Below are 41871 nucleotides of genomic sequence, written 5' to 3'. Positions count from 1 at the left end.
GCACAGGCACTACGTGATCTTGGGGTTGTCTTCGCACTCGCCGAGTCCTACAGCTGGGACGCTCGCCGGGTGGCGACCTTCGCCCGGCGGGTGCCGCTGGCGGCGGTGTTCGGGCTCGGCCGCGAAACCGCCGAAGCGCTCGCGGCCACGGCCAGTCTCGACGTGCTGGCATCGGTGCCGCACCTGTTCGCCCGTCCGGATGCCGTCCCGATCCTGCGTGGCGCCGACCTGGACCCGGTGCTGTTCACGCCGATCGGGCCGACGGTGGCGGTCGAATGCCCGGAGCGTGCCGGCGGGCATGTCGACGCGGAGCGCTGGTCGCTGCGTGCCGTCGACGGCCAGCTTCGGTTGTCCTTCGCCGACGGGCGCTCGGGCGGTTTGTCCGACGTTCCCCTCGGGGTGGGCGGCACGGTACGGACCGGCCGATGCGCGTGCGGTAGCGACGATCCGCGGGTGCTGCTGGCCTGACCCGCTGCGCGGTTCCCGGCCGGCATTGGCACGGTTCCCGGCCGGCCGGGAGCGATCAGTGATCGCTGGACGAGGCTGCTTCCCAGGCCGGGTGCTCCCGGCGGGCCCAGTACCGGGGTACCAGACCGGTGCGCATGCCCAGGCGGGCAACCGGATCCCGGCTGGCGAACCAGAGGTGGCCGGCGATGACGGCGACCACGGCATAGGCCAGCCAGTCGTGGACGAAGGTGGCGCCGGTGCGCCAGCGTACCGGCCAGGCGTTGGCGTAGCGCATGAGCAACCCGGTGCCGAGCATGACCAGGATCGAACCGGCGACGAACGCGGCGTTGAGCTTCTGACCGGGGTTGAACTTGCCGATCGGGATCCGGCCGGCGCGACGCTCCCGGCTGCGCAGCCAGGCCCAGTCCGTGGCGGTGAAGCGGTTGAGCAGGCCCAGGTCATGGCGGTAGGCGGCGGACACGACGCCGGCCAGCATCGGCACCGGCAGCGCGATCCCGGCATAGACGTGCACCGTCGCCACCAGGTGGCGCCGGCCCACCAGAACCGACAGCGGCCCGAGGTAGAGCATGGCCGCGGTGGCGATGCACAGGCCCATCAGGGCCGCGGTGCTCCGGTGCACCCAGCGTTGCGTTCGGGTGAAGCGGCGCAGGAGCTCAACTGGTTGCGTCATCGTCGCGTCCGTTGGAGTGCCCGACCCAGGCGTCGACGTCGTAGCCATCCTGTTCCCAGTAGCCGGGTTGGACACGATCGGTGACCTCGATTTCACTGAGCCATTTCAGTGATTTGTAGCCGTACATCGGTGCCACATACAGCCGGACCGGACCACCGTGTTCATGCGTGACCGGAGCTCCGAGCATCTTCAGGGCGACCAGGACGTCGGGCCGTCGCGCCTGGTCGAGGGTGAGGCTTTCAGTGTAGACGCCGTCAAACGACCGGATTGTCACCGCCTGTGCGCCCGGCTGGATCTGCACCGCGTCGAGGAGGTCCGCCAGCGCGACGCCGGACCAGGGCACGGCCGCCACCCGCCAACCGGTGACGCACTGGAAGTCCCGGGTGAGCGCGGTCTGCGTCATCGCGTGGAGCTGGTCGAGGGTGAACGTCGCGGGTCGGCCCACCATGCCGGTGACACGCAGGCGGTAGTCCGCCGCGGTACGGGTCGGCACGCTGGCGGTCACCGAGTAGAAACGGAAGCCGCCCGCATCCGGGAGCAGGCTCGTCAGCCCGGTCGGATCACCGTTCTGTATCGGCGCGAGGATGTCCTCAAGCCGACCCTGGATCCCGGCACCGGTCGCCACACCGACCGTGCCAGCGGCAAGCATGCCGATGATGACGCGTCGACCGACCGGGGCACCTGCCGCACTCATGAGGATCAGCCAACACGCTCACGGTGGCAATGCGCAACCCTTCCACCGGGCACCCACTATTAGGTATAATAATTTGATTAAAAATATTACGTCTCTCATCATACGTCGAGCGAAGCGAGGAAGAACCGTGGACGGCAGGGTCGCGATCGTCACAGGTGGCACGCGTGGCATCGGTGCCGCGATCACGGAGGTGCTCGCCACCGAGGGGGCCCACGTGGCGGCCGTCTACGCCGGTAACCACGCGCGTGCGGACGGGTTGCGCGGGCGCCTGGCTGACCGGGGTGGTTCGGTCAGCGTGCACGCCGGGGACGTCGGCGACCCGGACTTCTGCCGGAAACTGGTCGACGAGGTGCTCGCCGAACACGGCCGCGTCGACCACCTCGTGAACAATGCGGGGCTTCTGGTCGAGAACAGCGCCTTTCGGATGACCGACGAGGACTGGGACCGCGCCCTGCGCGTGAACCTGTCCGGCCCGTGGTACCTCGCCCGCGCCGCACTCGCCCCGATGGTCGAACGCCGCTTCGGGCGCATCGTGAACGTGGGGTCGGTGACCGCGGCCATGGGTAGCCCGGTCGAGGTCGGTTACGGGGCCGCCAAGGCGGGTCTACTGGGGATGACGCGTTCGCTCGCCCGGGCGGTGGCCCGTAAGGGAGTCACCGTCAACCTCGTTGTTCCCGGCGTCTTCGAGACGGACATGACCAACGCGATGGCTCCGGCCGCGCAGGACGCGATCCGCGCGATGATCCCGTTGGGACGGCGCGGTGATCCCTTCGAGCTCGCGCACGCCGTGCGCTTTCTCCTGGACGACAACGCCGGTTACGTCACCGGGTCGGTGGTCACCGTCGACGGTGGCCTGAGCATGGGAGCTTAGGCCGCCATCGGCTCGGGTCAGCTGCCGCAGTAGGGGGCCGGTTGTTGTACGGCGAACGCGCTGCCGGTGGGGTTGATCTGCAGGAAGGTGTAGCACCGGGCGACTTCGCCGTACTTCGCAAGATCTACCGGTGGCGATACCAGACCGTCGGCCGCGTAGTCGTGCACATTGCGCAGGTGGGTGATGAACGATTGGCGGGTGGGGCAGGGGCCGGCGGCCTGGAGTCCGCGTAGGAGCATGTCGGCGGAGATCCAGCCCGTGAGGGCGACCTGCCGGGTGGGCGGTTGGGTCTGCGGGGCGTAGGCGGCCATTGCGTCGATGAAGGTCCGGTGGACGGGCAGGTTCTCCTCGAACGGGGCGACGTTCACGAACAGGTAGGTCCCGGCGAGTTTGGGGCCGTACGCACGCAGTACGCTCTGGTCGTATCCGGCGGCGGACATGGCCACTTTCAGGGGGATCTGCGCCCGATTGGCGGCGGCGACGACACCGGCGAAAGCATCGACCGTGAGGCCGCCGGTGAGGACGTCGGCGCCCGAGTTCTTGATCTTTGTGACAATGCCGGTCAGGTCCGTCCCGGTCACGGAGATCTGGTCGGTGTAGACCACGTCGATCCCGGCGGCCTTCAGGCTTTCTGTCATCTTCTGGGCGAAGGTACTCGATGCCTCATTAAAGGCGATGCGGAGCACGGCCGCCTTCCGGCCGCCCCGGGTTCGCGCGAAGTTCCCCCAGGTCAACGGCGCCGGTCCGGCGGTGAGATATTGCGACCAGGTGAACATGTTGTCGTTCTCGCTCCAGGCGGCTTCCGCCCCGCTGCCGATCACCGGTATTGCGTTGTCGTGCAGGTAGGCGGCTGAACTCGTCGAGACGTTGCTGGACTCGATCACGGCGAAGTCCTGCGAGCTGTCGACGAGCCTGGTGGCGGCGGCAAGGTTTGTGGCCGGGTCGGAAGCGTCGTCCTCCCAGTCGTAGGTGAGCTTACGTCCGCCCACTCCGCCCTGGCTGTTCGCCAGTCCGAAACGTGCATCGACACCGGCGCGGAAGTCGGCGAACTGCGGCGCAGCCGGGCCTGAATTGGGGAAGAGCAGCCCGAGTTTGACTGTCGTCGGGTTGACTCCGGGTGTCTGGCAGCCTGTGTTCGCTAATGCGTTCCGCGCATCGGAGGTACCGCAGCCGGCGGCGAGTACAACAATGACGAGGGCCACCGCATGCCGGCGCCGAAAGGTAAAGCGTAACTGCAAGACAACCTCCGCGATTATGATGAAATCCGTTGGGACGGGCGTGTGTAACGGTATTTTTTCGCCACGGTGTCACGTAGCGAGACCGACCTCGTCGTGGAGAACGCCGAAGATGATCCGATATCCATGTTGACAACGGTGTCGGTCGCCTCGCACGCGGCCCACAGTACGTCCCATGCATCGGAGTGGATGCTGGGAAGACCGAGCGCGGTGGGCAGGTGGTCCTGCCACCCGTGAGCGGACTCGATGATGTGGTCGTCGACGCTGATGATCGCTGGGATGTCCATCCTGTGCCTCCGTCCCGGTTGGTCGAGCAGTCGATCGGTCTCCTCGGCCGGCGTCCGAGCCATTGCGGATGAACGCCGCTGGGTGTACGCGGCGGTCGGCGTCCTGTACGGAGTGCCGCCGGCCCGGACCTCGGACGGTCCGCGGCTGTTGTCCGGCTCGACATCCTAAAGTTACTAGTTTAATGAGATCAATCAGGATGCTGATTGAGTCAGCGACCCGGTGCGCGGCGACACCGACAGTGGGGCTACGGACAGCGAACAGAGCGAGGTCCCGCCGGTAGTGCCCGACCGGCCGGTTCATGCGGGAACTCGTTGGGCAGGACCGGGATGTGGGCCAGTCCGATGATGTGCATGCCGTCACCTCTGGCGACCGGATCGGTGATTTCTCCGATCCAGCTGGGCGGAGCAGGGACGATGACTGGCCGCTGCTGGACTGGGCGTTCGAGCAGTCCCCGCTCTATCTGGCGCTCTACGACGTAGACCTGCGGATCCGCCGGATGAACGCCGCAACGCGCCGACAGCTCGGCCTGCACCAAGCGGACGAGCGCGGGCGATACCTGGACGAGTTGCTGCCGGCCATGCCCGGTCTGGACATGCTTTCCGAGCAGCTTCGCCGGGTGGTCGAGCAGCTTCGCCAGGTGGTACAGACGGGCCAACCGGTGCACGTCACGGTTGTCGGTCCCGTTCTCATCGACTCCGACAGCCGGGCGTTGGCCATCAGTATGTCGCCGGTCAAGGATCGGGGCGGGCGGATCCGAGGCGTGTACAGCGCGGCATTCGATGTCAGCGAGCAGCATGTGGCCCAACAGCGGCTGGCCTTGTTGAACGAGGCGAGTACCCGTATCGGCAGCACGCTGGACGTGGCCCGCACCGCGCAGGAACTGGCGGAGGTGGCCGTTCCCGGCCTCGCCGACTGGGTCAGCGTCGACCTGCTCGAGTCGGTGTACCAGGGGCACGAACCGGTTGCCGGTCCGCTGCACGGCCCGGTCAGGCTGCGTCGTGCCGCGCACCTGTCAGTCATTGATGGCTGTCCCGACATCGTGGTCGAGCCGGGGCAGGTGGAGATCTATCCGGACTACTCGCCTCCTGCCCGCACCCTGGCGGCCGGCCGGTCCGCGCTTTACCACATCTCCGACCCCGAGCTGGCTGCCTGGATCGCCGCGGATGCCAACCGGACCGCCGCGGTCCGCCGGTGCGGGTTCCATTCGGTGATGTACGTGCCGTTGCGTGCCCGTGGTACCACTGTGGGCGTGGTCACCGTTGCTCGTCACCGGCGGGCGCAACCGTTCGAGCAGGATGATCTCATCCTTGCCGATGAACTTGCCACCAGGGCGGCAGTGGCCATCGACAATGCCCGTCGCTATACCCGTGAACGTGCGACCGCGCTCACGCTGCAGCGCAGCCTCCTTCCGCAGCGACTGCCCGCGCAGACGGCGGTGGATGTCGCATCCCGGTACCTGCCGGCCGGTACCGACATGGGGGTAGGGGGAGGTTGGTATGACGTGATCCCGCTGTCCGGAACCCGCGTTGCGCTGGTCATAGGGGACGTTGTGGGTCACGGAGTCCACGCCGCCGCGACCATGGGTCGGCTCCGCACCGCGGTGCGAACCCTCGCCGATGTCGATCTTGCCCCCGAGGAGCTGCTCACCCGCCTCGACGACGTGGTCACCCGGCTGGCCGCCGAGGAAGGCCCGGTGCCCACCGACGGCGACCACGGCGACGGCGGCGACGTTGGCGGCGACGTTGGCGACGTTGGCGACGTTGGCGACGAGGACGCTGGCGCCATCGCCGCTACCTGTTTGTATGCAGTATACGACCCGGTGTCACATCGCTGTTCGCTTGCCAGGGCCGGCCACACCCTGCCCGCCCTTGTGACCCCGGACGGTACTGTCGACTTCCTCGACCTGCCGGCCGGCCCCCCGCTGGGCGTGGGCGGTCTGCCCTTCGAGGCCGCCGAGTTCGATCTGCCCGAAGGAAGCGTGCTCGTCCTCTATACCGACGGACTTCTTGAAACCCGTGACCGCGACACGGACGCGGGCCTGAGCACGTTGCGACACGCTCTGGCCCATCCAGCACTGTCACTGGAAACCCTCTGTGACACGCTGCTTGCAGCCATGCTCCCGGACTGTCCCAGCGATGACGTCGCCCTGTTGGTCGCCCGGACGCACGTCCTCGATGCCAGCCAGATTGCGATGTGGGATCTGCCGGCGGATCCGGCTGTCGTCGCAGGTGCCCGCGACCAAGCATCCCGCCAACTCGCCATCTGGGGGTTGGAGGAAGCCACCTTCATCACCGAGCTCGTCGTCAGCGAACTGGTCACCAACGCCATCCGCCACGCCCAGGCTCCGCTCCAACTGCGGCTGATCTTCGACGGCAGTCTCATCTGTGAGGTCTCCGACGCCAGCAGCACGGCTCCACACCTGCGCCGGGCGCGCGTGCTCGACGAGGGCGGACGCGGCCTGCTCCTCGTTGCCCATCTCACTCGGCGTTGGGGCACCCGCCATACCCGTAGCGGTAAGACGATCTGGGCTGAGCAGCCCCTTGCCGTAGGGCCTGCCCCGATGGGGCCCGCCTTCACCGGCTGAGGTCATGGGGCGGTATGCCCTGGTGCTTGGCCGGTGGCAGCGCCACCCCCACCAGGCGGTGCATCGAGCGGCAGTGGTTAAGTAGCACCGCAGCTGGGTGGGGCGATAAGAACCGAATGGGGTACGCGTCGAGCGCGCGTGGGTGACGGAGGTTGGATGAGCCGGGCCGGAACGTTCCAGTTTCGGATGGTGGCGGTCGGCGCTGCGGTGTGTCTCACGTTCCTGACTGCAGCGTGCAGCGGGTCGACGTCAACCGCCGTGCGGAACGCATCGGTGACAACGGCGCCCCCGGCGCCCCCGGCCACGAACCTGCCCACCGACCTGAATCTGACGTCGTCACCGACACCGACGGTGTTTCCGACGGACAGTGCGACGGCGACGGCCAGTGCTGACCCGCTCAGCAAATCGATCATCCCGGCGAACTTTCCGTTCCCGGACGGATCGACCCACACGCTCTCCAACAGCAAGCCCACCAACGCATCGATCAGCTTGAAGGGAGTGACCCCGGCCGCGGCGGCGGACTTCTACCGAAAGGCCCTGCCCGGCATCGGTTACAAACTCTTCCAGCAGTCCGCGTCCGACGGACGAATCAAGGTTACTTTTTCCGGGCACAGCCAGAGCGTCGAGATCCTCGCGGGCGGCACCGCCACTCCCGATCTCATTGTGATCGTTTTTACCCAATGTAGCACCGCCGTGCAGGGGGCGGGAATTCCGACGCGTCGAAGTGACCGGGTCGCATGCGTGTGAGAATGCCCGGTTTCATACGGTCATAGCGCGACCGGCCCGAGCGTCGGCAACGTCGACCACGCGGCTGACACGATTTACCGGTACCGGCTGCATACCGGCATCGCCGTAGCGGTCGGTGTAGTCCTGACGAGTGGAAGGTTGCCATCTTCCACTCGTGCCGGCGCGCTGGGGTGCTGGGCCGAGCGGCCAGTCGGGCAGCCGGTCGAGGGTAGCCGGCCGGGCGGTCAGCCGAGCAGCACGACCACGCCGACGAGCAGGACCATCTTGGCGATGATCGCGATCTCGGCGGCGCGGTCGGACACCTGATGAATTCCGGCGGCGTCCAGCAGATGGGGAACCGCCATCCGCACCCGCGGCCAGAGCGTCAGCACTATACCGGTGCCGGCCGCGGCGACCAGGGTCCGAGCGGTCGCGGACCCAGGGGCGAGCACGCCGGTGATCGCGGTCGCCGCGACGACCGCGACGGCTTTGATTCCGGCGAAGCCGGTGATTACCGTCCCGATCCGCAACAGAACCACAGCAACGACTCCAGCCACAACGATTGACACAAGAGCCGTGGCCGCGGTGTCGGGGTCAACCCGTACCTCGGCGAGCCGGACCATGTGTACTCCCGGTGCAGCCTGGTCGAGTCGTGCGAACCACAGCGAAACTGCCGTGAGCAGGGCGACGACCGCCTCCACCAACCGCAACACCACCAGGGCCGATGCGAGCATGACCAACCTACGTCCCCGGCGGTGGCCGAATCGGAAATTCGACACGGTCGGTCGATGTGCGTCCGACGGTGCCGCTGCGGATGGATTCTCGAGCGTCATCACGTGCGCTCCTTCCCGATGGCCTTCGCTGTCATCGGCAGGATGCTCCGCGATCATGTGGACCAGGTGAGAGCAGGATCGGAAACAGTCAGACCGACAGCGGCTGCTCGCGGGCGCAGGATCCACCACGGTGGCCGGTTGGTCACGTGTCGGGGCGGGGTTCCCGCGCGACTTATGGACCGTCGCGGCCGGCTGAGATGCCGTTTCATAACGGAACGTGATATCGAAGGTGTGCCCGCCGGGTGGAGCCGTGCGACACGGACCTCACGGCGCGGATGCTCGAGCATCGGATCTTCCGATCGGTGGCAGCGTGTTACAAGGCAGACCGGGCAGTCGCAGCTGTGGCAGGTACCTACCGGAGGTGGAAAACCCGATATGGCAGAGCGGAAAACGCAACGGAATGTCGAAGACTGGGCACACGACCTTCCCGCCGGCTTCATCGAGTGCCGCACCATGGGCCACCGGTGGGAACCGCACACCGCAGCGTGGGACAAAGAAGCCAGGGCATACCATGTTACGCATGAGTGTGACCGTTGTGGGACCCAACGCAAGGCCTGGTGGAGTAGAACGGGAGAAATCTCCTCGGCCTCTTACAGCTATCCCGACGGCTATCTCACGAAAGACGTCGGTTACATCGGCGCCGCCGGGCGGGGTGTCCTGCGCACGGAATACCTGACCCGCGTCTTCAGCGGCAGCGTCGACAGCGCCAACGGCAAGAAGTCGCCATCGTGACCCCGTCATGCCAGCCGGCGTCGTCAGCGGACTCGGCACTGGGCTCGGCACTGGGCGTGGCCTCCTCGCTGCCGGCACTCGTGCTGATGGCACGGCGTGCCGTGTTACCGGGAGCGGCGGGTCAGTCGCTGATCCGCCGCATCACAGTGCCGAGCTGACCGACCACCTCGTCGAACGAGGCGTCCGCGTGGAAGCAGGCGACGAGCGACCCACGATCGTCACGGTGGGAGACCGGCGGTGGGACGAACGCCCGCTGCACGAATCCGAAAGCATGGCGCGCCCGCTCGTAGACATCGTCGGTTCCACCGCTTTTGAGCCAGCTGCGCAGGACGTAGTTGTGCGCCGCGACAACCGCGGCAGCAGCTACGACACTGCGCAGTCCGCTGTCGGCCAGTCCGCTGTCGGCCAGTCCGCTGTCCGGATGGCGACCCTCGGGCGGGCGGTGTGGGGCCTCGCTGATGAAGCGGTTCTGGAGGTAACGCGCCACCACACGCTCGTAACGGTCGGTACTCGCGATTTCGCGATCCCGTAGTGACGGCACCCGCCTGGTCAACTGGAACCGCTTCAGCGAGATGTCAGCGTCCTGGACGTAACGATCCAGCACCAGCTGGGCGCCGGCGCAGGCGATGGCCAGCGGAGGTTCGGTGGGGCTGGCGTCGGTGAACAGCCGGGCCATGTCGTCGAGCCACTCGTCGTGGTCGGGAAAAATCGCCTCCTCCTTCGCGGAGAAGTACCGGAAGAAGGTTCGCCGGCCGACTCCGGCCGCTTCGGCGATCTGGTCGACGGTAGTCGCCTCGTATCCGTTGGTGAGGAACAGCTCCATCGCGGAGCCGACCAGGGCGCGCCGCACCTGCCGTCGCCCGGCCGCGGTCCGGCCGCTGCGCCGCCTGGGTGCCCGATCCGCCGCATCCGCCATGTCACCGGACCTTACCGAACCGTTCTTCCGGATCCCTGCTTCCTAACGGCACCAGGTGCCGCTACAGTTCAGCTGCAAGGTCCGACCACTCCGCCTCATGCACCACCGGGAACCCGCGCGGGGTGCCATGGAGAACGTGGACGCAGTCGGTTGCCGTGCGCAGACCAGACCGGGGCTGCAAGGGTGGCTCAGACTTCAGGGGTGGCTCAGTGACTGACGTACCAGCGGCGGACGTACCAGCGCAGGTGGCAGCCGACGTGACAAGGGTGGGCGTGGTAGGCGGTGGCCTGATGGGCTCGGGAATCGCCGAGGTGTGTGTCCGCGCGGGTCTCGATGTGACGGTCGTCGAAGCGGACACCGGCCGCGTTGCGGCGAGCCGTGGCCGGGTCGTCAGCTCGCTGGACCGTGCGACGTCACGGAACAAGCTGTCGGCCGACGATCGTGACCGGGCGTTGGAGCGTCTGAGCTTCACCACGGACCTCAACCAGTTGGCCGACCGTCAGCTGGTGGTCGAGGCGGTCGCGGAGGACGAACGGTTGAAGGTCGAGGTTTTCCAGGATCTCGACAAGGTGGTCGAGGATCGTGGCGCGATTCTCGCGTCCAACACGTCGTCCATTCCCATCATGAAACTCGGGATGGCGACCAGCAGGCCGCGTCACGTGATCGGGATCCATTTTTTCAACCCGGTGCCCGTCTTGGCGCTGGTTGAGCTCGTGCCATCGTTGCTGACCGATGAGCAGACCCTGGTCAGGGCGGAGGCCTTCGTCGGTGAGGTGCTGGGAAAGAAGGCAATCCGGTCCCAGGACCGTGCGGGTTTCGTGGTGAACGCGCTGCTCGTACCATATCTGCTGTCTGCCGTCAGAATGCTTGAGTCGGGTTTCGCCTCGGCGGCCGACATCGACAGTGGGATGGTGCTCGGATGCGCACACCCCATGGGCCCGCTGGCGCTGGCCGACCTGATCGGTCTCGACACGATACACGCGATCGCCGAATCGCTGTATGCCGAGTTCAAGGAGCCGCTGTACTCGGCACCCCCGTTGCTCATGCGAATGGTTGACGCCGGTCTGCTCGGAAAGAAGAACGGCCGCGGTTTCTACGAGTACGGTCCGGCCGGCGCATGAATCCGGCGAACACCGGCACAGGTGTGTATCAGCTCGGCGAGGAGCACCAGGCGTTGCGGGACGCCGTGCGGCAGCTGGCCGAAAAGGAGATCGCCCCGCCCGCCGCCGATGTCGACGAGCAGGCGCGTTTCCCGGTCGAGGCACACGACGCGCTGACCCGGGCGGGTTTCCACGCCGTGCACATCCCGGAGGAATACGGCGGCGAAGGCGCGGATGCGGTCGCCGCCTGCATCGTGATCGAGGAGGTAGCCCGGGTCTGCGCCTCGTCGTCGCTGATTCCGGCGGTGAACAAGCTGGCGACCATGCCGATCCTGCTCTCCGCGTCCGAGGAGCTGAAAAAGCAGGTACTGCCCTCGATCGCCGCGGGCGAGGCGATGGCGTCCTATGCGTTGTCCGAGCGGGAGGCGGGTTCGGACACCGCATCCATGCGCACCCGGGCGAGGCTGGATGGTGATCACTGGGTGCTCAACGGAACGAAGTGCTGGATCACCAACGCAGGGGAGTCCGCCTGGTACACCGTGATGGCGGTGAGCGATCCGCACGCGGCGAAGAAGTCCCGTGGCATCTCGGCGTTCGTCGTCCACCGGGACGACCCGGGCTTCTCGGTGGGCGCCACGGAGCGCAAGCTCGGCATCAAGGGCTCACCGACCCGGGAGATCCACCTGGAGGACTGTGCGATCCCGGCCGACCGGATCATCGGAGAGCCCGGTACCGGCCTGAAGACCGCCCTGGCGACGTTGGACCACACGCGGCCCACGATCGGCGCGCAAGCGGTGGGCATCGCCCAGGGCGCGCTGGACATCGCGATCGCCTACGTCAAGGAACGTCGGCAGTTCGGGCGGGTCATCGCGGAGTTCCAGGGCCTCCAGTTCATGATCGCCGATATGGGAATGAAGATCGAGGCCGCTCGGCACCTGGTGTACGTGGCGGCGGCCAAGGCCGAGCGTGGCGAGGCAGATGCCGGGTTCGTGTCGGCGGCGGCGAAGTGCTTCGCCTCGGACACTGCCATGGCGGTCACCACCGATGCGGTTCAGCTGCTCGGCGGCGCGGGCTACACCCGAGACTTCCCCCTCGAGCGAATGATGCGTGACGCCAAGATCACTCAGATCTACGAGGGCACGAACCAGATCCAGCGCGTGGTCATGGCCCGCCAGCTCCTCGGCCACTGACCGGAGTTTGTGATCAATGTTGGATGATCTTTCGAGGTTTGTGCGGCGTGGACCGGCTTGTTGATCGCACAAACCTCGAAAGATCACCTTCGTGGACCTGGCCGGCGGTGAACCTGGCCGGCTATGAACGTGGCCGCGAGCCCGGTGGCCGCGAGCGACGCGGGGAGCGCGCGCGAGCCGAGCGCAGGGGGCCGCGACGCTGCAGCGGCTCGATGACCAGCGTGCGCAGCTCGTCCAGCCCGGTGGTGTCAGGATGGCCCGAGTGCAACACTGCGGTGAACAGGTCCCGTGTCTCGCCGGTGGCTACCTTTGCGAACGATTCGCGCACCGCGTCCGGGCCGGCGATTTCCAGGAGCTGGAGCAACTGCTCGGTGACGATCAGTAGACCTTCTGGTTCGGTGAGGTCATCCGGGCTCAGCTCTTCGTCGGAGACGAGGTGGTGCACGGCGATCGGTCCCAGCACGGTGTCGGAACGCAGCCGCCGCAGCAGCGCCCTCCGGTCGGGCTGGGCGGCGGCCAGTACGTCGAGCATCGCGGCGGCCCGGTTGCGGAAGGGGCAGCGGCGTACCGCGTCGAGCAGCTGGTCCAGACCGGTGTCCGCGCCACCGTGGGCGGCCAGCCAGCGGGAGATCTCCTCCTGGCCTGTTTCCGGCGTGTGGTACTGAGCAATCATGCCGAGCAGCTGCGCGGGCGCGGCATCGGACAGCTCGCCGACCAGCGGCATATGGCGTCCTTCGGCGAGCAGCCGAATGCGGACCGCATAGGTGCCCAGCGGGGTGAGCACCACGGTCTCGACAGGCCCAGCGTCGGCGGCGAGCGCGACGCTGAGCCGTTCCCGGGCGTCGGGGGGCAGGACGGTGATGTTCCCGGTCGGGTTGTCCTCGGCGTACACGTCATCCTCGGGGTCGAAGTCGCCCCCGAGTTTGCCCCCGAAGTCGCCCTCGCCGCCGCCGTTGACGTCGTCGCCGAGGTCGGAGCGGAACATCGGATCGACGGGTCCGGTGCTCAACTCCACCCCACCGGCGGCGGCCAGCACGCGCAGTATCCGCCGCAGGTCACCCCCGACGACGGTGCGCCAGATCTCCTGCTGTGACTCGTCTGCGTCGTCGATGGCGAACGCGGCCTGGCAGGACGTCCACATGCTTTCGCCCAGGCGCACGACGGGAACGGGCGCCGGCATGCCGTAGATGGTGTTGAGGAGGTCCGGCGCGATCTCCTCAAAGAGATCATGGAGCATTCCTGGGCGGTGACCGTACAGCCTCGGGCGTACGACCGCGTCGGCAAGCTCGGCGAAGGTGTTGATGGCCATGGTCCACAGGGCCAGGCCGTCGAGCAGCAGGGGCTGGGACTTCGCGATCTGCACCAGCCGGCTTTTCACCACCCGGATCAGCCGGAGCTTCTTGGCCCATTCGACGATAAGGGTGAGCCCGGGCAGGTCCGCGCTGCTCTTGGTACGCCACACCCGCCCGCCCACGATGGGGTCGATCGTGTCGCCGGTGTCGACCAGCGTGACCAGCTCACGGGCGTCAGCGAGTTTGAGTTGGCCGGTCGTGGTCAACGGGCGACCAGCATGGCCAACCCAGTCGGTGAGCGCCCGCAACTGCCGGACGAGATGGTTCTCCTCCGCCATCGCGGCAAGCTCGTTGGTTGGCGGGATCGATACCGGCAGTTGTATACAGGCGCGTTGCGGTAGCTCGCCGGCGCCGCCAAGCTGGCGGGCGATGACGTGCCGGAGCGCCTCCTGGTCATGCTCGACCCGGCCGGCCCGGGCGTCTGAGGTGAAGCGCGTCATGGCGACAGCGTCGGTGGGGTCGACGCCGGATGCGATCGCTCGCATGACCCAGAATTTCGCGATGCTGAAGTTCTGTTCGTCCGACATCGTGTGGCGAAACTCGGCGTCGATGGCGGTGAGCGCGGCCTCGATCTCAGGCAGTGGGTCGCAGGCAGGGTCGTCCAGGTCGGTGGTGCGCAGATAGCGCAGCAGGGTGAGCAGCGTGCCCGCAGCGTCCACGGCGTCGTCCGCAGTGACCGACAGCCTGCGCGGTACCCAGCCCAGCAGGAATTCCCGAGCGAGGTCGACGGTCCAGTACGCCAACCGTCCGTCGACACTGTGGTGGCGGAACTCCAGGGCTGCGGTCAGGATGAACGGATCGGCGGCCACCTGCTGGTGATTCGCCCACGCCGTGCATCGACGAATCAACAGCTCCTTCGCGGCGTCGAACTCGTCCTGCTGCTCTGGTTCGAAGTGTGTACGCATCTCCGCTGGCGCCTTCCCTGCCGATCGCTTCTCGGCCAGGTTAGCGGTCAGGACGAAAGGGGGCGCGACGGGGCAGTTACCGTACCCTTCGCCCTCAGTGCACGACGGGGCCCGCGCGGTGCACGCTGACCGCGTAGCCGCCGCCGTCGTACACATCGCCGTCCCAGGTCGCGTAGCGCTGGTCGAGGGTGAGCCCGGCCATTGCGCACCACCGGTCGTAGTCGGCCAGCCCGAATGGCGCAGCGGGCAGCGGCAGGTGGTCACGATCCAGGCCGAAGCCGGCGACCAGCAGGCCGCCGGGTACAAGCCGCTGCGCGATCGCGGCGACGACCAGCGCCTCGGTGCCGGGAGCGAGCAGCGGGACGACGTTTCCGGCCGCGACGACGAGGTCGAAGAACTCCGCCAGGTCCGCCAGGGTGTTCATGTCAACCAGGTCGGCCAGCAGCCACGTCACGTCGGGTCCCGCGGCCTGGGCCTCCGTCAGCATGGAGGCGTCGTTGTCGATCCCGGTGCAGGAGTGGCCCTGTTCGGCCAGCCGGATCGCGACCCGGCCGGTCCCGCAGCCTGCGTCCAGGATGCGCGAACCCGGCGGTACCAGCGACGCGCACAGCGTGGCTTCGCCGTGGACGTCCATGCCCGCCGCGGCCAGCCGCGCGAACTGGGCCGCATAACCCGACCCACGGCTGCCATCGGTGATGGCGGCCCATCGACTCGCACCGTGTTCCACGTCCACATCGTCATCATAAGGTCCGATCAATCCGCCTTGGGCCTTCGACCTTGGACCCTCCTTGGGCCTGGTTGCCGGTGCACAGCCGCGCCCTGGCATCCTTCGGGATTACGGCGCTGATCAGCGCGTGCCGGGCCGGGTCCGGGCCGTTGATCGCGGGGAGTTCAGGCGGGGTTCGTGGGGTGGAGGGTGGCGTGGCGGCGGCGCAGCGACACAGGGTGGCCGACAGTGGCCCGAGGACTTCGGCCTCCGGCGATGCGACAGAACCAGGATCGCATCGCCTTTGGCCCGACAGGCGGATTCTGACTGTAGGACGGGGGCTCCTCGCGTTCCTGGTGGTATGGGGCGCGGCAGTGGCGTTCATGCTCGCGTGGGGGCCGGAGCCGTCGGCTCGCGCAGCGGTGCAGGCGGCCGCGGTCACGGCGCCGGGACCGTCGGTGGCACTGCGCCCCGGTTCCGGGCGGGCCGGAGTTTCCGTGACAGCGAGCGGGGCGGGGTTCGCCTGCACCACCATGCGGGTCCCCACCGTGGACGTGTCGTGGGACCGAACCCAGGCCGTCGGGACGGCGTCGGTGAACTCCGGCGGCTTCAGCCTCACCTTCCAGGTACCCGCCGGAGCTGTCGCGGGTTCGCACACCGTCACCGCTTCATGTCCGACGGTTTCCGCATCGGCGACGTTCACCGTGGTTGCGCCCACCCCCACGCCGGCACCCACGCCCACGCCGGCACCCTCGTCCCCGCCGGCATCCTCGCCGGCACCCCAACCCACCGCAGGTCCGGCATCCACCGCGGTTGCCGGCACTACAGGGTCGACCGGTATGCCCACAGGTGGCCAGGGTGCACCGGCGACCGCGGGGGCACCGGTCCAGGACGCGGCGGCTCCCGGTACGACCGCGTCGGACGGGGCCTCTTCGGACGGCGGCATCCCGGGACCGGCGGCACCGACCGGGTCCGACGCGCCCGGGGCGGGGTCTGCGGCGGCTCCGGGGTCGACAACGTCCGGCCGGGCCGGCGATGGCGCCGGCACCGGGAGTTCCGATGGCTCCGGCGGTTCGGGCGGTTCGGGCAGGACCGGCCGGGGCGGATCCGGGGCACCGGGCAGCCAGGCGGGCGACACCGGCGGGCAGCTGCGTTCCGGCTACGCCCGGGCGCTACCGACCCCCGGTGAGGTCTTCCGCCGTCCCGCCCGGGTGGGTGTCGCGGCTGGGCTGGCCGTGCTGCTGCTGCCGCTGGTCGGCTTCGCCGCCGAGCTGTTCCACAAGACGGTCCACCACAATCAGGACATCCTGCGGCGCTGGTTCGCCTGGGCATCGCCGTTGCCGGTCCGGGCTGGACAGCTGCCGCGACCGCTGTTGGTTCCCGGTTTCTTCCTGCTTTCCACGGCGCTGGCGGTGCTGGTGGAGCCGGGGGTCGGGATGAACGCCGCGACCGCCGCGCTCGTCGTGGGATTCGGGGTCGCGATCCCGCTCGGTGTGCTGCTCTACAGCAGATCCATCGACAGCTACGAGCGGCGGGTCTGCGGTGGCGCAGGGGGTGGGCTGGAGCTGCTACCCGGTGCCGCCGTCGTCGCGATCGGCTGCGCCCTGCTGTCCTGGAGCGCTGCGTTCAACCCCGGTTACGTGTACGGGCTGATCGCTGAGTATCGCGCCCGCGGCCGCCGTCGCCTCACCCAGCGGACCGAGGGCCAGGCGGTCCTGCTCGGCACGTTGGTGATGCTGGCGGTCGCCGTGGCGGCGTGGCTGGTACGTGTCCCGGTGAGCTCGGCGCTGGCGCGCCACGGGTCCGGGCCACCGGGGTTCGCCCTCGCGGTCATCGAGAACGTGCTGTGCCAGGTGGTGGCGGGCTCGATTGTGGCCGCCCCGATCGTCCTGCTGCCCATCCATTACATGGACGGCCGCAAGCTGTGGGAGTGGAGCCGGCCGGCCTGGGCTGCGACCTGTGCCGTCGCGCTGACGCTGTTCGCGATCCTGGTGCTCGACCCGTCCGGACTGCTCGGGATGGCCACCGGACAGGTCTGGGCGCGGGCGGTCTGGCTGTTCGGCGGGTTCGCGGTGGCCTCCGTGCTCTTCTGGGCCTTCTTCCAGATCGTGCCCGCACGTCTGCTCGGCCGGCCGGAGGGCACGCCGGGCGATACCAGCGCAGATACCGTACCTCTCACCGTCCGTCACCGCGCTGCGCAGGCTCCATCGCTGCGCAAAGAGCATGATCGCGGGGCCTCTCGACCGGACGGCGCCTGGTAGTTACGGCACTCGGTAGTTACGGCAGCTTGGTAATTACGGCAGCTTGGTAGTTACGGCAACTTGGTAGGACGGTCCGGAAACGGGTGGGAGGAACTGGCGTGGACGTTGCATTGCGGCAGGCGGCTGAGGCCGCGACGGGATTCATGCCGCCGGGGGAGGGGCTCGCCCTGTACAGCGCCGCGGCGACGGTGCCCGCCGGCGGGCTGATCTGCGAGATCGGTACATACTGCGGCAAGTCAACGCTGTATCTGGCGGCGGCGGCCCGCCAGGTAGCGGCGACGGTCGTCACCGTCGACCATCACCGCGGTTCGGAGGAGAACCAGCCGGGTTGGGAGTATCACGATCGGTCCCTCGTCGATCCCCGCACCGGTCGGCTCGACACGCTGCCCTGGCTGCGCGCCACCCTGGACGCGACCGGGGTGGCGGACGTGGTGACGGTGGTCGTCGGCCGCTCCGAGGCGGTGGGGCGCTGGTGGACGACACCGGTCAGCCTGCTGTTCCTGGACGGTGGGCATACTCGCGCGCAGGCACAGGCCGACTACAGTGTGTGGGCACGGCATATCCCACCTGGCGGTCTGCTTGCCATCCACGATGTGTTCCCGGACCCGGCGGACGGCGGTCAGGCGCCCTTCGAGGTGTTCCAGCGGGCACTGCTCGAGGGATTCACCGAGCGGTCATGCACAGGATCGCTGCGGGTCCTCGAACGCGCCGTCTGACCCGTGGCCGGGCGCCGGCCGCCACGCAGGCAGGTCGTCGCCGCGGAACGCAGCCTCGGTGACCCCACCGGCGAGGGTGTCGACGGCGAGCAGGACCGCTGCGGCCGTCCATGTGCTCTGCTCCTGGGGCCAGTACACCCTTTCGGCGAACTGCCAGCCCGTCCAGTAACTGCCGTCGACGTGCCGCAGGCGTTGAACGTCGCGGACCAGCGTGGCCGCGGCCCCGCTCTCCCCGACCAGGTGCAGGGCGATCGCCAACTCGCAGGTTTCGGCACCGGTGACCCACGGCTGGTCGGCCACACATCGGGCGCCCAGGCCCTCGACGACGAAGTCGTCCCACCGGCTGCGCAGCCTGGCCCGGCCAGCCGACCCACGCACCGCACCGCCGATCACCGGGTAGTACCAGTCCATGGACCAGCGGCGCTTGTCCGCGAAGCGCTCCGGATGGTTGCCCACGGCATGGCGCAGCGCGCCCGCGGCCGCCTCCCAGCCTGGCGGCGTCTCGCCGACGAGGGCGGCGATACCGAGTCCGCAGCGCAGGCTGTGCAGGGTGCTGGAGCAGCCGGTGAGCAGCGCCTCGGGGTAGGCGGCGCCGCTGGCCGAACGGGCCCACCAGATCTGGCCGCCGGTGGCCTGCAGGGCCACGACGAAGTCGAGTGCCCCACGCACGACCGGCCACATCCGGTGCAGGAATGCGCGGTCGCCGGTGGCGAGCCAGGTGTGCCAGGCAGCGGTCGCCACGTACGCGCACTGGTTGCTGTCGGCGAACTCGTCCTTGATCTGGCCGGCGACGTAGCTGGTCGCCCACGATCCGTCGGCCCGCTGGGTACGGCGGATCCAGTCCCAGGCGGCGTCCGCGGCGTCTGGACGGCCGGCGATCCGCAGCGCCATGGCACACTCAAGATGATCCCACGGGTCGGTGTGTCCGCCGGGGTACCAGGGGATGGCGCCGTCGGGTTCCTGCACGGCGGCGATGGTGTCCGCGGTCTCGGCGATCGCGGCCGGGGCGAGTAACGGTGTGGATTCAGCCGGCCGCACGCGAAACCTCCGGTTTGCGCAGGTACAGGACGACGCTCTTGCCGATCAGCGGGTTGAGGATCCGTTCGGCGACGCGGGTGGGCCAGGGCCGGCGCATCATGTCCCAGACCAGCACCCGGTGGTAGAGCCGGGTAGCGGGATGATCGTCGTTGTGCACCCCCACCAGGCAGCGCAGCCACCAGTACGGAGCGTGCAGGGCATGGGCGGTGTGCTCGTCGACGGGCTCTAGCCCTGCGGCGCGTAGTCGGTCCAGTAGATCATGTTTCCGATAGATGCGGACATGCCCGCCTTCCACGCTGTGGTAGGCCTGGGAAAGGCTCCAGCAGATCTTCTCGGGAAACCAGGCGGGGACGGTGACGGCGGCGAGCCCACCCGGGCGTAGCACGCGGGCAAGCTCCGCCATGGTGGCGACATCGTCCGGGATGTGTTCGAGGACCTCCGCGGCGATGACCCGGTCGAAGGCCGAGTCGGCGAACGGCAGCGCCAGCGCGTCCCCGCGCACGCAGGCGCCCCGGGCTTGCGGTCCTACCGGCTCGTGGGCGGCCATCGCGGCGAGCAGTTGCCGCACGCCGGTGACCTCAGCTGTCGCATGGTCGAGGGCGACCACGTCCGCCCCGCGCCGGAACGCCTCGAAACTGTGCCGGCCCGTGCCGCAGCCCAGATCGAGCAGGCGGCATCCCCCGGTGACCGGGAACCGGTCGAAGTCGACCGTCAACATGGACGTGGGCCGGCCGCCGACGTGTGATCGCGCCTGGACCGGACCGCGTCGATCCGCTCGCAATACCATGCCGCGGTCGCGCTGGCCGCGGCCCGCCAGGAGAACCGGTCCTCCACCCGCTGCCTCCCGGCGACACCCATCCGCGCGCGCAGCGCCCGGTTGTCCAGCAGCCGCCCGATCGCGGCGGCCAGTGCCTCGGCGTCCCCGGGCGCGACGAGCTCGGCGGCCTGCCCTGCCGGCCCGACCACTTCCGGGAGCGCGCCGGCCGTGGTCACCACCAGCGGTAGGCCACAGGCCATCGCCTCGACCGCAGGCAGGCTGAAGCCCTCGTACAGCGACGGCACCACGGCGAGCTCCGCCGACCGCAACAGTGTGACCAGGTCGACGTCGGAGAGATTCGACTGGAACGTCACGACGTCGGCGAGGCCGAGCTCCTCGACCTGGCGCGCGGTGGCGCCACCAGGCCGGGCCATCCCGACGCACATCAGATGGGCGGCGCGCTCGACGCGAACCTTCGCGAGCGCCTCCAGCAGCACTCCCAGTCCCTTCAGCGGTACGTCCGCGCTGGTGACGACGACGATGCGACCGGGCGTCGGTGTCGTGGCCGAGGCACCGGCACCGGCACCGGCACCGGCTGGCCGGAAGACATCCGAGTCGACACCGAGCGGGACGGTGCGGATGAGCTCCGGTACCACCCCCATGTCAGTGATGATCTCCTGCCGGGAGCTCTGGGACGGGACGACGATGCCGTCGAGGCTGCGTGCCACCCGGGCCTGCATCGGGAGGAAGGAGTACCAGCGGCGGATGCCGATACGTGCGGTCCGGTCGGGCGCGGCCGCCAGCGCAACGCGTCGGTCGACCGTGATCGGATGGTGCACGGTCGCCACGACCGGAACCCCGTGCGGGCGCAGCGCCCGGCGTAGCGCGAGCAGTCCGTAACCGAGGCCCTGGTTGTCATGCACGATGTCGAAGTGGGGTGGGCGGCCCGCGCTCGGCCCCAGGGCGCGAGCGGCCCGGATGCTGAACGCCAGCGGCTCGGAGAACTGGCCGGTGCGCATCAGGCCGAATTCGACGATGTCGGCGACGGTGCGTAGCTCCCGTGGGGACGGCCAGCGGAACGGGTCGGACGTGGCGTACAGGTCAAGGCTGGGCAGGGTGCGCAGGTCGACCCCGGAGTCGAGCAGCGGGTAGGGCGGCCCGGTCAGCACCGTGACCTGATGACCCAGCGTGACGAGTTCGCGGGAGAGATGCCGGACGTACACGCCTTGACCGCCGCAGGTGGGGAGACTGCGGTACGACAGCAACGCGATCCGCAACGGTGTCCTCTCCATAGCTTCAGACCGGTCCCATGTCGGTCCCGGACTGGTTCCAGCTCTGGTCGCATGCCAGGGTGACAGTGAGCCGTTTCCGGAACATTAGGGTATATCCGGTTGATCTTCGCCAGATCGCCGAGCGCACTCAGATCGCGAACACCCGTCGGGCGTTGCCAGCCAGGAACAGTTCCCGTGCCTGCGGGTCGAGGTCGAGGTCGGCCAGGCCGTCCAGTGCCCGGCCTGGTGTGATCATCGGAAAGTTGGAGCCGAACAGCACCTTGCTGCGCCCGCGCCCGCGCATGTACTCGACCAGTTCGGTCGGGTAGCGGTGGGTGGCGTAGGCGGAGGTGTCGATGTGGACGTTCGGGTACTTCGAGGCCAGGGCGATCATCTCGGTGGTCCACGGATGGCCGATGTGCCCACCGACGATCACCAGCTCGGGAAACTCCAGGGCCACGTCGTCGAGGTAGGGGATCGGCCTGCCCGTCTCCGAGGTCCGCAGGGGTCCGGTGTGGCCGACCTGGGTGCAGAACGGGATCCCCAGCTCGACGCACTCGACAAACAGCGGATAGTAACGACGGTCGTTGGGAGGTAGCGCCCACAGCCACGGTACGACCCGCAGCGCCCGCAGACCCAGGTCGTGAACGGCTCGCCGAAGTTCGCGAACGGCGGCGATCGGGTAGCGAAGGTCGACCGCCGCCACCCCGGTCAGCCGGTCGGGGAATCTGGCGACGAAACCGGCGACCTCGTCATTGGAGATCAGCGGCCCGCACGGGCCGACCCAGGCACAGATCAGACCGCGTTCGACGCCAGCCTGGTCCATCGCGGCGATCGTATGCTCCAGCGGAGGTGCCACGGTCGGATTCTGCGCGCCTGTCCAGCGGTGCAGCGATGCGAACATGTCGTCCTGAAGGAAACGCAGCGTCGGATGTTGCAGCCATGCGTCGATGATCGTCATCGTCCGTGACCTGCTCCCATGATTGTAGAGCGCCCGGCTCAGCTCGTCTCGTCGGCGAGTCGCGCGAGTGCGCCCCCGGCGCGCATGAGGTCCGCCAGATCCTGCCGGCTCAGCTGGGAAAGGCGCCGGGAGTACCAGTCGTCGACGACGCGCCGGGACTCCGCAACGGCGCTGAGACCTTTGTCGGAAATCCGCACGATGAACTGGCGACCGTCGTACTCGTCGTTTTCCTTGATTGCCAGACCCCCTTCGATCAGCGTTGCCAGCGCGCGTGTCATCGATGGTTTCCGGACACCTTCGAGACGGGCGAGTTGTGTCGGTGTCAGCGGCCCCATTCGTTGCAGAGTGGAAAGGGCTGAGATCAGGCTGAATGGCAACGCCCGCGGGTCCCGTTGGCGTTCGGCCCGTTGCGAGCGCGCGAGCTTGGTTATCGAGGTTCGCAACGTGGCCACGAATACCGGGTCGAGGCGGTCGTCGTCGTGCGGGCCGGTGCCCTTACCCCCGCCGTCGGCGGTGGTCGGGTACCGGCCGCGTCCGGTGGACGACGGGCCGCTGGTCGATCGCACGGGCACGGTCATCGCCAGATGGTAACGATGTCCGCGCCCGGCGGTGCGTTGCCGGGCGGGGCGTCCAGGTGATGGCCGTCCCGCTCAGGTGAGCGCCAGTTCCCGAGGGACGACGATGACATCGACGAGCGCGCCACGTCGCCACACGGTCACTTCGATCGGGTTTCCGATGGTCTCCTCGGTCATGAGCCGCTGGAGGTCCCCGGGTGCGGCGACCGGCTGCCCGGCGACCGAGAGCACCAGATCGTCGGTGAACAGGCCGGCCTGCCCGGCCGGGCTATCCACCACGACCTCGGCCAGCCGGACCCCGTGCCGGCGGCCGAACCGCTCGGCCAGTCGTGGCGGCAGCGGTGCCCGAGCACTGGCGACCCCGAGGTAGGCCCGTCGCACCCGACCGTCGCGCATGAGCGCGGCGAGGATGCGGCGGGTAGTGGCGTTGACCGGAACGGCGAGCCCGAGCCCGATCCCGGCGACGGCCGTGTTCACGCCGATGACATGGGCGTTCGCATCGGCCAGAGCGCCTCCGGAGTTACCCGGATTGAGGGCGGCGTCGGTCTGGATCACCTCGTCGATGATGCGGACCGTGGCGCCGGCCCGGGTCGGGAGCGATCGACCGAGCGCACTGACCACTCCTGCGGTGACGCTGCCTGTCAGGCCCAGCGGGTTGCCCACCGCGACGACCAGTTGACCGACGACGAGTGTGGCCGCGTCGCCGAGGGTGGCCGGCGGCGGGGTGGCGCTGCGGGCGCGCAACACGGCGAGGTCGGACAACGGATCGGCGCCCACCACGTCCACCAGGCTCTCCGTACCGTCGGTGAACTCCGCCGTACCCACCCCGACGCCCGTTTCCCCGGCCGGCGGCCCGCCGTCGATAACATGGGCGGAGGTGAGCAGGAAGCCGTCGTCGGTGAAGACGACGGCGGAGCCGGCTCCCTCGCCGCGACGCGTCCGCACCCGCAGGCTTGCGACCGACGGCGAGATGGCGGCGGCAACCTGAGTCACCACCTGCGAGTAGGCATCCAATGGATCAGTCATCCCGGCCTCCCGAACGTGCTCCTGCGCCCCTGGTGCCGCCGGGCGCGCGAACTGGGCCCCGATCGCGCGCCCGGCGGCATCCTGAACGCCTGTAACGATTACACAGTTACAGCCGTAGCAACACAGGAGCGGCAACTGACCTTCCCGGTCGGCCGTCCGCCGTGGGCGTACACCGTCACCGACTCCGACTCCGACACCGTCGGCCAGCTGAGGTGATCTTTCGAGGTTTGTATGATCGACGAGGGTGATTTCGGCGTACAAACCTCGAAAGTCCGTCGGGCGATCTTAGTGGTCGGCGCCGGATCGCGGCTGACGGGGCGTCAGTCGACGAGCGTCTTGCGCAGAACGTCCAGCTCGGCCTGGGTGATGCCGTGACCGAGTGCCCAGCCGGCCGCGCCGCCCCAGCGCTGGTCGAGGGTTTCGAAGAACGTCACCATGGTCTCGGGACGGCAACCGATGTCGCTGCGCGCGCTCCGGCTGTAGGTCGGCATCGCGCTGAGCCGTGTCTTGATCTGCGGTAGCCGCTCGTTGGTCATCACATAGTCGTCGACGATGGCCTCGCGCCGTACTCCGACGATGTCCAGGACGAGCGCGGCAAGTACGCCGGTGCGGTCCTTGCCCGCCGCGCAGTGGAACAGGGTCGGCAGTTCGGCCGGCTGGGTGAGTAGCCGCAGGGCGGTCGGGACCGCGCTGGCGGGGCGGGTCAGATAGTCCAGGTAGTGTTCGACGGTTTCCCGCTTGGACCGCTGCTCGACGATCACTTTGTGTTCGGGGTCACCGGGCACAAGGTAGAGGTCGGGTATGAACGCCGTGTTATGGTATCCGACCTCGGTCTCCGCGAGCAGCCCGCGGCCCTCGGCCGCTGCCTCCTTGGGTGTACGCAGGTCGAGTACCGTGCGCAGACCGAACTCATTGATCAGTACGTTCGTGGCGTCCACCGTGAGCTGCTGTACGGTGTCGCAGCGGATCAGGAGCCCGCGCCTGGTCGAACCACCGGCCGTCGTGGGCAGGTCCCCGAGGTCGCGGGCGTTGGCACAGCCGTCAAGGTGGATCCAGCGGTCGGTCACGAGACCCCTTCGGTCGCGGTGGGCAGGCGCCGGTGCGACTGGCCGTCGATCGGTCGGTCGCGGCCGGGGCAGCTGACCTCTCAGCCTAGCCGTGCCAGGCCGTAGGACCTGGCCTGATGTGGCTGACCAACCCCGATGCGACTGACAGGCCCTGCTGCCGTCGGCCGGCTGTCGCGTACCGTCCCCGCTCGGGCCGCTATCAGCTAGATGATCATTTGCTGTCTCCGGTGCGTCAGCGGTTGACTTGGTTGGGTTCAACTGGCAATGTGCGTGCGGTCCCATGGTCTGGGACGTTCGCCCCGATGTAGAGGTTGATGCGGTGGGTACTGGCAGAATCGTGCGGTTCGATGGCATTCGTGGCTACGGCTTCATCTCGCCCGATGAGGGCGGCGATGACATCTTCATGCATGTGAACGACCTGCAGGACGAAAAGCACCTGTTCCGGCCCGGGGCACTTGTCGAGTTCAAGGCGGAAGAGGGCGACAAGGGCCTGAAGGCTTCGGCCGTTCGTCTTGTCGACCGGGCGGCGGTCGGTCCGTTCTGGCCGCGTACCCCGGGCTCGAACGCCGCCGGTTCGGGCACCGACGACGACGAGATGTGTGATGTTCTGACGACCGCCGAGTTTCAGCATGTGTTGACCGAGACCCTGATCGAAGGTGTCCCGACCTTGACCGGTAGTCAGATCGGCCAGATCCGCCAGCGTCTCACCGATCTCGCCCGGGCGCGTGGCTGGGTCGTGTCCTGACCCGCGTGGTTCAGAGCGCCATAAGGCCCGGAGTGCCCGCCTGCACGGCGAACGAGACGTCGGTACGGACGGGGGCGTCGCGGACGTCGATGGTGTCGACCACCCGCACGTCGGTCCGCCACGTACCAGGCGTCACCTCGCAGCGCAGGTAACCGTGCTTGAGCCCGTTGAAGTAGCGAACGTGCGGGTTGAGCAGCGGGTTGACCTGCTTGATCGGCGCGTCGAAGGCGACCGGGAAGTCCGAGCTGATCGACGTGCTGACGAACTCCACGGCGACGGCCGGCGAGGCGGGGTCGTCGAAGTCCACTTTGAGGTCGCTGAACCAGGTGGAGTGGATGTCACCGGACAGGACCACCGGGTTGGCCACATGAGCGTCGGCCAGCAGCCGCAGCAGCCGCTCCCGCGCTGGGGCGTAGCCGTCCCACTGGTCCAGGTCGACGATGGTGGGTGGCACCCCCGTCGGGTTGGGGAAGCGGGTGCGGCTCATCATGGTCTGCTGGGCGATGACGTTCCACCGGGTCGGCGAGCTGGTCAGGCCCCGGGTGAGCCACTGCTCCTGGACGTCGCCGGTGAGGGTGCCCGCCGTGTTCAACCGGCCCGCCGACTCCAGACCGAAGTCGCCGGGGAAACCGCCCGGCTGGTCGGTGCGGTACTGCCGGGTGTCGAGCACGTTGATCCGGGCGAGCCGCCCGAAGTCGAAGCGGCGGTAGATGCGCATCGAGGCCGAGCCGGGGCGCAGGTCGGCGCGGATCGGCATGTGTTCGTAGTACGCCTGGTACGCCGCGGCGCGCTGCCGCCGGAACTCCTCGGGCGTCTGCTTCTTCGCACCGGTGTCGTCGATCTCGTCGACGAAGCCCGCGTAGTTGTTCTCGGTCTCGTGATCGTCCCAGGTGACCACCCAGGGCGCCACGGCGTGGGCTGCCCGCAGCGCGGGGTCACCCTTGTACTGGGCGTGCCGGTTGCGATAGTCGGCCAGCGTGGACAGCTGGTCCAGACCCGGGGTCTGCGGGGCGACGTGTGCCCGATCGGGGAAGCGGCTCTTCGGGTCGTACTCGTAGATGTAGTCACCCAGGTGGAACACGACGTCGAGGTCCTCGTCGGCGAGTCCCCAGAACGTCGGCCAGTAGCCGTTCTGGAAGTCCTGGCAGTTGACCACGCCGAGCCGCAGCAGCTGCGGGTCGGCGGAGCAGGCCGGTGCGGTCCGGGTACGTCCGACCGGGCTGAGCTGGCCACCCGCGCGGAAACGGTAGAAGTAGTCGCGGCCGGGCTCCAGCCCGCGCACGTCCACGTGGACCGAATGCGCGAGCTCGGGCAGCGCCCGGGTGACCCCGGCGGCCGCCAGGCGGTGGAACCGCCTGTCGTGCGCGACCTGCCAGGCCACCGTGATCGGCCGCGACGGCATCGATCCGGCGTCGTAGACGTCGCGGACCAGCCGCGTCCACAGGATGACCCCGTCTGGCAACGGGTCTCCGCTGGCGACGCCTAGAAGAAACGGTGCTGCGGTCTCCGCCGCAGCCTGGTCGCCGGTCGTTGTCTCCGGCTCGTTCCAGGATGCGGCCGCCGGACGGGCCGCCACGCCCGTCAACAGCACCGCGCCTGCTGCTGCTGCCCCGGTCAGCGCCAACCGCCGGTCCAACACGAATTCACCCACGACGCTCCTCCCCACTGCGTGTGGCGCTCACTATCGCCTGCGCGATCGACGCCCCGGGGAACAGCCATCGAACGCAGGGGGACCAGGGCACATCATGGCGAGGCCGCAGGCGATACGAGCGACCGGCAAGAAGAGCGACCGGCAACAGGGACTCGACGGGGACTGGCCGTGCTCGGCGATCAGTCGTTCTCGGTGACGCTGATGCCCAGCGCACCGGCGAGGGCGTAGGCCAGTGCCGCGATGTCCCGGCTGGACACCGCCGCTCCGCTCATGCTCTCGACCCCGTTCACCTCGACGAGCACGCAGTTGACGAGCCGGGCGCCGTCCATCTGCGCCTTGGCGAACTGCGCGCCGGTCAGATCACAGTCCTCGAAGGTCGCCCCACGAAGGTCGGCGCCGTAGAAGTCCGCCCGTTTAAGGTTGCAGCCCTCGAACAGGGAGTTGCTTATCGCGGTGGACCGGAAGTTCGCCAGATCCACTCGGCAGTCACGCAGGGTCACGTCCCGCAGCCGCCCGCCGGACCAGGACCATCCCGTCATCCGACAGGTCGTGATCTCCGCCCGGACGAGCGAGGAACTCGTGGCCCGCAGGTTCGCCAGGCTCGACCGCTCGATGACGACGTCGGTCAGCATCGCCCGGGTCAACCGCGAACCGCTCAAGTCCGTGCCGGTGATGCGGCAGCCCTCCAGTTCGATGGACTCGGCCTGGGTGCCCGCCAGATCGCAGCCGTCGAAGACTCGTCGTGTGTACGCCCCGTCGTCGTCGATCTCCGACGCGGGGACGAGGGCCGCGGGGACGGCGGGTGCGGCCGGGCGGCGCGTCGGTCCCGATCGTGGCACCCTCGCTGGGGGCGTATAGGGCACGACCGGCAGTGTAGATGTGGCCGTGCGCCATGCCCGTGGGCGACACCCTACGAGTCCGAACCCTACGAGTCCGACAGGTCCAGCGGTGCGCCGCTCGCCCGGGTCCGCGAAACCGATCGGGACAGGCTTGCGTAGGCGACGCCGACACCGTCGCCGTCCGGGCTGTAACTCGCGGCCGCTGCCGGGGCGAAGCCCATCTGCCGGGCGTCGGCAACCGCCTTGAGGTCGGCGGACAGGAACGCGAACTGCCAGCCATAGGTGTTCGTCTGCCTGCTGATCGTATTTTTGACCTGCTCGAGGGTCCATTCCTTGGAGGAATTCTCCTGGCCGTCGGTGACGACGGCGAAGACGACCGTCGCCGGACGCTGCTCGTCGGGAAGGCTGCCGAGGAACTCCCCGGTGTCCGCGATGGACCTGCCGAGGGCGTCGAGCAGCGCGGTGGAGCCCCGCGGGACCAGCCGATATTCCGGGGCTTCGCCGATCGGGATCGCGCCGAAGACCTTCTCGTAGTCGTGGTCGAACTGGTAGAGGCTGATCGTCGCCTGCCCGGGCACGGCGGCCTGCTCGGCGATGAACGACCGGATGCCGCCCTCGGCGTCGTCGCGGATCGCCATCATCGAGCCTGACCGGTCGATCAGCAGGGTGATGTGGGTGTAGCCGGTCTTCGTCATGGAGCGTCCCCTGCCATCGGTCGTCCCGGTCACCCCCATTGTGGTCGCTGCCGCGGCCGTCGTCACGGGGGCGACTGATCGAGCTGGCAGTGGAGAACTACCGCACACTGCGCCACATCCTCGTCAGGCTGCGGCAGCCGTTTCGGCGTAGGGACGGATCTCGCCATTGTCGCAGGCGTCACAACGCACTACCGGCTCCTGCGGACGTCGGCCGACCACTCGGCCGGGTACGGCTCGTACACAGTCACCAGTGTCTCGCGCCGGCGCCTTCCGTCACCCTCTGCGCACGCCCACCTGAACCATCCGCTGGTCGCGCCATGCCGACCCGCCCGCTGTGGGCTGCGGTGTCCAACGACGAGCGGGCCCGTGCCCACCGGGCGCGTTCCGCGGAACACATCTTCGACCCGGCCTCGACACCCTGTTCGAGCTGTGACCAGTAGGCCGAAGAGCGTGCGATCATGACTTTTTCCGTGCGCTCGGAGGCCCGAATGGGGTCCGGGTCCGGGGCCGAGGATGATCGTAGCGAGGAGGTGGCATGGACAGGCGACTGATCGAGCTGGAAGTGGAGAACTACCGCAGCCTGCGGAAGGTCTCGCTTCCGCTGGGGCCGCTCAACGTTCTGGCCGGGCCGAACGGCGCCGGCAAGACCAACGTCCTGGAGGTGTTCCGCTTTCTGGCCGACGTGATCAATAGCGACCTGGAGCCCGCACTCGATGCGCGCGGTGGCTTCGACGAGGTGGTGTTCCAGGGCGGCGACCGAACGCCGGCATCCATCCGGATCAATCTCAAGGCGACCTGGACTCAGTACAGCAGCCTGACATCTCCCGACGAGTACCAGCTCGCGATCGAACGCCTGACCGTGAAATCCGGTGAATCGCCGCTGTCGCGCAGCGAGTCGTTCCAGTTCAAGCGCACGCTGGGGCGTGGCCGACGGATTGCGATCAGCGGTGAGAAGGCTGCCGTCGTGCAGATCGACAAGGATCTCCAGGAGTCACCCGAGCGGACCTTCGGTATCCGTCGGATGAGTAGTGGTCTGTCCACCCTTCCTCGCCTGTCCGAGGATGAGGGCGGCGCGGAGGTCGCTGCTCTTTCCAACCGATTGGCATCGTTCCGTGTCTTCGATGTGCGTGTCGACGAGGCGCGGCTTCCTTCGCGCTTTCCGCGCACCCGGCACGAGTCGTTGGAGCATGACGCGGCAAACCTGGCGGCTTTTCTGTTGACCATTCGTGATCGAGATGAGGACGCGTGGCTCCGGTTGGAGTCGGATGCCGTCAAGGTGCTGCCCCAGCTTGAGGGTATTGACTTCGACTATCCGTCGGGCGCGGCACGCGAGGTCGTCGTGGTGCTTCATGAGCGAGGACTTCGGCGTCCGACCCAGCTCGCGGACGCCTCTTTCGGGACCATTCGCCTGCTGGGCTTGCTGGCCCTGCTGTATGATCCTGAGCCTCCTGCCCTCACCTGTATCGAGGAGATTGACCACGGTCTGCATCCGCAGGCGCTGGAACTGCTGGTCGACCGGCTGCGGGAGGCGAGTGAGCGCACCCAGCTTCTCATCGCCACACATTCTCCGGCCTTCGCCGACCGGTTGAAGCCGGAGGAGCTTATTGTCTGCGAACGCCGCGACGACGGATCCTCGGCAATCCCGGCTGTTTCCGTCGACAGGGTTCGAGAGATCGTAGCGGCGAGTGAAGGTCTGCCTCTCGGTGAGCTGTGGTTCTCCGGAGCGTTGGGGGGAGACCTGTGAGCCGCGGCACCGGTGTTCGCGCGACCCGGAATCCGGTCGTGGTTGTAGCTGGTGAGGATGGCAACGACCGTCGTAGCCTACGGATCCTACTGGAAGCACTCTGCCCGCAGATGCGCGTCCGTGTTGTCGAGATCAGCGACAGTGTTCGACTCAGGCTTGCTACCGAAGCCAATCTGGCTGACCGGGTCGCCGTTCTTGCCCGGAAGGCCCGTGCCCGGGCCGTCCGTGAAAGGGCCGATCTCGCCTGCGTTTTCGTGCACGAGGACCTGGACTCTGTGGACGGGGAGGGCGTCGCGGAGATTCAGGCCAGGGTTTGTCGGGCGTTGGTGACGGAGTTGGGTACGGCCCACTATGTCTTGTCGATCTCTGAGATGGAAGCCTGGTTGTTGCTCTTTCCGAATTCGCTGGAAACATTTGTCTCCTCCTGGAACGTGCCGGCCAAGCGGCAGGGGAAGGACACCGGCTCTTTCGGTGACCCGAAGAAGATACTGACGCACGAGGTCTCCATGGGTGCCCGGCGCTATCGGGAGTCCGACGCGCCCGAGATCTTTGAGAAGATCGTCAATCTCGGTCACATCAAGACGCCGAGCGGTTCAAATCGCTCCTGGGATTTATTCTGCGGTGACGTCGAGTGTTGTTGTGCCGATCATGTACGCCTGGCAGGCAAGAGGACATCATGATGGCCTACGGGCGGTAGGGTTGCTCGCCGCGTCCGGATGTCGGGGTCAGCAGATGCGGGGGAGTTGTTCGCCGACGAGCATGTCAACGATGCGGGTGCCGCCCAGCAGGGTGCGCATGACGACCCGACCGGGATGGGCTGCGACGACCTCGCCGAGGCGGGTGGCGTGCCGGCCCTCGGGCAGGGAGCGCATCGTGGCCAGCACGGCGTCGGCGACATCGGGCGCGATGACGGCGACAAGACATCCTTCGTTGGCGACATGCAGCGGGTCCAGGCCGAACAGGTCGCATGCGGCGGCGACCATGGGCGGGACGGGCACGGCGTTCTCCGCGATCTCGATTCCGACCCGGGACGCCGCGGCGATCTCGTTCAGCGCCGATGCCACGCCGCCGCGGGTGGGGTCGCGCATCGCGTGAATCCCCGGACCGCCGCTGGCCACCATGGCCGTGACCAGGCGGTGCAGGGGACGGCTGTCGGAGGCGATGTCGGACTCGAAGCCGAGACCTTCGCGCGCACTCAGGATGGCGCTGCCGTGGGCGCCGACGGGACCGGACAGGACGACGACATCCCCGGATCGTGCGAACCCGGCTGACACCCGTGCGCCGGGCAGCCGGCGACCGATGCCGGTGGTCGTCACGAAGATCCCGTCCGCGGCGCCGCGACCCACGACCTTGGTGTCCCCGGTGACGACCGGGACGCCGACGGCTGCCGCGGCCGCGCCGAGCGAGGCAGTCACCCGCCGCAGGTCCGCCAGGGCGAAGCCCTCCTCGATGACGTAGGCGACGGCCAGGGCCAGCGGGGTGGCGCCCATCATCGCCAGGTCGTTCACGGTGCCGTGCACGGCGAGTGAGCCGATGTCGCCGCCGGGGAAGAAGACCGGGCTCACCACGAAGGAGTCGGTGCTCATCACCACTGGGGTGCCGTCGATGTCAAGCAGGGCCGCGTCCTCGGGGACGCCGTCCGCTGTGCCTGTGCCTGCGCCTGCGCCGAGGGCCGGTAGGAGGACGTCGCGCAGGAGCTCGGCGGACAGCTGCCCGCCGCTGCCGTGACCGAGCATGATCCTCTCGGTCTCCGTCAGGGGCAACGGACAGCTGGCGCCTGTCAGGTCAGTGCTGGTCAGGTCAGTGGCGGTCACGACGAGCTCGCGACCGTCGTCGACAGCGCCCCGGTCTGAGCCTGGTCTGCCGGAGCTCGGTCGGTCTGCGTTCGGCCGGCATTGTGGAAGGCGGCGCAGGTCCCCTCGGTCGACACCATCGGTGCGCCCAGCGGCGTACGCGGCGTGCACACAGTGCCGTACGCCGCGCAGTCGGTGGGTAGGCGCGTCCCGGTGAGAATGTTTCCGGCGATGCAGGCCGGATGTTCCCGGGTGGTCAACCCGGCCACGGCGAAGCGCGTCTCGGCGTCGTAGTCGGTGAACTCGTCGGTGAACGCGAAACCGCTCATCGGGATGGTGCCGATACCCCGCCACATCCGGTCACGAATTGTGAACACGCGCCGGATGGCGTCCTGCGCCGCGATGTTCCCGGCCCGGTGCACGGCGCGGACGTACTGGTTCTCCACCTCCGCGCGGCCTTCTTCGAGCTGGCGTACGGCCATGAGGATGCCTTCCAGAATGTCGAGCGGTTCGAACCCGGTCACCACGATCGGGACGTGGTAGCGCTCCGACAGCGGCTCGTACTGCGTCCATCCCATGACCGCACAGACGTGGCCGGCGGCCAGGAATGCCTGCACCTGGCAGTCCGGCGCGTCCAGCAGCGTGGTCATCGCCGGTGGGACGAGCACGTGGCTGACCAGAACGCTGAAGTTGGGCAGGCCGAGCGCGTGGGCGCGCAGCACCGCCATGGCGTTCGCCGGCGCCGTCGTCTCGAATCCGACGGCGAAGAAGACCACCTCGCGGTCGGGGCGCTCGACGGCGATGCGGACGGCGTCCAGCGGTGAGTAGACGACGCGGACGTCGCTGCCGCGGGCGCGCATCGCCAGCAGGTCGGTGCTCGTCCCGGGGACCCTGAGCATGTCGCCGTAGGAGGTGAGGATGACCTCGGGACGTCCGGCGACGGCCAGTGCCTTGTCGATGAGTTCCAGCGGCGTCACGCAGACGGGACAACCAGGTCCGTGGATCATCCGGATCCCCGCGGGTAGCAGCTCGTCGATGCCCTGGCGGACGATCGTGTGGGTCTGGCCTCCGCACACCTCCATCAGGGTCCAGGGCTTCGACGTCACCGTGTGGATCGCCGCGAGCAGCCCCCGCGCGAGCGTCGGGTCGCGGTACTCGTCGAGGTACCTCATCGCTGTTCGGCTCCCAGCTGCCCGTCGGCTCCCAGCTCCTCGTCGAGTGCCCCCATCGAGCGCAGGATCGCAAGCGTGCGGTGGGCTTCGGCCTCGTCCACGAGGCTGATGGCGAAGCCGACATGGACGATGACGTAGTCACCCACCCGCGCCTGGGGGACGTAGCCGAGACAGACCTCGCGGGTCACACCGCCGAAGTCGACCGTGCCCATGAGCAGGCCGGCGACATCGGTCGTCGTCACGACGCGGCCGGGCACCCCGAGACACACCGGGCTCAGTCCTCCCTCAGCCGGGCTGCGGCCACCGCGGCCTGGCCGTAACTCACGCCGCCGTCGCCCGCCGGGACCTGTTCGTTGAGCAGCGGGATGAGGCCGACGCCCGCCAGCGCCGGGGGGAGTGCCCCGGCAAGTAGCTGGTTGTGCAGCACCCCGCCGGACAGGCAGACCGTCCGCAACCGGTGGCGTCGTGCGACATCGGTGCACAGGGCGACGGTGACCGCGACGATCGTGGCGTGGAACCGGGCGGCGAGGACGCCGACGGCGACATGGCTGTGCAGTCCTTCCAACAGGGCCCGCAACGTCGGGCGCGGGTCGTAGACGAGCAGACCGGTATGGCGGATGATTCGCCACGGCAACTCGACGTCACCGGTGGGCACACCGGCTGGGGCTTCGAGCGCGGCGGCTTCCAGGGCGGCGGCGGCTTCGCCTTCGTAGGTGACCTCGTCACACAGGCCGAGCAGCGCGGCTGCGGCGTCGAACAGCCGACCCGCGCTGGATGCGACCGGGCAGTTCACGCCGCGCGCGATCATCCGGGAGACCACGGACACCTCGCGGTCGCTCAGGCGGTCCAGGAACGGCGCGGCGAGCTCCAGGTCGGCTGCGCGGGACCACTCGTTGCCGGACTCGTCCGTGAGCGGTTCCAGGCCGAACAGGTAGCCCAGCGCCACCCGAGCGGGACGGCGCAGCGCTGCGGCACCGCCGGGCAACGGCGCCCGGCCGAACCGCGCCACCCGCCGATAGGAGACGAGGTCGGCGACCAGCACCTCGCCGCCCCACAGCGTGCCGTCATCGCCCAGGCCCAGGCCGTCGTAGGCGACACCGATGAAGGGGCCGGTGACGGCGTGTTCGGCGGCGCAGGACGCCACGTGCGCATGGTGATGCGCCACTGCGATCCGCCGGCCCGCACCGTGTGCCAGCGCGTAGGCGGTGGAAAGGTAGCCGGGATGCGGGTCGTGGACGATGATGCGCGGGGCGATGCCGGTCATCGCACACAGGTGCGCCAGGTTGCGCTCGAAGGCCACCATCGTGGGCTGTTGGGAGAGCTCGCCCGTGTGCGGCCCGACGACCGCGGTCGTCCCTTCGGCCAGGGTGAAGGTGTGCTTGAGCTGCGCGCCGACGGCGAGCAATGGTTCGCCGGCCCCGATGGGGAGGCGCAGTGGTCGCGGTGCGTAACCACGAGCGCGCCGAATCATCGATCCGCGCCCCGCGACGACGTGGACGACCGAGTCGTCGTAGTGGGAGCGGATGGCTCGGTCGTGGCTGAGAAACCCGTCGGCCATCGCGGCGAGGCGGTCCCGGGCGTCGTCGTCGTCGATCGCGATCGGTTCGCCCGAGACGTTTCCGCTGGTGACGACGAGTGGCCTGCCCAGGTCGGCGAGGAGCAGGTGGTGCAGGGGCGTGGCGGGCAGGAACAGCCCGAGCAGCCCGGCACCCGGCCCGACCGCGTGCGCAAGAGTCCCTGCGCTGGCACTGGCACTGGTGTAATCGTTTGCGCGCCGCAGGAGTACCACCGGCCGCGCGGCCGACGTCAACAGGTCGGCTTCGGCAGTGTCGATGTGGGCAAGCATCCGCGCCGCGTCCAGACTGGCCACCATGACCGCGAACGGCTTGGTGGGGCGGTGTTTGCGGGTCCGCAACCGGGCGAGCGCCTCGTCGTTGGTCGCGTCGCAGACGAGCTGATAGCCGCCGAGTCCCTTGAGCGCCACGGTGCCGCCACTGTCGATCATCGCCACCGCCGCGGCCAGCGCATCCACACCGCTTGTCGGCGCGGGCGGCGGGGGCGCCCACCAGGCGAGCCGGGGGCCGCATCGGGGACACGCGATCGGCTCGGCATGCAACCGCCGGTCCGCCGGATCGGCGTACTCGCGCGCGCAGTCGCCGCACATGGGGAACGCGCTCATCGTCGTCCGCGCGCGGTCGTAGGGGAGGGTGTCGACGATCGTGGCCCTGGGTCCGCAGTCGGTGCAGTTGACAAAGGGGTACCGGTACCGGCGGTCGGCCGGGTCGAACAGTTCGGCCAGGCAGGCCGGGCAGGTGGCGACGTCGGCCGGAACCTCGCGGACTCCGGTGGCGGGGGTTGGCGCGGTTGACCGGTCCGTCGACATCCCGACCCGGAAGCCCGAGCGCGGCCGCGGGTGCGCAATGCCGCCGGCCAGGTCGGTGACGTGGACCTCGCGCACCCGGGCCAGCGCAGGGGCGTCGGTTCGCAGCCGGGACGCCAGGGTGGCGAGCGCGAGCGGCGGGCCGGCGGCCTCGACCACGACCCGGCCGTCGTCGTTGCGCACCCAGCCATCCAGCCCGAGGCTGGTCGCGAGGCGGTAGACGAACGGACGGAAGCCGACTCCCTGCACGGTCCCGTGGACCTCGAGCCGGTGGGCCACCCGCCCTTGGACCGCGCCCGGCGCCGGCGCCGGCGCAGCCGCAGCCGCAGCCGCAGCCGCAGCCGCAGCCGCAGCCGCAGCCGCTGCGTGATCGGTTCGGTCGGCCCGGTCTGCGAGGTTGTAGCGGTCGTCGAGCCGGCTCATGTCCGTCAGTCTTGTTGCCGTGCGTCACGGCGGACAAGGGTCCGGCGACCCGTCGAGGCGGCCGGGAAGACCTGTGAATCCCGACCCTCCTGGCCCGCTGGCGGCGCGAAAGGATCCATGATCGCGTGGCTTTCGGCCCGGTCATCGATCAGACCGCTCAGATCCCGTGACGCCCCGGCCTAGATTTCTAAAGGCCGCCGGCCACCGGCCGCAGGCCGTACGACGAGCACCATGATCGTGCGGCCGCCGGCCGACCAGCGCCTGCGTTGTGACGCCTGCGAACGTGCATTCGAACACGGCGGCACCCGACATCCAGTTGAAGCCCGGTGGGAGGCAAGCCATGAACGGCAGCTATGGGGCGGTTTCGGCGGGCGAGGCACACGGAACGTCACCGCCGGGCGACGGGGTCTGGGGCGGGGCGTCGGAGGGTTCGCTGTCCGCGCGGCTCACCGAGGCCGGGGTGCAGCGGCGGTCGATCCTGAAGTTCTGTGCGGGGGTGGTCGCCACCCTCGCACTGCCGCCCCAGTTCGCTCCCCGGGTCGCCGCCGCGCTGGACAGGGTCGGCCGCCCCGCCGTCGTGTGGCTGGAGTTCCAGGACTGCGCCGGTGACAGCGAGGCGTTTCTGCGCTCGCGCAATCCGTCCGTCGCCGATCTCATCCTGGGGATGATCTCGCTCGATTATCACGAGACCGTCATGGCGGCTGCCGGCGTCGACGCCGAGAAGGCCCGCGACAAGGCGGTGGCGCGGGGCGGGCATCTGGTCGTCGTCGAGGGCTCGGTGCCGATCGGCATCCCGGGGTCGTGCACGATTGGGGGCCGATCGGCTGAGGAGATACTGAACAGCTGCGTGCGCGGCGCGGCCGGGATCATCAACGTCGGCACCTGCTCGGCGTTCGGCGGGATCCCCGCGGCCGGCCCCAACCCGACCGGCGCGGTCCGCGTCGAGGATGTCGTCGGCGGGGTCGAGGTCGTCAACCTGACCGGCTGCCCGGTCAACGCCGACAACCTCACCGCTACGATCGTCCACTATCTGACCTTCGGTGCATTCCCGGCCCGGGACGGTTTCGGCCGCCCGCTGTTCGCCTACGGGGAACGCATCCACGACACCTGCGCGCGTCGCGGCCACTTCGACGCAGGCCAGTTCGCCCAGGAATGGGGCGACGAGGGCCACCGTAAGGGCTGGTGTCTGTACCGACTCGGCTGCAAGGGGCCGAGCACATTCCACAACTGTCCCAGTGTCCGTTACAACGGCGGCACGTCCTGGCCGGTGGCGGCCGGGCACGGCTGCGTGGGATGTTCCGAGCCCGCTTTCTGGGACACGATGTCGCCCTTTTACGACCGGCTCCCGCACGTGGCGACCCGGGACTTCAGCCTCACGGCCGACAGGATCGGTCTGGGTGTTCTCGCGGCGACCGCGACCGGCTTCGCGGCGCACGGCGTCGGAAAGGTCATCCAACACCGGGTGGCCGCGGCCCGTGCAGGCAGCCCAGCCAGCCCAGCCAGCCCAGCCAGCCCAGCCAGCCCAGCCAGCCCAGCCAGCCCAGCCAGCCCAGCCGAGGATGTTTCGGACGCAGCGGTTGCCGCGCAACCCGATGCCGACGGTAAAGGCGGTCAGGCGACATGAGCCGGCTGGTTATCGACCCGGTGACCCGGATCGAGGGTCATCTGCGCGTCGAGGTGCAGGTAGACGCCGGCCGGGTCACCGAGGCGTACGCGTCCTCGACGATGTGGCGCGGCATCGAGACGATCGTCGAAGGCCGGGACCCGCGGGACGCCTGGCTGTTCGCACAGCGGATCTGCGGTGTCTGCACCACCGTGCACGCGCTGGCCTCGGTGCGGGCCGTCGAGGACGCCGTCGGCGCGGTCCCGCCGCGCAACGCCCGGCTACTGCGTGAGATCATCGCCGCGGCGCTGTTCGTCCACGATCATGTCGTGCACTTCTACCACCTGCAGGCGCTGGACTGGATCGACCCGACCGCGGCGCTGAAGGCCGACCCCGCGCGTACCGCCTCGCTCGCCCAGTCGATCTCGGACTATCCGCGCTCGAGCGCGAAGCTGTTCGCCTCGGTACAGGCTCGGCTCGGGGCATTCCTGGCGAGCGGGAACATCGGGCCGTTCACGAACGGATACTGGGGGCATCCCGCCTATCGGCTGAGCCCGGAGCTGAACCTACTGGCATTCAGTCACTATCTTGACGCGCTGGATTTTCAGCGTGAATATGTCAGGGTTCACGCGCTTCTCGGCGGCAAGAATCCGCATCCGCAGACCTATGTCGTCGGCGGCATGGCGTCCCCGATCGACCTCACGAGCCAGGAGGCGATCAACGACAACACGCTGGCGGAGCTCGCCCAACTGTTGACGCGGGGGCTGGATTTTGTCGACAAGGTGTTCCTGCCTGATCTGTACGCGATAGCCGCCGGCTACCCCGAGTGGACGAGGTACGGCGCCGGGTTGGGCTCGTACATGGTGTTCGGGGATTTCGCCCAGGCACCGCAGCCCAAGGGCCGACCGCAGGCAGGCGGTCTGTTTCCCGGCGGGATCATCCGGGACGCGAACCTGTCGTCGGTCGAACCGTTCGACCCGGCCCGGATAGCCGAGTCCGTCGCCCACTCGTGGTTCCGCTACGACAACGTGAGCGACAAGGCGGGCCACGGCGCGGGCGCCGCGCTTGCTCCGTGGAAGGGCCAGACCACCCCGGACTACACCGGCCCCAAGCCACCCTTCGCCCATCTCGACGTCGACGGGAAGTACTCGTGGCTGAAGGCACCGCGCTACGACGGAATCGCTGTGGAGGTCGGCCCGCTGGCCCGCATGCTGGTCGGCTACGCCTCGGGTGACGCCCGCATCCGGCCGCTGGTAAAGGGTGCGCTGGACCGGCTCCAACTCCCGCCCACGGCGTTGATGTCGACACTCGGGCGGGTGCTGGCCCGCGGTCTGGAGACCAAGCTGATGGCGCAGTACTCGCTGGAACTCCTCGACCGGCTGCGGGACAACGTCGGCTCGGGCGATCTGACGATCGCGGACACCACCAAGTGGCATCCCTCGACGTGGCCGGCCGGGCGGGCCCGCGGCGTCGGCTTCCACGAGGCGCCCCGGGGCTCGTTGTCGCACTGGGTCGTCATCACCAACGAACGGATCAGCAACTACCAGGCCGTGGTCCCCACGACCTGGAACGCCAGCCCCCGCGACGAGCGGGGTAACCCGGGAGCCTACGAGTCCGCACTGGTAGGCACGCCCGTGCTCGACCCGCGGCGACCGCTGGAGGTCCTGCGCACGCTGCACTCGTTCGACCCCTGCATGGCCTGCGCGGCGCACGTGTACGACGCGGACGGCCGCGACATCGTCCGGGTGCGGGTCCAGTGACCGCCGCCGCGCCAGACGGATCCGTGTCGGGTGGATCCGTGCCGGTGAAGGTGGCACCCGGGCGGGAGACCTTCGCTCGGGTGCGGGTCTGGGACCTGCCGGTACGGGTGGTGCACTGGCTGCTCGTGCTGGCGCTGATGGTGCTCAGCGTGACGGGTTTCCTGATCGGGAACCCGCAGCTGCGCCTCGGCGGTGACGCCTACTGGGTCACCTGGGTGAAAACGGTCCACGAGGTCACCGCGTTCGTCTTCATCGATCTGATCCTCACGCGGGTCGCCTGGCATGTCCTGTCACCCAACCGCTGGTCGCGGTGGACGGAGTGGATCCCCAGCACGCGCGAACGCCGACGCCTGATCATCCCGTCGCTGCGCTTCTACCTGTTCATCGACCGTGAGGCGCCCGAGGTTGTCGGGCACAACCCGCTCGCCGGGATGACCTACGTCGTGCTCTACACGATGTTCGCCGTCGAGATACTGACCGGAGTCGCGCTGTGGGGCGTGGAAGGCAGGAGCTGGGCCGCCTTTCTCACCGGATGGGTGTTCCACCTGGTCTCGTTGCCGACAATCCGGCTCATCCACCATATGATCATGTGGCTGACCTGGGGATTCATGATTCACCATCTGTACAGCGCCATGCTGGTAGACCGGGTCGAGGGGACGGGCGTGATCTCTTCGATTTTCTCCGGTTCCAAGTTCCTGCCGAAGGACCGGCTGTGACCGGGGGAGTTCCCGCCGGGGGAGAGCGCTCCGGTGGAGGGGCCGCTGGGGGCGCCGCTGGGGGCGAGGCGGTGGCGCCCGTTCTGGTCCTGGGTATCGGCAACGAGCTGCTGGGTGACGACGGCGTCGGCGTGGTCGCGGCCCGGCGGCTGGCGGCGGTGCCGAACCCGGGCGTGGAGGTTCTCGACGGCGGAACCCTCGGGCTCATGCTGATGCCCTACCTCGCCGGCCGCCGCGCGGTGCTCGTCCTCGACGCGGTGTCGAGCGCGCAGGGTCGGCCGGGCGATGTGATCGTCATCGGTGACGGCGATGTCCGACGCGGCCACGGGGTGCGCGCGACCGCACACGACGTCGGCCTCGTGGACGCCCTGTCGGCAGCGGAGCTCGCGGGCTGCGCCCCGCGCCATGTCGCGCTGGTCGGCATCGTGCCCGAGTCCATCGCGGACCGCTGGGGGCTCAGCCCCCTGGTCGAATCCAGGGTCACGGCGATGATCGCCGCGGCTCGGACCATCCTGGCGAGCTGGGGAGTGGCGGTGCCCGCAGATGCATGAGGCCGGTCTCGCGCGGGCGGCGGTCGCCGCGCTCGTGGAGGCGAGCGCGGGAGCGGCGGTGCGCACGGTCGTGCTCGCGGTCGGTACCGGCGTCGACATCGACTCCGCCGCCGCGGCCTGGCACGGTGCCGCCACCGGCACCTGCCTGCAAGCCAGTCACGTCGAATGGCGGACCGCGGTCGACCGGCTACGCTGCTTCGCCTGCGTGCGGGAGTACGACGGTGAGCGTCTCGATGTGTGCCCGTCCTGCGGCGGCAACGGGATCGTCATCGCGGCAGCGGACGAACTGACCGTCGTCGACTGGACGACCTGAGTTGACCGGATGGTGTCGGTAGCTTTGTGGCCACCCATGCCCATGCTGACGCGTGTTCCGTGTTCCGTGTTCCGTGAAGCCATCCAAAAACCTCGGACCAAGTAATGCTGGTCAATGCTTCGATCTTCTGGTGCGGATAAAATCCTGATGTTCCGAGCGTTGTGAATCGTGGCGAAATCCATCGATCGTTAACTTTGCATTGAGAACTATTGTTGATGAGTTTGGTGTGTCTGCTTGGGAAATGGGCCCTTCTCGTGAAGCATGGGCTTTGCGAGAGTCTCACGCAACACGAGAAGGGTTCGTTGAGTGTACCGTCTGCCTGGGTTGAGTTTGCGTGCGGGTGCCGTGATGATGGATCTGGCTGAGCAGAATTTCCCGAACTGGGACATGAGGGTGGGTCGCCCCCGGTTGCTGTCGCTCTACGATGCGCTGCGCATGACCTTGGTTCGGCTGCGTCGTAACAACACCTATGAGGAGCTGGGTGAGGACTTCGGTGTGGGTCGCCAGACCGCATGGAACTACGTCCAAGAGATCGTTGTCTTCC

General features: G+C 68.6%; 39 protein-coding genes and 1 pseudogene. 18 read left to right on the top strand and 22 right to left on the bottom strand.

What is annotated here, in order from left to right; all coding sequences use genetic code 11:
• Positions 1-468, top strand: a pseudogene (locus U9977_RS05290) (hypothetical protein); the annotation flags it as partial.
• A gap of 55 nt (positions 469-523) precedes the next feature.
• On the opposite strand, the gene U9977_RS05285 reads toward U9977_RS05290, so the two are convergent.
• Positions 524-1138, bottom strand: coding sequence for a cytochrome b/b6 domain-containing protein (locus U9977_RS05285; protein WP_322748032.1), 615 nt, complete (start codon positions 1136-1138; stop codon positions 524-526).
• Entirely contained in the window at positions 1122-1832 is a 711-nt protein-coding gene (locus tag U9977_RS05280) for a molybdopterin-dependent oxidoreductase (protein WP_322748031.1), read from the bottom strand. Before U9977_RS05280 ends, U9977_RS05285 begins: the two co-directional genes overlap by 17 nt.
• Positions 1833-1959: 127 nt before the next feature.
• On the opposite strand from U9977_RS05280, the gene U9977_RS05275 reads away from it, so the two are divergent.
• Positions 1960-2703 carry a 3-oxoacyl-ACP reductase family protein gene (locus U9977_RS05275; RefSeq protein ID WP_322748030.1) on the top strand — a complete coding sequence of 248 codons (744 nt, stop codon included), beginning with the start codon at positions 1960-1962 and terminating at the stop codon, positions 2701-2703.
• Between the two features lie 17 nt (positions 2704-2720).
• On the opposite strand, the gene U9977_RS05270 is transcribed toward U9977_RS05275, so the two are convergent.
• Positions 2721-3941, bottom strand: a complete 1221-nt coding sequence (locus U9977_RS05270) for an ABC transporter substrate-binding protein (protein WP_322748029.1) — start codon at positions 3939-3941, stop codon at positions 2721-2723.
• A 14-nt stretch (positions 3942-3955) separates the two neighbouring features.
• Entirely contained in the window at positions 3956-4225 is a 270-nt protein-coding gene (locus U9977_RS05265; RefSeq protein WP_322748028.1) for a hypothetical protein, read from the bottom strand.
• 299 nt (positions 4226-4524) lie between these two features.
• Between U9977_RS05265 and U9977_RS05260 the strand changes: the two genes are divergently transcribed.
• Both U9977_RS05260 and U9977_RS05255 read left to right on the top strand, forming a co-directional pair.
• Positions 4525-6810, top strand: a complete 2286-nt coding sequence (locus U9977_RS05260; RefSeq protein ID WP_322748027.1) for a SpoIIE family protein phosphatase — start codon at positions 4525-4527, stop codon at positions 6808-6810.
• 156 nt (positions 6811-6966) lie between these two features.
• The gene (locus tag U9977_RS05255; protein WP_322748026.1) at positions 6967-7557 is read left to right on the top strand and encodes a hypothetical protein; all 591 of its coding nucleotides are present in this window, start codon (positions 6967-6969) and stop codon (positions 7555-7557) included.
• Between the two features lie 224 nt (positions 7558-7781).
• Here U9977_RS05255 and U9977_RS05250 read toward each other — a convergent pair whose 3' ends face one another.
• Complete coding sequence (locus U9977_RS05250) at positions 7782-8369, bottom strand: histidine kinase (protein ID WP_322748025.1); 588 nt, start codon at positions 8367-8369, stop codon at positions 7782-7784.
• Between the two features lie 375 nt (positions 8370-8744).
• Here U9977_RS05250 and U9977_RS05245 point away from each other — a divergent pair, with 375 nt between their 5' ends.
• Entirely contained in the window at positions 8745-9101 is a 357-nt protein-coding gene (locus U9977_RS05245; protein WP_322748024.1) for a hypothetical protein, read from the top strand.
• Positions 9102-9222: 121 nt separating this feature from the next.
• Here the strand turns inward: U9977_RS05245 and U9977_RS05240 are convergent, their stop codons facing one another.
• On the bottom strand, positions 9223-10017 hold the full coding sequence (locus U9977_RS05240; RefSeq protein ID WP_322748023.1) for a TetR family transcriptional regulator: 795 nt from the start codon (positions 10015-10017) through the stop codon (positions 9223-9225).
• A 209-nt stretch (positions 10018-10226) separates the two neighbouring features.
• On the opposite strand from U9977_RS05240, the gene U9977_RS05235 reads away from it, so the two are divergent.
• Positions 10227-11138, top strand: coding sequence for a 3-hydroxybutyryl-CoA dehydrogenase (locus U9977_RS05235; RefSeq protein WP_322748022.1), 912 nt, complete (start codon positions 10227-10229; stop codon positions 11136-11138).
• Positions 11135-12307 (top strand): acyl-CoA dehydrogenase family protein, encoded by a 1173-nt coding sequence (locus tag U9977_RS05230; protein ID WP_322748021.1) that lies wholly within the window; start codon positions 11135-11137, stop codon positions 12305-12307. The genes U9977_RS05235 and U9977_RS05230 overlap by 4 nt, the downstream gene beginning before the upstream one ends.
• A 121-nt stretch (positions 12308-12428) precedes the next feature.
• On the opposite strand, the gene U9977_RS05225 is transcribed toward U9977_RS05230, so the two are convergent.
• Together U9977_RS05225 and U9977_RS05220 are read right to left on the bottom strand one after the other, a co-directional pair.
• Entirely contained in the window at positions 12429-14564 is a 2136-nt protein-coding gene (locus tag U9977_RS05225; RefSeq protein ID WP_322748020.1) for a hypothetical protein, read from the bottom strand.
• A gap of 94 nt (positions 14565-14658) precedes the next feature.
• Entirely contained in the window at positions 14659-15297 is a 639-nt protein-coding gene (locus U9977_RS05220) for a class I SAM-dependent methyltransferase (RefSeq protein WP_322748019.1), read from the bottom strand.
• Between the two features lie 356 nt (positions 15298-15653).
• Between U9977_RS05220 and U9977_RS05215 the strand changes: the two genes are divergently transcribed.
• A complete protein-coding gene (locus tag U9977_RS05215; protein WP_322748034.1) occupies positions 15654-17531 on the top strand; it encodes an FGLLP motif-containing membrane protein in 1878 nt (625 codons plus the stop codon).
• Positions 17532-17629: 98 nt separating this feature from the next.
• Positions 17630-18247 carry a class I SAM-dependent methyltransferase gene (locus tag U9977_RS05210; protein ID WP_322748018.1) on the top strand — a complete coding sequence of 206 codons (618 nt, stop codon included), beginning with the start codon at positions 17630-17632 and terminating at the stop codon, positions 18245-18247.
• Here U9977_RS05210 and U9977_RS05205 read toward each other — a convergent pair.
• The 7 genes from U9977_RS05205 to U9977_RS05175 form a co-directional block, all read right to left on the bottom strand.
• Positions 18206-19285, bottom strand: a complete 1080-nt coding sequence (locus U9977_RS05205) for a hypothetical protein (RefSeq protein WP_322748017.1) — start codon at positions 19283-19285, stop codon at positions 18206-18208. The two genes, U9977_RS05210 and U9977_RS05205, sit on opposite strands and share 42 nt — an antisense overlap.
• Positions 19272-20003, bottom strand: coding sequence for a class I SAM-dependent methyltransferase (locus U9977_RS05200; RefSeq protein WP_322748016.1), 732 nt, complete (start codon positions 20001-20003; stop codon positions 19272-19274). The genes U9977_RS05205 and U9977_RS05200 overlap by 14 nt, the downstream gene beginning before the upstream one ends.
• Positions 19997-21334 carry a glycosyltransferase family 4 protein gene (locus U9977_RS05195; protein WP_322748015.1) on the bottom strand — a complete coding sequence of 446 codons (1338 nt, stop codon included), beginning with the start codon at positions 21332-21334 and terminating at the stop codon, positions 19997-19999. Before U9977_RS05195 ends, U9977_RS05200 begins: the two co-directional genes overlap by 7 nt.
• A gap of 127 nt (positions 21335-21461) precedes the next feature.
• On the bottom strand, positions 21462-22274 hold the full coding sequence (locus U9977_RS05190) for an amidohydrolase family protein (RefSeq protein ID WP_322748014.1): 813 nt from the start codon (positions 22272-22274) through the stop codon (positions 21462-21464).
• 38 nt (positions 22275-22312) lie between these two features.
• Positions 22313-22852: a MarR family winged helix-turn-helix transcriptional regulator gene (locus U9977_RS05185; protein WP_322748013.1), complete on the bottom strand. Its 540-nt coding sequence runs from the start codon at positions 22850-22852 to the stop codon at positions 22313-22315.
• 72 nt (positions 22853-22924) lie between these two features.
• Entirely contained in the window at positions 22925-23875 is a 951-nt protein-coding gene (locus U9977_RS05180; protein WP_322748012.1) for a S1C family serine protease, read from the bottom strand.
• Between the two features lie 320 nt (positions 23876-24195).
• Positions 24196-24942 (bottom strand): tyrosine-protein phosphatase, encoded by a 747-nt coding sequence (locus U9977_RS05175; RefSeq protein ID WP_322748011.1) that lies wholly within the window; start codon positions 24940-24942, stop codon positions 24196-24198.
• Between the two features lie 319 nt (positions 24943-25261).
• On the opposite strand from U9977_RS05175, the gene U9977_RS05170 reads away from it, so the two are divergent.
• On the top strand, positions 25262-25687 hold the full coding sequence (locus U9977_RS05170; protein ID WP_322748010.1) for a cold-shock protein: 426 nt from the start codon (positions 25262-25264) through the stop codon (positions 25685-25687).
• 10 nt (positions 25688-25697) lie between these two features.
• Here the strand turns inward: U9977_RS05170 and U9977_RS05165 are convergent, their stop codons facing one another.
• From U9977_RS05165 to U9977_RS05155, 3 genes are all read right to left on the bottom strand, one after another.
• Positions 25698-27338 carry an alkaline phosphatase D family protein gene (locus U9977_RS05165; RefSeq protein ID WP_322748009.1) on the bottom strand — a complete coding sequence of 547 codons (1641 nt, stop codon included), beginning with the start codon at positions 27336-27338 and terminating at the stop codon, positions 25698-25700.
• A gap of 179 nt (positions 27339-27517) precedes the next feature.
• On the bottom strand, positions 27518-28177 hold the full coding sequence (locus U9977_RS05160; RefSeq protein ID WP_322748008.1) for a pentapeptide repeat-containing protein: 660 nt from the start codon (positions 28175-28177) through the stop codon (positions 27518-27520).
• An 86-nt stretch (positions 28178-28263) separates the two neighbouring features.
• A complete protein-coding gene (locus U9977_RS05155; protein ID WP_322748007.1) occupies positions 28264-28872 on the bottom strand; it encodes a vWA domain-containing protein in 609 nt (202 codons plus the stop codon).
• 535 nt (positions 28873-29407) lie between these two features.
• Here U9977_RS05155 and U9977_RS05150 point away from each other — a divergent pair.
• Positions 29408-30616 carry an AAA family ATPase gene (locus U9977_RS05150; RefSeq protein ID WP_322748006.1) on the top strand — a complete coding sequence of 403 codons (1209 nt, stop codon included), beginning with the start codon at positions 29408-29410 and terminating at the stop codon, positions 30614-30616.
• Positions 30613-31296 (top strand): hypothetical protein, encoded by a 684-nt coding sequence (locus U9977_RS05145; RefSeq protein ID WP_322748005.1) that lies wholly within the window; start codon positions 30613-30615, stop codon positions 31294-31296. The genes U9977_RS05150 and U9977_RS05145 overlap by 4 nt, the downstream gene beginning before the upstream one ends.
• Positions 31297-31341: 45 nt before the next feature.
• Here U9977_RS05145 and hypE read toward each other — a convergent pair whose 3' ends face one another.
• The 4 genes from hypE to hypF all read right to left on the bottom strand — a co-directional run bounded on the left by hypE (position 31342) and on the right by hypF (position 36384).
• Positions 31342-32352, bottom strand: a complete 1011-nt coding sequence (gene hypE / locus U9977_RS05140; protein ID WP_416210478.1) for a hydrogenase expression/formation protein HypE — start codon at positions 32350-32352, stop codon at positions 31342-31344.
• Positions 32353-32426: 74 nt separating this feature from the next.
• On the bottom strand, positions 32427-33581 hold the full coding sequence (gene hypD / locus U9977_RS05135; RefSeq protein ID WP_322748003.1) for a hydrogenase formation protein HypD: 1155 nt from the start codon (positions 33579-33581) through the stop codon (positions 32427-32429).
• Positions 33578-33850 carry a HypC/HybG/HupF family hydrogenase formation chaperone gene (locus U9977_RS05130; RefSeq protein WP_322748002.1) on the bottom strand — a complete coding sequence of 91 codons (273 nt, stop codon included), beginning with the start codon at positions 33848-33850 and terminating at the stop codon, positions 33578-33580. The genes hypD and U9977_RS05130 overlap by 4 nt, the downstream gene beginning before the upstream one ends.
• Positions 33851-33855: 5 nt before the next feature.
• Positions 33856-36384, bottom strand: coding sequence for a carbamoyltransferase HypF (hypF, locus tag U9977_RS05125; RefSeq protein WP_322748001.1), 2529 nt, complete (start codon positions 36382-36384; stop codon positions 33856-33858).
• A gap of 340 nt (positions 36385-36724) precedes the next feature.
• Between hypF and U9977_RS05120 the strand changes: the two genes are divergently transcribed.
• The 6 genes from U9977_RS05120 to U9977_RS05095 form a co-directional block, all read left to right on the top strand.
• On the top strand, positions 36725-38008 hold the full coding sequence (locus U9977_RS05120; RefSeq protein ID WP_322748000.1) for a hydrogenase small subunit: 1284 nt from the start codon (positions 36725-36727) through the stop codon (positions 38006-38008).
• Positions 38005-39747, top strand: coding sequence for a nickel-dependent hydrogenase large subunit (locus U9977_RS05115; protein ID WP_322747999.1), 1743 nt, complete (start codon positions 38005-38007; stop codon positions 39745-39747). The genes U9977_RS05120 and U9977_RS05115 overlap by 4 nt, the downstream gene beginning before the upstream one ends.
• 38 nt (positions 39748-39785) lie before the next feature.
• Complete coding sequence (cybH, locus tag U9977_RS05110; RefSeq protein ID WP_322747998.1) at positions 39786-40463, top strand: Ni/Fe-hydrogenase, b-type cytochrome subunit; 678 nt, start codon at positions 39786-39788, stop codon at positions 40461-40463.
• The gene (locus U9977_RS05105) at positions 40460-41014 is read left to right on the top strand and encodes a HyaD/HybD family hydrogenase maturation endopeptidase (RefSeq protein WP_322747997.1); all 555 of its coding nucleotides are present in this window, start codon (positions 40460-40462) and stop codon (positions 41012-41014) included. The genes cybH and U9977_RS05105 overlap by 4 nt, the downstream gene beginning before the upstream one ends.
• Positions 41007-41327: a hydrogenase/urease maturation nickel metallochaperone HypA gene (locus U9977_RS05100; protein ID WP_322747996.1), complete on the top strand. Its 321-nt coding sequence runs from the start codon at positions 41007-41009 to the stop codon at positions 41325-41327. The genes U9977_RS05105 and U9977_RS05100 overlap by 8 nt, the downstream gene beginning before the upstream one ends.
• Before the next feature lie 351 nt (positions 41328-41678).
• Positions 41679-41871: transposase family protein (locus U9977_RS05095; RefSeq protein ID WP_322747995.1), on the top strand; the 193-nt coding region annotated here is incomplete at its 3' end.

Source organism: Protofrankia sp. Cas8, assembly GCF_963555845.1.
Classification (GTDB): domain Bacteria; phylum Actinomycetota; class Actinomycetes; order Frankiales; family Frankiaceae; genus Protofrankia.
The sequence above is the reverse complement of the archived record's forward strand: the minus strand, read 5'-3'. Positions and strand labels throughout refer to the sequence as shown.

Coding starts and splice junctions, on each gene's coding strand:
- U9977_RS05255 (WP_322748026.1), top strand. CDS start 6,967: ATGAGCCGGGCCGGAACGTTCCAGTTTCGGATGGTGGCGGTCGGCGCT.
- U9977_RS05280 (WP_322748031.1), bottom strand. CDS start 1,832: ATGAGTGCGGCAGGTGCCCCGGTCGGTCGACGCGTCATCATCGGCATG.
- U9977_RS05150 (WP_322748006.1), top strand. CDS start 29,408: ATGGACAGGCGACTGATCGAGCTGGAAGTGGAGAACTACCGCAGCCTG.
- U9977_RS05185 (WP_322748013.1), bottom strand. CDS start 22,852: ATGACCGTGCCCGTGCGATCGACCAGCGGCCCGTCGTCCACCGGACGC.
- U9977_RS05265 (WP_322748028.1), bottom strand. CDS start 4,225: ATGGACATCCCAGCGATCATCAGCGTCGACGACCACATCATCGAGTCC.
- U9977_RS05100 (WP_322747996.1), top strand. CDS start 41,007: ATGCATGAGGCCGGTCTCGCGCGGGCGGCGGTCGCCGCGCTCGTGGAG.
- U9977_RS05225 (WP_322748020.1), bottom strand. CDS start 14,564: ATGCGTACACACTTCGAACCAGAGCAGCAGGACGAGTTCGACGCCGCG.
- U9977_RS05230 (WP_322748021.1), top strand. CDS start 11,135: ATGAATCCGGCGAACACCGGCACAGGTGTGTATCAGCTCGGCGAGGAG.
- hypE (WP_416210478.1), bottom strand. CDS start 32,352: ATGCTCGGTCACGGCAGCGGCGGGCAGCTGTCCGCCGAGCTCCTGCGC.
- U9977_RS05260 (WP_322748027.1), top strand. CDS start 4,525: ATGCGGGAACTCGTTGGGCAGGACCGGGATGTGGGCCAGTCCGATGAT.
- U9977_RS05285 (WP_322748032.1), bottom strand. CDS start 1,138: ATGACGCAACCAGTTGAGCTCCTGCGCCGCTTCACCCGAACGCAACGC.
- U9977_RS05215 (WP_322748034.1), top strand. CDS start 15,654: ATGCTCGCGTGGGGGCCGGAGCCGTCGGCTCGCGCAGCGGTGCAGGCG.
- U9977_RS05200 (WP_322748016.1), bottom strand. CDS start 20,003: ATGTTGACGGTCGACTTCGACCGGTTCCCGGTCACCGGGGGATGCCGC.
- U9977_RS05180 (WP_322748012.1), bottom strand. CDS start 23,875: ATGACTGATCCATTGGATGCCTACTCGCAGGTGGTGACTCAGGTTGCC.
- U9977_RS05120 (WP_322748000.1), top strand. CDS start 36,725: ATGAACGGCAGCTATGGGGCGGTTTCGGCGGGCGAGGCACACGGAACG.
- U9977_RS05250 (WP_322748025.1), bottom strand. CDS start 8,369: ATGACGCTCGAGAATCCATCCGCAGCGGCACCGTCGGACGCACATCGA.
- hypF (WP_322748001.1), bottom strand. CDS start 36,384: ATGAGCCGGCTCGACGACCGCTACAACCTCGCAGACCGGGCCGACCGA.
- U9977_RS05115 (WP_322747999.1), top strand. CDS start 38,005: ATGAGCCGGCTGGTTATCGACCCGGTGACCCGGATCGAGGGTCATCTG.
- U9977_RS05195 (WP_322748015.1), bottom strand. CDS start 21,334: ATGGAGAGGACACCGTTGCGGATCGCGTTGCTGTCGTACCGCAGTCTC.
- U9977_RS05190 (WP_322748014.1), bottom strand. CDS start 22,274: ATGACGATCATCGACGCATGGCTGCAACATCCGACGCTGCGTTTCCTT.
- hypD (WP_322748003.1), bottom strand. CDS start 33,581: ATGAGGTACCTCGACGAGTACCGCGACCCGACGCTCGCGCGGGGGCTG.
- U9977_RS05155 (WP_322748007.1), bottom strand. CDS start 28,872: ATGACGAAGACCGGCTACACCCACATCACCCTGCTGATCGACCGGTCA.
- U9977_RS05245 (WP_322748024.1), top strand. CDS start 8,745: ATGGCAGAGCGGAAAACGCAACGGAATGTCGAAGACTGGGCACACGAC.
- U9977_RS05240 (WP_322748023.1), bottom strand. CDS start 10,017: ATGGCGGATGCGGCGGATCGGGCACCCAGGCGGCGCAGCGGCCGGACC.